Annotated in this window: 53 protein-coding genes (2 of these 53 only partly in view); 27 read left to right on the top strand and 26 right to left on the bottom strand. The window is 55.2% G+C overall.

From position 1 onward, the window contains the following. Window positions 1-722: the final stretch of a methyl-accepting chemotaxis protein gene (locus DFO57_RS04940; RefSeq protein ID WP_013025862.1), read on the top strand. 949 nt of this gene lie to the left of the window's left edge; only the last 722 of its 1,671 coding nucleotides appear in the window; the start codon falls outside the window, past its left edge; the stop codon is at window positions 720-722. 56 nt (window positions 723-778) lie between these two features. On the opposite strand, the gene pepT is transcribed toward DFO57_RS04940, so the two are convergent. After that, the gene (gene pepT / locus DFO57_RS04935) at window positions 779-2,005 is read right to left on the bottom strand and encodes a peptidase T (RefSeq protein WP_110015143.1); all 1,227 of its coding nucleotides are present in this window, start codon (window positions 2,003-2,005) and stop codon (window positions 779-781) included. Between the two features lie 127 nt (window positions 2,006-2,132). On the opposite strand from pepT, the gene DFO57_RS04930 reads away from it, so the two are divergent. Next, entirely contained in the window at window positions 2,133-3,728 is a 1,596-nt protein-coding gene (locus DFO57_RS04930) for an ABC transporter substrate-binding protein (protein ID WP_014605779.1), read from the top strand. 102 nt (window positions 3,729-3,830) lie between these two features. Further along, complete coding sequence (locus DFO57_RS04925; RefSeq protein WP_014605780.1) at window positions 3,831-4,097, top strand: DksA/TraR family C4-type zinc finger protein; 267 nt, start codon at window positions 3,831-3,833, stop codon at window positions 4,095-4,097. Between the two features lies 1 nt (window position 4,098). Here the strand turns inward: DFO57_RS04925 and DFO57_RS22570 are convergent, their stop codons facing one another. The 6 genes from DFO57_RS22570 to DFO57_RS04900 form a co-directional block, all read right to left on the bottom strand. Continuing rightward, window positions 4,099-4,197 carry a YoaK family small membrane protein gene (locus DFO57_RS22570; protein WP_015700245.1) on the bottom strand — a complete coding sequence of 33 codons (99 nt, stop codon included), beginning with the start codon at window positions 4,195-4,197 and terminating at the stop codon, window positions 4,099-4,101. Between the two features lie 26 nt (window positions 4,198-4,223). Then, the gene (locus tag DFO57_RS04920) at window positions 4,224-4,547 is read right to left on the bottom strand and encodes a hypothetical protein (protein WP_110015142.1); all 324 of its coding nucleotides are present in this window, start codon (window positions 4,545-4,547) and stop codon (window positions 4,224-4,226) included. A 456-nt stretch (window positions 4,548-5,003) separates the two neighbouring features. Beyond that, window positions 5,004-6,188 carry a sugar transporter gene (locus tag DFO57_RS04915; RefSeq protein ID WP_019105173.1) on the bottom strand — a complete coding sequence of 395 codons (1,185 nt, stop codon included), beginning with the start codon at window positions 6,186-6,188 and terminating at the stop codon, window positions 5,004-5,006. Between the two features lie 165 nt (window positions 6,189-6,353). Further along, a complete protein-coding gene (gene cybB, locus DFO57_RS04910; RefSeq protein ID WP_029568805.1) occupies window positions 6,354-6,899 on the bottom strand; it encodes a cytochrome b561 in 546 nt (181 codons plus the stop codon). Window positions 6,900-7,101: 202 nt separating this feature from the next. Next, window positions 7,102-7,359, bottom strand: coding sequence for a hypothetical protein (locus DFO57_RS04905; RefSeq protein ID WP_014605782.1), 258 nt, complete (start codon window positions 7,357-7,359; stop codon window positions 7,102-7,104). Between the two features lie 165 nt (window positions 7,360-7,524). Beyond that, on the bottom strand, window positions 7,525-8,772 hold the full coding sequence (locus tag DFO57_RS04900) for an MFS transporter (RefSeq protein WP_110015141.1): 1,248 nt from the start codon (window positions 8,770-8,772) through the stop codon (window positions 7,525-7,527). Window positions 8,773-8,867: 95 nt separating this feature from the next. Between DFO57_RS04900 and DFO57_RS04895 the strand changes: the two genes are divergently transcribed. From DFO57_RS04895 to bioD, 3 genes are all read left to right on the top strand, one after another. Beyond that, a complete protein-coding gene (locus tag DFO57_RS04895) occupies window positions 8,868-9,755 on the top strand; it encodes a LysR family transcriptional regulator (protein ID WP_014593769.1) in 888 nt (295 codons plus the stop codon). A 133-nt stretch (window positions 9,756-9,888) separates the two neighbouring features. After that, the gene (locus tag DFO57_RS04890) at window positions 9,889-11,106 is read left to right on the top strand and encodes an ROK family transcriptional regulator (RefSeq protein WP_015700249.1); all 1,218 of its coding nucleotides are present in this window, start codon (window positions 9,889-9,891) and stop codon (window positions 11,104-11,106) included. A gap of 115 nt (window positions 11,107-11,221) precedes the next feature. Next, window positions 11,222-11,920, top strand: coding sequence for a dethiobiotin synthase (gene bioD / locus DFO57_RS04885; protein WP_013025851.1), 699 nt, complete (start codon window positions 11,222-11,224; stop codon window positions 11,918-11,920). A 124-nt stretch (window positions 11,921-12,044) separates the two neighbouring features. Here bioD and osmV read toward each other — a convergent pair whose 3' ends face one another. The 4 genes from osmV to DFO57_RS04865 form a co-directional block, all read right to left on the bottom strand. Next, a complete protein-coding gene (gene osmV / locus DFO57_RS04880) occupies window positions 12,045-13,181 on the bottom strand; it encodes an osmoprotectant ABC transporter ATP-binding protein OsmV (RefSeq protein WP_013025850.1) in 1,137 nt (378 codons plus the stop codon). Next, on the bottom strand, window positions 13,181-13,828 hold the full coding sequence (gene osmW / locus DFO57_RS04875) for an osmoprotectant ABC transporter permease OsmW (RefSeq protein ID WP_013025849.1): 648 nt from the start codon (window positions 13,826-13,828) through the stop codon (window positions 13,181-13,183). Before osmW ends, osmV begins: the two co-directional genes overlap by 1 nt. A 9-nt stretch (window positions 13,829-13,837) precedes the next feature. Beyond that, window positions 13,838-14,701 (bottom strand): glycine betaine ABC transporter substrate-binding protein, encoded by an 864-nt coding sequence (locus tag DFO57_RS04870; RefSeq protein WP_230957801.1) that lies wholly within the window; start codon window positions 14,699-14,701, stop codon window positions 13,838-13,840. Window positions 14,702-14,765: 64 nt separating this feature from the next. Beyond that, complete coding sequence (locus DFO57_RS04865; protein ID WP_013025847.1) at window positions 14,766-15,482, bottom strand: ABC transporter permease; 717 nt, start codon at window positions 15,480-15,482, stop codon at window positions 14,766-14,768. A 377-nt stretch (window positions 15,483-15,859) separates the two neighbouring features. Between DFO57_RS04865 and DFO57_RS04860 the strand changes: the two genes are divergently transcribed. Then, window positions 15,860-17,323 (top strand): MDR family MFS transporter, encoded by a 1,464-nt coding sequence (locus DFO57_RS04860; RefSeq protein ID WP_014605787.1) that lies wholly within the window; start codon window positions 15,860-15,862, stop codon window positions 17,321-17,323. A gap of 85 nt (window positions 17,324-17,408) precedes the next feature. Here DFO57_RS04860 and DFO57_RS04855 read toward each other — a convergent pair whose 3' ends face one another. Next, window positions 17,409-17,705 (bottom strand): DUF1161 domain-containing protein, encoded by a 297-nt coding sequence (locus DFO57_RS04855; protein WP_110015140.1) that lies wholly within the window; start codon window positions 17,703-17,705, stop codon window positions 17,409-17,411. Between the two features lie 45 nt (window positions 17,706-17,750). Then, window positions 17,751-18,074, bottom strand: coding sequence for a DUF1283 family protein (locus tag DFO57_RS04850; RefSeq protein ID WP_013025844.1), 324 nt, complete (start codon window positions 18,072-18,074; stop codon window positions 17,751-17,753). A 132-nt stretch (window positions 18,075-18,206) separates the two neighbouring features. Between DFO57_RS04850 and DFO57_RS04845 the strand changes: the two genes are divergently transcribed. Continuing rightward, the gene (locus DFO57_RS04845) at window positions 18,207-18,533 is read left to right on the top strand and encodes a YnfA family protein (protein ID WP_089517811.1); all 327 of its coding nucleotides are present in this window, start codon (window positions 18,207-18,209) and stop codon (window positions 18,531-18,533) included. A 28-nt stretch (window positions 18,534-18,561) separates the two neighbouring features. On the opposite strand, the gene ydfG is transcribed toward DFO57_RS04845, so the two are convergent. After that, window positions 18,562-19,308 carry a bifunctional NADP-dependent 3-hydroxy acid dehydrogenase/3-hydroxypropionate dehydrogenase YdfG gene (gene ydfG, locus DFO57_RS04840; protein WP_089517332.1) on the bottom strand — a complete coding sequence of 249 codons (747 nt, stop codon included), beginning with the start codon at window positions 19,306-19,308 and terminating at the stop codon, window positions 18,562-18,564. Between the two features lie 372 nt (window positions 19,309-19,680). On the opposite strand from ydfG, the gene guaD reads away from it, so the two are divergent. From guaD to dcp, 5 genes are read left to right on the top strand one after another with little or no spacing between them, the layout of a single operon-like run. Then, on the top strand, window positions 19,681-21,009 hold the full coding sequence (gene guaD, locus DFO57_RS04835; RefSeq protein ID WP_110015139.1) for a guanine deaminase: 1,329 nt from the start codon (window positions 19,681-19,683) through the stop codon (window positions 21,007-21,009). Continuing rightward, window positions 21,006-22,445, top strand: coding sequence for a xanthine dehydrogenase small subunit (gene xdhA / locus DFO57_RS04830; protein ID WP_110015138.1), 1,440 nt, complete (start codon window positions 21,006-21,008; stop codon window positions 22,443-22,445). Before guaD ends, xdhA begins: the two co-directional genes overlap by 4 nt. Continuing rightward, complete coding sequence (gene xdhB / locus DFO57_RS04825; protein ID WP_110015137.1) at window positions 22,435-24,801, top strand: xanthine dehydrogenase molybdopterin binding subunit; 2,367 nt, start codon at window positions 22,435-22,437, stop codon at window positions 24,799-24,801. The genes xdhA and xdhB overlap by 11 nt, the downstream gene beginning before the upstream one ends. Beyond that, window positions 24,788-25,576, top strand: a complete 789-nt coding sequence (gene xdhC, locus DFO57_RS04820; protein WP_064373825.1) for a xanthine dehydrogenase accessory protein XdhC — start codon at window positions 24,788-24,790, stop codon at window positions 25,574-25,576. The genes xdhB and xdhC overlap by 14 nt, the downstream gene beginning before the upstream one ends. 48 nt (window positions 25,577-25,624) lie before the next feature. Next, window positions 25,625-27,667, top strand: a complete 2,043-nt coding sequence (gene dcp, locus DFO57_RS04815; protein ID WP_110015136.1) for a peptidyl-dipeptidase Dcp — start codon at window positions 25,625-25,627, stop codon at window positions 27,665-27,667. A gap of 30 nt (window positions 27,668-27,697) precedes the next feature. On the opposite strand, the gene hpxO is transcribed toward dcp, so the two are convergent. Further along, window positions 27,698-28,855, bottom strand: a complete 1,158-nt coding sequence (gene hpxO / locus DFO57_RS04810; RefSeq protein ID WP_022622808.1) for an FAD-dependent urate hydroxylase HpxO — start codon at window positions 28,853-28,855, stop codon at window positions 27,698-27,700. Window positions 28,856-29,114: 259 nt separating this feature from the next. On the opposite strand from hpxO, the gene DFO57_RS04805 reads away from it, so the two are divergent. Together DFO57_RS04805 and ampC are read left to right on the top strand one after the other, a co-directional pair. Beyond that, window positions 29,115-30,296, top strand: a complete 1,182-nt coding sequence (locus DFO57_RS04805; protein WP_105080250.1) for a glycosyltransferase — start codon at window positions 29,115-29,117, stop codon at window positions 30,294-30,296. A gap of 532 nt (window positions 30,297-30,828) precedes the next feature. Beyond that, complete coding sequence (ampC, locus tag DFO57_RS04795) at window positions 30,829-31,971, top strand: class C beta-lactamase (protein ID WP_369974472.1); 1,143 nt, start codon at window positions 30,829-30,831, stop codon at window positions 31,969-31,971. A 58-nt stretch (window positions 31,972-32,029) separates the two neighbouring features. Here ampC and DFO57_RS04790 read toward each other — a convergent pair whose 3' ends face one another. Further along, on the bottom strand, window positions 32,030-32,923 hold the full coding sequence (locus DFO57_RS04790; RefSeq protein ID WP_014593760.1) for an SDR family oxidoreductase: 894 nt from the start codon (window positions 32,921-32,923) through the stop codon (window positions 32,030-32,032). Window positions 32,924-33,533: 610 nt separating this feature from the next. Here DFO57_RS04790 and DFO57_RS04785 point away from each other — a divergent pair. After that, on the top strand, window positions 33,534-34,283 hold the full coding sequence (locus DFO57_RS04785; RefSeq protein WP_013025833.1) for a LuxR family transcriptional regulator: 750 nt from the start codon (window positions 33,534-33,536) through the stop codon (window positions 34,281-34,283). Here DFO57_RS04785 and DFO57_RS04780 read toward each other — a convergent pair. Then, window positions 34,255-34,887, bottom strand: a complete 633-nt coding sequence (locus DFO57_RS04780; RefSeq protein ID WP_014593759.1) for an acyl-homoserine-lactone synthase — start codon at window positions 34,885-34,887, stop codon at window positions 34,255-34,257. The genes DFO57_RS04785 and DFO57_RS04780 overlap by 29 nt on opposite strands. Before the next feature lie 525 nt (window positions 34,888-35,412). Here DFO57_RS04780 and DFO57_RS04775 point away from each other — a divergent pair. Together DFO57_RS04775 and DFO57_RS04770 are read left to right on the top strand one after the other, a co-directional pair. Continuing rightward, window positions 35,413-36,801 carry an MFS transporter gene (locus tag DFO57_RS04775; protein ID WP_110015134.1) on the top strand — a complete coding sequence of 463 codons (1,389 nt, stop codon included), beginning with the start codon at window positions 35,413-35,415 and terminating at the stop codon, window positions 36,799-36,801. A gap of 22 nt (window positions 36,802-36,823) precedes the next feature. After that, window positions 36,824-39,199, top strand: a complete 2,376-nt coding sequence (locus tag DFO57_RS04770) for a glycoside hydrolase family 3 N-terminal domain-containing protein (RefSeq protein WP_110015133.1) — start codon at window positions 36,824-36,826, stop codon at window positions 39,197-39,199. Window positions 39,200-39,262: 63 nt separating this feature from the next. Here the strand turns inward: DFO57_RS04770 and DFO57_RS04765 are convergent, their stop codons facing one another. Then, window positions 39,263-39,706, bottom strand: coding sequence for a GNAT family N-acetyltransferase (locus DFO57_RS04765; protein WP_014605800.1), 444 nt, complete (start codon window positions 39,704-39,706; stop codon window positions 39,263-39,265). 114 nt (window positions 39,707-39,820) lie between these two features. Here DFO57_RS04765 and hipB point away from each other — a divergent pair, with 114 nt between their 5' ends. Further along, window positions 39,821-40,060, top strand: a complete 240-nt coding sequence (gene hipB / locus DFO57_RS04760; protein ID WP_014605801.1) for a type II toxin-antitoxin system antitoxin HipB — start codon at window positions 39,821-39,823, stop codon at window positions 40,058-40,060. Next, window positions 40,060-41,169, top strand: coding sequence for a HipA domain-containing protein (locus DFO57_RS04755; protein WP_110015132.1), 1,110 nt, complete (start codon window positions 40,060-40,062; stop codon window positions 41,167-41,169). The genes hipB and DFO57_RS04755 overlap by 1 nt, the downstream gene beginning before the upstream one ends. A gap of 45 nt (window positions 41,170-41,214) precedes the next feature. Here the strand turns inward: DFO57_RS04755 and DFO57_RS04750 are convergent, their stop codons facing one another. After that, window positions 41,215-41,631 (bottom strand): GFA family protein, encoded by a 417-nt coding sequence (locus DFO57_RS04750; RefSeq protein ID WP_105082702.1) that lies wholly within the window; start codon window positions 41,629-41,631, stop codon window positions 41,215-41,217. A gap of 451 nt (window positions 41,632-42,082) precedes the next feature. After that, the gene (kup, locus tag DFO57_RS04745; RefSeq protein WP_110015131.1) at window positions 42,083-43,951 is read right to left on the bottom strand and encodes a low affinity potassium transporter Kup; all 1,869 of its coding nucleotides are present in this window, start codon (window positions 43,949-43,951) and stop codon (window positions 42,083-42,085) included. A gap of 873 nt (window positions 43,952-44,824) precedes the next feature. Between kup and DFO57_RS04740 the strand changes: the two genes are divergently transcribed. Continuing rightward, window positions 44,825-46,465 (top strand): methyl-accepting chemotaxis protein, encoded by a 1,641-nt coding sequence (locus DFO57_RS04740; protein WP_110015130.1) that lies wholly within the window; start codon window positions 44,825-44,827, stop codon window positions 46,463-46,465. Window positions 46,466-46,545: 80 nt separating this feature from the next. On the opposite strand, the gene DFO57_RS04735 is transcribed toward DFO57_RS04740, so the two are convergent. Genes DFO57_RS04735 through DFO57_RS04725 form a run of 3 tightly spaced genes read right to left on the bottom strand, consistent with a single transcriptional unit; the run spans window position 46,546 to window position 48,348 of the window. Continuing rightward, a complete protein-coding gene (locus DFO57_RS04735) occupies window positions 46,546-47,193 on the bottom strand; it encodes an anti-sigma factor domain-containing protein (RefSeq protein WP_014605805.1) in 648 nt (215 codons plus the stop codon). Continuing rightward, on the bottom strand, window positions 47,190-47,744 hold the full coding sequence (locus DFO57_RS04730) for an RNA polymerase sigma factor (RefSeq protein ID WP_013025822.1): 555 nt from the start codon (window positions 47,742-47,744) through the stop codon (window positions 47,190-47,192). Before DFO57_RS04730 ends, DFO57_RS04735 begins: the two co-directional genes overlap by 4 nt. Before the next feature lie 40 nt (window positions 47,745-47,784). Continuing rightward, window positions 47,785-48,348, bottom strand: a complete 564-nt coding sequence (locus DFO57_RS04725; RefSeq protein WP_014593752.1) for a fasciclin domain-containing protein — start codon at window positions 48,346-48,348, stop codon at window positions 47,785-47,787. Between the two features lie 226 nt (window positions 48,349-48,574). Here DFO57_RS04725 and DFO57_RS04720 point away from each other — a divergent pair, with 226 nt between their 5' ends. Further along, complete coding sequence (locus tag DFO57_RS04720; protein WP_019105194.1) at window positions 48,575-48,970, top strand: cupin domain-containing protein; 396 nt, start codon at window positions 48,575-48,577, stop codon at window positions 48,968-48,970. 36 nt (window positions 48,971-49,006) lie between these two features. Here the strand turns inward: DFO57_RS04720 and DFO57_RS04715 are convergent, their stop codons facing one another. Beyond that, window positions 49,007-49,915 (bottom strand): LysR family transcriptional regulator, encoded by a 909-nt coding sequence (locus DFO57_RS04715; RefSeq protein ID WP_019105195.1) that lies wholly within the window; start codon window positions 49,913-49,915, stop codon window positions 49,007-49,009. Window positions 49,916-50,007: 92 nt separating this feature from the next. Between DFO57_RS04715 and DFO57_RS04710 the strand changes: the two genes are divergently transcribed. From DFO57_RS04710 to DFO57_RS04695, 4 genes are read left to right on the top strand one after another with little or no spacing between them, the layout of a single operon-like run. Continuing rightward, window positions 50,008-51,138 (top strand): DSD1 family PLP-dependent enzyme, encoded by a 1,131-nt coding sequence (locus DFO57_RS04710; protein WP_015700275.1) that lies wholly within the window; start codon window positions 50,008-50,010, stop codon window positions 51,136-51,138. Between the two features lie 30 nt (window positions 51,139-51,168). Then, window positions 51,169-52,641, top strand: a complete 1,473-nt coding sequence (locus tag DFO57_RS04705; RefSeq protein ID WP_014605809.1) for an aldehyde dehydrogenase — start codon at window positions 51,169-51,171, stop codon at window positions 52,639-52,641. A gap of 24 nt (window positions 52,642-52,665) precedes the next feature. After that, window positions 52,666-53,997 (top strand): FAD-binding oxidoreductase, encoded by a 1,332-nt coding sequence (locus DFO57_RS04700; RefSeq protein ID WP_019105196.1) that lies wholly within the window; start codon window positions 52,666-52,668, stop codon window positions 53,995-53,997. Window positions 53,998-54,007: 10 nt separating this feature from the next. Beyond that, a complete protein-coding gene (locus DFO57_RS04695; protein ID WP_015700278.1) occupies window positions 54,008-54,397 on the top strand; it encodes a RidA family protein in 390 nt (129 codons plus the stop codon). An 80-nt stretch (window positions 54,398-54,477) separates the two neighbouring features. Here DFO57_RS04695 and DFO57_RS04690 read toward each other — a convergent pair whose 3' ends face one another. Then, window positions 54,478-56,358, bottom strand: coding sequence for a M48 family metallopeptidase (locus DFO57_RS04690; protein ID WP_199226563.1), 1,881 nt, complete (start codon window positions 56,356-56,358; stop codon window positions 54,478-54,480). Window positions 56,359-56,506: 148 nt separating this feature from the next. Between DFO57_RS04690 and DFO57_RS22655 the strand changes: the two genes are divergently transcribed. Further along, window positions 56,507-56,677, top strand: coding sequence for a hypothetical protein (locus DFO57_RS22655; RefSeq protein ID WP_158279688.1), 171 nt, complete (start codon window positions 56,507-56,509; stop codon window positions 56,675-56,677). A gap of 63 nt (window positions 56,678-56,740) precedes the next feature. Here DFO57_RS22655 and DFO57_RS04680 read toward each other — a convergent pair whose 3' ends face one another. After that, window positions 56,741-57,671: the 3' portion of a GntR family transcriptional regulator gene (locus tag DFO57_RS04680; RefSeq protein ID WP_019105199.1), read on the bottom strand. The gene runs 116 nt beyond the window's last position; only the last 931 of its 1,047 coding nucleotides appear in the window; its start codon lies off the right edge, out of view; the stop codon is at window positions 56,741-56,743.

Genomic DNA, 57,671 nt, shown 5'->3' with positions numbered 1-57,671 from the left:
TCAATGCGGAAAATGCGCGTCAGGCCAGTACCCTGACCGAAGCCGCAACGATCACGGCCAAACAGGGCGGTAGTCTTGTCGGTGAAGTGGTCACCACGATGAACGGAATCTCTGACAGTTCGAAGAAAATTGCAGAGATTACTAACGTCATCAACAGCATTGCGTTCCAGACCAATATCCTCGCGCTTAACGCCGCAGTAGAAGCCGCCCGCGCCGGGGAACAGGGCCGTGGCTTTGCCGTTGTGGCCAGTGAGGTCAGAAATCTGGCCCAGCGTAGTGCGGGTGCGGCAAAAGAGATCGCTGGCCTGATTGCGGATTCCGTTGAGCGCGTGGAAAAGGGGGCGCAACTGGTCAGCACGACCGGCGGCACCATGAGCGGTATTCTGAAATCGGTGCAGGATGTTGACGCGATCATGAAGCAAATCGCGGCCGCCTCAGAAGAACAAAGCAAAGGCATTTCGCAGGTTGGCACGGCGGTAACGGAAATGGACAGCGTAACCCAACAAAACGCCGCGCTGGTGGAAGAAGTCTCCGCCGCCGCCAGTGCGCTGGCGCTGCAGACGGAAGCCTTGCAGGCCTCTGTCGCACAGTTCCGCCTGTCCAGCGATGCGCCCCTGGCACCGACGTCAACGCGGAAGCCGCCCTCACAGCCGGCCAGCCCAACGACCTCATTCCAGCCTAAAGCCGCGTCGGCGGATAACGGCGATTGGGTAACTTTCTAAACCCGCATCTGACCACCGCCTTCATCGCGAAGGCGGTTTTTACTGCCTGTATCCCATCACTCCGCCGCCAGATAACACAGCTTCTCTGCCACCTGGTATGACTTCACAAAGGAGGTCACGGGCAGGAACTCAAAGCGCGAATGGAAGTTATGCGCGCCAGTAAAGAAGTTGGGTGTTAACAGACCTTTCGCCGACAAAGCCGCGCCATCGGTGCCGCCGCGCATGGGGATCACCTTAGGCGCAATATCCAGCGCTTGCAGGGCGGCGAAAATCAGATCAACCGCCCGACGATCTTCACCCATCGCATTGCTGATATTGCTGTAAATATCGCGAAGGGTTAGCTCAACTTTGCCCGTGGGATAGCGCGCGGCGATGATATCTCTGACCGCCTGCAACTGCTGTTTGCGTGCAGCAAAGCCTGCCAGATCAAAATCGCGAATCGAGGCGTTAAGCGTGGCAATGCTGGCGTTGGCCTGCATCTCGTTAAACCAGATATAGCCTTCGCGACCTTCGGTATGTTCCGGCGTCGCCTGCCGGTCGAAGTGGCTGATAAAATCGTGAGCCATCAGTAAGGGATTGACCAGCACGCCCTTGCCCGACATCGGATGCGCCGGCACACCGGTAAAGCGGATTTCTGCTGCGGCCGCGTTGAAGTTCTCATAAACGACTTCGCCCAGCTCGCAGCAATCAATCGTCCAGGCGAAATCCACATTAAAACGGGTTTCAAGATCCAGCGCTTTCGCGCCGCGCAGCCCGATCTCCTCATCCGGCACGAACGCCACCACGACGTCGCCGTGTTTGCCCTGCAAATTCTCCATCAGCGTCATGACGACGCTCACGGCCGCCTTGTTATCGGCGCCCAGCACGCTGGTGCCGTCGCTGAAAATAATCTGCTGGCCGATATAGGCCGCGATCTCCGGGTGCGCATCCCGACGTAACCAGATGTCCTGCTGTGGGTTCAGACAAAGGTCTTCACCCTGCCAGGTGAGGATCTGCGGGTGAATGTCAGGGGACAGCCCCACGTCAACCGTGTCGATATGGGTGATAAACCCCACGCGCGGCGCATCGGGGCAGTTTCCTCGTTTCAGCGCCGTTACCGTGGCATGTTCATCAATCACAACCTGCTCAAGGCCAAGGTCGCGTAATTCGTCCGCCAGCAGCTGCGCCATCGCGTGCTGGCTGGGGGTGCTGGGTAAGGTGCTGGACTTTGCATCACTTTGGCTGCTTACCGCCAGGTAACGAAAAAAACGCGTAATGAGTTGCGCCTGAAGTTTGTCGGTCATCACTAATCCTTATTAGTTGACGTACTGCGGGGTTCGCTATGGTGGTGATTCATGCTATCTATCAAAGCGCTAAATCATTCATTTAGATATTCAGACTAACGGAAGTCAACAGAAAGCGAGGACAATAATGAGAAACAGGTTTACGACCCTGGCACTGCTTACTGCAGGTGTGGCTCTGGCGGGCGGCGTTCATGCAAAAACGCTGGTGTACTGCTCCGAAGGCTCCCCTGAAAATTTTAATCCGCAACTTTACACCTCGGGAACCAGCGTGGATGCCAGTGCTGTACCGGTATTCAATCGCCTGGTGGACTTCAAACCGGGCACGACCGAACTGATTCCCAGCCTGGCAGAACGTTGGGATATCAGCCCGGACGGCAAGGTTTATACCTTTTATCTTCGGCACAACGTCAAATTTCAGAGCAATAAGCAGTTTACGCCCAGTCGCGATTTTAACGCAGATGATGTGATCTTCTCGTTTATGCGGCAAATGGACAGCAAAAATCCCTATCATGCGGTCTCTGGTGGCAATTATTCCAACTTCGACAGCCTGCAGTTGGCGACGCTGATCACCCATATCGATCGCATCGACGATCACACCGTGCGCTTCACCCTGGCCCATCCGGAGTCGCCGTTTTTGGCCGACCTGGCCTGGTACTTTGCCTCTGTCCATTCAGCGGAATACGCGGACAAGATGCTAAAGGCCGGCACGCCAGAGAAGGTGGATATGGACCCGATAGGCACCGGACCTTTCCAGCTAGTGCAGTATCAAAAAGATTCACGCATTCTCTATAAGGCGTTTCCTGACTACTGGCAGGGGAAAGCCAAACTGGATCGGCTGATTTTCAGCATCACGCCGGATGCCGCCGTGCGCTACGCCAAACTGGAAAAAAATGAGTGTCAGGTGATGCCATTCCCTAATCCGGCCGACCTGGACAAAATGCGACAGAACAAGGCGATCACGCTCAAACAGGCAGCAGGGCTGAATACCGGTTTTCTGGCATTCAACACCACGAAAGCGCCCACTGATAATGTGAAAGTCCGTCAGGCGCTGGCCATGGCGATAAACAAACCCGCCATTATTGAGGCCATTTTTAAAGGCACGGGCACGGTCGCCAAAAATATTCTTCCGCCTGGCGTCTGGAGCGCAGACAAGGATCTCAAAGACTACGATTACGATCCGGAAAAGGCTAAAGCCCTGCTGGCCGAAGCGGGTGTGAAACCGGGAACGGAAATCGCGCTGTGGGCGATGCCGGTTCAGCGCCCCTATAATCCGAATGCGCGCCGGATGGCGGAGATGATTCAGGCCGACTGGGCAAAAGTCGGCATCAAGGCCAACATCGTGAGTTATGAATGGGGCGAATACCTCAAACGCGTGCGCAACGGTGAACATCAGGCTGCTCTGATGGGCTGGACAACGGCGACGGGCGATCCGGATAACTTTTTCGGACCGCTCTACACCTGCACCGCGGCGAAAGGCGGTTCAAACTCATCAAAGTGGTGCTATCAGCCGTTTGAAACCCTGATCACCCAAGCCCGGGCCGAACCGGATCAGCGCAAACGGACTCACATGTACCTGCAGGCGCAGCAGATCATGCATGACCAGATGCCCGCCGTCATGATTGCCCACTCCACCATTTATGAACCGATACGCACGACGGTCAGCGGTTATGAAGTGGATCCCTTCGGCAAGCATATTTTTTATCAGGTCGATATCAAGCCGTAATCCATGATGCGGCGGCTCACAGGGACGTGTGCCGCCTTGCCTGCAAAATGTCAGATATGTTGTACAGTTAAGAGTATGTTTGGTGTTCAGAAGGGAAATAACATGGCGAACGGTTGGGCTTCAGAAGGGGCGGTTCAGGAACAGATCGACAGTACCGTTAACGACGGGATCGAACGCGTGCGCCAGTCGATCGGTCAGGGCGAAAGCGCCACGGAATGTGAACTGTGCGGCGAACCGATACCGGCGGCGCGCCGTCAGGCACTGAAAGGCGTGCGCTACTGTGTCACCTGTCAGGAAAAAATCGATAAGCAGCAAAAAGAAACCAGCCTTTACAACCGTCGCGGCAGTAAAGACAGCCAGCTTCGCTGACTTATGATCCCGGCATGGCCAGGCCGCTGCCGATGAACCAGGCGAGAAAACCGATGCCGGCCACGATGATAGCAATGGGGAACAACAGACCAATTCTCATGTTTATCCTGTGAGTCTATTCAGGGATTAAGCCAGCCGTAACACGGCGTGATGGTTCTTCAGCAACGTAAAGAGTTCAAACTGGGTCGCCTCATTTACCGCACGCCGTATATCGCCTTTGGTGTAAATCATTGTGTGGATATGACCCAGTTGACGCCACACAACAATCGCCGAGGCCACAAGCGCGCAGGTATTCTCTGCCTGCACACATTCTACTGTGGCATGGCAGGCATCGTCTAAGTCATTGAGAAAAATTTTCACCCCATCAGTGGGCAAGATCGCCCGAATATCATCCAGCATGACCCGGCTGACGCTGCGTGACAAATATAGAGTTAACCACTTCCTCGTCATTATGACACCTGACGTTAACGATTTTCTCCGTTATACGGGGTAAACATAGGTAATGGAAGTGTTGAGAATAGGGTAATGATATTTAACGAACTTTTTTAGCTTATTAACGGCAGGCGAATTCCCAGACGTTTTATACCTTAACGATGCGGCTTAAATAACCAATTTACACGTGCCAATTTTATACCGGCCAATACGCTGTCTCAGGTTACGACGTTAAAAACGCGGGGTGCAGCACGTGTTCCGTTATTTAATGTTTAGGGTTGTCTGTGACCTTAATTCACTGACTCGTGCTGGCTAACGTCGGGCAGGCTGGTGACGCGGCGTGATCGATGACGCAGATAACCGCCAACGCGCGGCGGCATGATCCCGGTGCCGGTAGCCGAGCGGCTGTTTTCACGCATTGTGTCTGTGAGGAATAAATCAGAGCAGGCTCCGTCATCACGAAGCCTGCTGTTGTCACCCGTTGGAACGCAGTTGCGGATAACGTTTGAAAATATAAATACACCATAACAGCGCCGCGAGTCCGATGATCGCTCCCACATTACCCACATCAGACAGGCTCATGTAAGCGCTGACCTGGCTGCCTAATAGCGCGCCCGCACCAATACCGATATTATAAATACCGGACATCAATGACATCGCGACGTCCGTCGCGTCCGAGGCTAAAGACAGCACGCGGATTTGCATCGCCAGGCCAATCATCATCATTGCCATTCCCCAGACCACGCACAGGGTAATGATTGCGCCGGGCCGGACTGCGGCGAAGATTAACAGTCCCATGCACAGCGTCACCAGCGCGATAGCGGCAATCAGCAACGCAGAGGGGAATTTTTTCCCCAGCGAACTGAATAACAGGCTGCCAATAATGCCCGCCGAACCGAACAGCAGCAGCAGTAAGGTGGTGAACCCCTCGCTGGCATTAGCAACGAGCTGCATAAAAGGCTCAATATAGCTGTAGGCCGTATAGTGCGCGGTCACAATTAACGTCACCAGCAGATACATCCCGACCAGCGCCGGTCGGCGGAACAGCAGGGGAACGCTGCTAAGCGAACCCGTGTGCTCGCTGGGCAACCGTGGCAGGATACGCGCCAGCATAATCATCAGCACCAGGGCGGACAGCCCGATCACGCCAAACGTTGTGCGCCAGCCCAGCGCCTGACCGACCACGCGTCCAATCGGCACGCCCAAAACCATTGCCAGCGCGGTGCCGGTTGCCAGCATGCTGAGTGCCTGGGTTTTTTTACCTGCGGGGGCAACACGAATTGCCAGCGATGCTGTAATTGACCAAAACACCGCATGGGACAACGCAATTCCCACACGGGATACGATCAGGGAAGTAAAACTCCACGCAAACGTAGAAAGCACATGACTGGCAATAAAGACGATAAACAGAACCGTTAACAGGAACCGGCGTTCAATATTCCGCGTCAGCAGCATCAAAGGCAGTGACAGTAAGGCCACCACCCAGGCATAGATCGTCAGCATAATGCCCACTTCAGACGTTTTCATCGAAAAGCCTGCGGCAATATCGGACAGTAAACCGACCGGCACAAATTCGGTGGTATTGAACACAAAAGCGGCGATGGCCAACAGCACCACGCGTAGCCAGGCCGTTTTACGGGAAACAGTTGTTAATGGCATGAGAAGTTAAATCAGTCTGTGCGTCAAAAAGGAGTCAGGGCGATCACCCCATGATAGTGACCTGCGTCACACTTTAGCGGTTATTGTGGAGGAATTACGCGCCGGGTGGAACCACCAGGCGCAGATTAAGATGAATTTTTTTTGCCCGATACGGCAGTATGGCGTTTACGGCTCGCGATGACGCTGTCCGGGCATCATCCGCAGCAGCGTATTGTCCTTCAGGGCGTAATGATGAAACAGCGCCGCCGCCACATGTAAGCCAATCAGCCAGTAGCCAAGTGGGGCCAGCGTTTCGTGCCAGTCGGTCAGCGTATCCGACAGATCAAAGTCAGGTTCGGCCGCCACCGGCATCGGTATACCAAATAACTGCCACTCGCGACCTTTCAGATAACGCGATGCCAGTCCCAGCACCGGAAGCGTGATGAAAAGCGCATAAATCAGCGTATGCGTCAGATGAGCCAGCCCGGTTTGCCAGCGCGGCACCGGAGGAATAATGGCGGGACTACGATGACGGAGTTTCAGCAGTAATCGCGACAGCATCACCACCAGAATCGTCGCCCCGGCGCTGAAATGCGTCACCATCATCGCAAAGCGCTGCCAGGAACCCCGCTCGACATAGCCACGTAACTCCATCGTGGCATAGGCAATGATGAGCAGCAGAACAGTAAGCCAGTGAAGCGCAATTTGAGACGATGCGAATTTATTACGCATGGTAGAGCCCTGTATGAAAGTAAGGGTTCTAAGATAACGGAAAAAAATGAAAAAGCTTAACGAAATGACGACTCTGTGGGATGACAGACCAACCGCAGACAGCAGACTCGGGGGCAGAGAAGGCGAGGATAACCGGCACACGGGCTGGGCTGAGAATGGCGGCCAGCAACCGCCATACTGACGTCAAACGGGCGTTGCGTAATCAGAAATCCACGCCGTGCTTAAGCGCCACACTGTCCTGAGTGTGCACATTTTTACCCGGGGCAACCGGGCAACATGCATCGCACCCTAATGAACCGGGATAGTACTTACGGGCCTGCTGAATGGCTGCGGTTGCGGAATAGAATGTGCCGAGAAACAGCCGACCTTCCAAATCCGGAAGATATTTACAGCCGCTTGCATGAACCACGTGATTATCGTTGTAGCCTGATTGTTTGTTGACGTAATAGTATCGCGCCATTAGGTCTCCCCCTTGCTGTGAATTCAAAGATGACATTAATCTTTGGGATCAAACCGATTATAGCGGGGAAACGCGTGCTTTAGGCAATCATACTGATAATACGGACAATTCTTGTACGGGCCGCATTCCGGGCAGTCAAACACCCGGAATATTCATTAAGTTTTGCTAGAGTTTGCGGCGGTGCAGCTGCCAGGCAACCCACAACGCTAACAGCAGTAAAGCGGAGATAAACAGTGTCAGGCCGCCCCAGCCAAACTGTTGCCAGAAAAAGCCGCCAGCCGTACCCGCCACGCTTGAGCCGACGTAATAGCTGAACAGATAGAGCGAAGAAGCCTGACCTTTTGCCCGACGAGCGCGTGGGCCAATCCAGCCGCTCGCCACGGAGTGCGCAGCGAAAAATCCTGCCGTAAACAGCATCATACCAATGAAGATCAGCACGATACCGTTAAATGCCGTCAGCAGTAACCCCATCAGCATAATAAAGGTCGAGCCAAACATAACCGGGCCGCGCCCAAACCGGCTGGTTAACGCGCCGGCTTTAGGGGAACTCCATGACCCGGTCAGATAAACCACCGACAGCAAGCCCACCACAGCCTGACTTAAATGCCACGGCGCGCCCAGCAGGCGATAGCCGATATAGTTGAACAGCGTCACAAAGGCGCCCATCAGCAGCAGGCCTTCGGCAAACAGCAGCGGCAATCCCGCATCGCGCCAGTGCAGACGGAAGTTAATGGTCAGATGGCGCGGGCGCAGCGAGGCCGGACGGAAATGGCGCGATTCCGGTAAGATTCTCCAGAACATCAGGGCAGCGGCGAGGGCAAAACAGCCAATGGCCGCAATGGCTATGCGCCATGAAAAGAAGTCAGTTAATACACCGCTTATCAGGCGGCCGCTCATGCCGCCAATCGAGTTTCCGCTGATGTACAGCCCCATCGAAAAGGCCACCACGCTGGGATGAATCTCTTCACTCAGATAGGTCATGCCCACCGCCGCCACACCGCTCAGCGATAAGCCGATCAAGCCCCGCATCAGTAAAATGCCGTGCCAGCTGGTCATAGTGGCAGAGAGCAGGGTACAGATTGCGGCCAGCATGAGCGCCGTTACCATCACGGACTTCCGTCCTATGGCATCGGACAGCGGGCCTGTCACCAGTAACCCCAGGGCCATCATGGCGGTAGAAATGGAAAGCGAAATACTGCTCGCGGCGGGAGAAATGCCAAACTGTGCAGAGAGCACCGGCAGGATAGGCTGCACGCAATACAGCAGGGCAAAGGTGGCCAGCCCGGCAGAAAACAAGGCGAGCGTGACGCGCATAAAAGGCCGGGTGCCGCGCACAATCCAGTCAGACGAAGAAGCCTCAGACTGCGCAGGCATATCGCTGTCCAGCGGCACCGCAGGTGAAGAGCTATTCACAGGGGGATCCTTATGAGTAAAAACAGAGTGTTACTGTAGAAAAGGTCTATTAGGTTGTCTAATATATTAATCATCTTAAATAAGACGTTTAACCTATGAATATTGAGCTGCGTCACCTGCGCTATTTTATTGCCGTTGCGGAAGAGCTGCATTTTGGCCGCGCAGCCCAGCGCTTACACATCTCCCAGCCGCCGTTGAGTCAGCAAATCATGCAGCTTGAAGCGGAAACCGGCGCGCAGCTGTTTAACCGCACCAACCGTAGCGTGCAGCTTACGCCGGCCGGCGCGCAGTTTTTACAGGATGCGCGGGCAATCCTGTTACAGGTCGAGCAGGCAACCCAGCGCGCCGCGCGTCTGCATCGCGGTGAAGAAGGAGAGCTGCGCATTGGATTTACCTCCTCTGCGGCTTTTATTGGCGTGATGTCAGATGCGCTTTATGTGTTTCGCCAGCGCTGGCCCAACGTACATGTTCAGATGCAGGAAATTAACACCCGTCAGCAGCTGGCTCCGCTGCATGAGGGCAAGCTGGACCTCGGCGTCATGCGCAACACGCCGCTCCCCGCCGATTTGCATCATCAGCTTTTGCTGCGCGAGCCATTGTGCGCCGTGGTGCATAAAGCCCATCCGCTGGCGACGGCAGGGCGGATCACCTTGCAGGCGCTGGCGCGGGAACCCTTTGTGTTTTTTGATCCTCAGGTGGGAACGGCACTGTACAGCGAAATCCTGGATTTGCTTCAGCGCTATCAGATCCGGCCCTACATTACCCAGGAAGTGGGCGAGGCCATGACTATTCTCGGACTGGTCGCGACCGGGCTGGGTGTATCTATCTTGCCTGCCTCCTTCAGCCACGCGCGTCTGGCAAACGTGGTGTGGTTACCGCTGGAGGAGCCTGATGCGCAGTCGGAGATGTGGCTGGTCTGGTCGGGCGAACGCGAAATGAGTGCGCAGATGGCGCATATGATGGCGTTACTGCGCCGTGAGTGACAATTTATCCGCCAAAGCCAGAAAAATTATGTGTGTTAAATCACATATCTAAGCAAATATTTGCCGCAAAAAGTGAATCTGCCGCACCATAGCGGATATTTATTTAGAAGCGCGAAAATAACCGGAGCAGGGTGTGAGTTCGGACAGTCAACCTGGCCATATTGACCAAATTAAACAAATTAATGCTGGCGTCGTTTACCGGTTAATCGATCAGCATGGGCCAGTCTCGCGTATTGAACTGTCCAAACGGGCCCAGCTGGCGCCTGCCAGTATTACCAAAATCGTGCGGGAAATGCTGGATGCCCACCTGGTTCAGGAAACCGAGTTTCAGGAGCCAGGCGCTCGCGGCCGTCCGGCGATTGGTTTAATCCTTGATACGGACGCCTGGCACTATCTGGCGATTCGTCTGCACCGTGGCATATTGACGCTGACCTTGCGTGACCTCAGCAGCAGGGCGCTGGTCGAAGACAACCTGCCGCTCATTGATGACGCCACGGAGCCGCTGCTGACGCGGTTGACCGACCATGTTGACGCGTTTTTTATCCGTCATCAGAAACGGCTGGAAAGGCTGACCGCCATTGCCATCACCCTACCGGGGCTGATTAATGCCGCATCCGGTGTGGTGCACCGTCTACCCGGCTATACCTGCCATGATATGCCGTTGGGCAGCACCCTGGCGGCGCGGACCGGCCTGCCGGTATTTATCCAGCACGATATCTCCGCCTGGACGCTTGCCGAGTCGCTGTTTGGTGCGTCACGCGGTGCGCAGGACGTGATTCAGATTGTGATCGACGAAACGGTAGGGGCTGGCGTGATCACTGGCGGTCAGCTGTTGCACAAAAGCGGACGCGCGCTGGTGGAAGTCGGCCACACACAGGTCGATCCTTACGGCCAGCAATGCTACTGCGGCAATCACGGCTGTCTTGAAACAGTCGCCAGTACCGGCAGCCTGCTGGCGCTGATTGCGCACCGACTTCCGGGTCAGCCCGACAGCCTGTTACACCATCAGCCCTTAACGCTTTCTGCCGTTTGTGAGGCAGCACAGAGCGGCGACAGGCTGGCGCGGGATGCCATAGCGACAGTGGGGCATCATGTTGGCAGGATCCTCGGCATGATGGTCAATATCTTTAATCCTCAACAAATTCTTATCGGTTCTCCGCTAAATCAGGCGGCAGATGTTCTCTTTCCGGCAGTACAAAATACCATTCACCAGCAGTCTTTACCTGCATACAGCGCAGTGATTCAGCTTGCGCCCACTGAATTTACTGAGCCAGGTACGCTGGGTGCCGCCGCGTTGATCAAGGATTCGCTTTACAGCGGCTACCTGTTAATTAAGTTACTGCAAGGTTAAGCAACACTAACCTTGCGCTAACGCAATCTGCTCCCCCTTTTCCTTCCTTAGAATGATCATTCGCATGAAAGCCGAATCGTCAGTGAGCTGACACCGCTTGTGAAGGAGAAGTAGAGTGAAAACGCTATTTATTACCGGAACCGATACCGAAGTGGGGAAAACCGTGGTCGCACGCGCCCTGCTGCAAAGTTTTACCCAGGCGAACGAGCGGGCTGCGGGCTACAAACCTGTTGCCCGCTGGGGCGTCAAAACAGAAGAGGGCCTGAGAAACAAGGATGGGTTGTTTTTGCAGAGCGCCTCTTCCCTTGCGCTGCCTTATCAGGCAGTGAATCCGGTCATTTTTGAGAAAGAAGAAATCTGCGGATACCCGCCCAATAAGGTCGATTATGCGAAAATCACGCAGGGGCTTCAGCATCTCAATCAGCTTGCCGATCGCGTGGTGGTCGAGGGCACCGGGGGCTGGCGCAGCCTGATGAACGATGCCCAGCCGCTGTCGGCCTGGGTGATCGAGCAGCAACTGCCCGTCATCTTAGTGGTCGGGATTAAGTTAGGTTGTATCAGCCATGCGCTACTGACCGCTCAGGCGATCCAGGCCGACGGATTGCCGCTGGCCGGATGGGTGGCTAATCGTATTAATCCGGGGCTGGCGCACTATGCCGATATCATTTCCGTCCTGCGTGAACAGATTACGGCACCGCTTCTCGGTGAGTTGCCTTACTTGCCCCGCGCAGAGCAGCGCGATCTGTCCCGTTATCTGGATATCTCCCTGCTGAATAGCGATAACCTGCACTACGCCCGGACAAAAACAGCCTGAGAGAACCAGAGCAGGATGGCGCCACGCGCGCGACGGTGCCATTCATCAGAGATAACTGACCAACAGTGATACGGAATGAGAGGCAGGATTAAGTGGGCCGCAACCAACGTGCGGCCCTGATTCATTATGGATTCAGGCGGCGACGGGTACGCCCGGAGCTGAGATAATCAGCAATGTAGTCCTGGGAAATCTCGCCACTGTAACGGCCATCTTCGTCCACAATCGGCATCCAGACGGTGTTGTGTTCATAGAGTTTCGACAGAACCACACGCAGGTTTTCTTCTGCTTTGCCGGTCACTTTAAACGTATGCAGCATCTCTTCACAGCGCCCGCTCGCGTGACGCGCCTCACGGCGTTTCACAAATCCTAACGGCTTGCCGTCGTCGTCAACCACGGTGATGGAACGCATGTCGTTTTCGTCCATGGTGCCAAAAGCCTCCGTTAACGGCGTCGAGCGTTTTACCGTGATGGTGGGTTGTTGGTCGGTCACGTCGCCTGCCTGTACCAGCAGCAGACGTTTCAACGTACGGTCCTGGCCAACAAAGGAGCCGACAAAATCGTTAGCCGGCGTCGCCAGCAACTCATCGGGGCTGGCGCACTGGACAATTTTGCCCTGGCCGAAGACCGCGATGCGGTCGCCAAGTTTGAGTGCTTCATCAATGTCGTGGCTGACCAGCATCACCGTTTTCTTTAACTGACGCTGCATATCCAGAAACTCATTCTGAATAACTTCCCGGTTAATTGGGTCAACCGCGCCGAAAGGCTCATCCATCAGCAGTACCGGCGGATCAGCCGCCAGCGCGCGAATCACCCCAATGCGCTGCTGTTGTCCACCGGACATTTCACGCGGGTAGCGATGCAGAAACTTATTCGGATCCAATGCCACCATGCTCATTAACTCCGTTGCCCGCTCGCGGCACTGCTTTTTATCCCAGCCCAGCATGCGTGGCACCACGGTGATGTTCTCTTCAATCGTCATATTGGGGAACAGACCAATTTGCTGGATCACGTAACCAATATTGCGACGCAGGGTGGTGGTATCCTGAGTGCTGGTGTCTTCACCGTTGATGAGAATCCGCCCGCTGGTAGAGGGAATTAAGCGGTTAATCATTTTCAGCGTGGTGGTTTTGCCACAGCCCGAAGGCCCAAGCAGCACGCACATCTCGCCAGCAGGAACCTCAAGACTCACATTGTCCACCGCTTTCATCAGCGTGCCGTTTTTCTGGCTGAAGGTTTTCGTCAGATTTTCAAGTTTTATCATTATCGAATTCCCTTAGGAGTCAGCGCCAGCTGCAAACGGTGCAGCAGCCAGTCAAGAACAATCGCCAGCAGGCAAATCATCAGCGCCCCGGCAATCAGCATACGAATATCACTGCCGCTAATGCCATCCAGCAGCAGCATGCCCAGCCCGCCAGCACCAATCACGGCCGCGATAGCCATCACGCCAACGTTCATGACCACGGCGGTGCGAATACCACCAAAAATCACCGGAAGCGCCATCGGGATCTCAACCCAACGCAGGCGTTGCCAGAACGTCATACCAATGCCACGACCCGCTTCACGCAGGCCGTCCGGCAGATTTTCCAATGCGGTATGCGTGTTGCGCACAATCGGCAGTAATGAATACAGGAAGACCGCCGTGATAGCCGGTAGCGCACCAATCCCTTTCCCAATCAGCGAGAAAAGCGGAATCATCAGGCCAAACAACGCAATCGTCGGGATGGTCAGTACAACGGTGGCAATGCCGAGCACCGGCGTGGCCAGCCATTTAAAGCGCACAATTAAAATCCCAAGGGGTACGCCAATAACAATCGCGCATCCTACTGCAACCAGCACCAGCCAGGTATGTTGCCAGGTCAGCGTGAGCAGGTTATTCCAGTTATCAATGATGTAATGAAGGGTATCCACGATGCCTCCTTACAGCATGTTTTTGGATTGAAGGAAATCGCGCGCTACCTGTTCAGGCGACTGGTGATCGATGTCCACGCGCTTGTTCAACTCGGTAATGGCCTCATCGGTGATCAGCGGGGAAAGCTGATTCAGGGCGGCTTCAAGACCGGGATGGCTCGCCAGCACGTCTTGACGCACAACCGGCGTCACGTTGTAGCTGGGGAAAAAGTGTTTATCGTCTTCCAGTACCTTGAGATCGAAACCTTTCACGCGCCCGTCCGTGGTGTAGATCAGGCCGGCATCCACAAAACCATCGCGCACGGCGTTATAGACCAGCCCCGGATCCATCTGGCGAATCTGAGGCCTGTCGAGCGTCAGGTTGTAGGTCTTCTGCAGTGGCTTCATGCCGTCTGAACGGCCATAAAACTCCAGGTCCAGCCCGAGTCGCCAGTTATGTTTCGGATCTGTTTTACGCACCTGATCCATTTTGGCCACCAGTTGCGACAGCGTCGAAATACCTTCTTTTTCCGCGCGCGCGCGCTGCATGGCAAAGGCATAGGTGTTATTCATCGGGGCGGGATTGAGCCAGATAAGACCCAGTTTGCCGTCCAGATTTTTCACGGTTTTATAGGCGTCCTCGGAGGACATCGGTTTATTAATATGGTTAAAGATGATCAGTGAGGTACCGGTATATTCCCAGGTCATGTCGATCTGCTTGTTAATCATGGCATTACGACTGATGGTGGTGGCGATGTTGCGTTTCGGGATAACCTCAAAGCCTTTCTTTTGCAGCCACATAACCGTCATGGCTGAAAGAATATGTTGCTCGGTAAAGCTTTTTGTCGCGAGCACCAGCGGCGTGGCCGCCTGTACGCTTTGGCTGAGTGCCATTGAGGCCACCAGTGCCAGGGTAGAGCTCTTAATCCAGCGCGTTAGCATTACAAACCCCTTATCGTTATGCCGCAGCGTGCGGGCTAAGGTAGCGCCCTAATGACGCCAGTAGCATATCCAGCACCAGTGCAACCAGCGCCGTAGCAACGGCACCCAGGATAAGCACAGGGAAGTCATTAAGATAAATGCCGGGGAAAATCAGTTCGCCAAAGCTGCTGGCGCCAATCAGGAAGGCGAGCGGGGCGGTGCCCACGTTAATGGCGGTGGCAATGCGCACGCCCGCAAGAATAACCGGCAGGGCGTTAGGAATCTCAACCTGACGTAAGCGCTGCCATTTGGTCATGCCGATGCCGTTCGCGGCTTCGATCAACGAAGGCGGTACGGCGCTGAGTCCGGAGTAGGTGTTACGGACGACAGGCAGCAGTGATGCCAGAAACAGCGCGACCAGGGCGGGCTTATCACCAATGCCAATGACAACCATCGCCAGCGCCAGAACGGCAAGAGGAGGCAGCGTATTGCCGACGTTAAAGATTTGCATGACATATTCCGCCCAGCGCCGGGCAAAAGGGCGGCTGAGTAGAATACCGCTGGGTATACCGACCAGCAGGGCGAACAGCATCGACCAAAACACCAGAAACAGGTGCTGCTGTCCAAGGTAAATCAGATCGTCTTTGCGGGCGACCAGCGTATCCCAGCCAAGCCCCCATACCAGCGCACCTGCCACTGCGACCACAGCCAGCAGTGCCAGACCGGCACGCCTGGCCAGTGAAGCGTTATGCATACGGTTTCTCCCTGTTTACGGATCTGTTGTTATAGCTACCTAAACCAGCATGACAAAAGTGGCTATCGTCAGCGCCCCTTCCAAAACCATGCCGGTCGCTAAATGCGGCAAACCGCAGTGAATTTCTGCGTAATTTCACCAAGTGCGGAAAATAGCGCTTTATTTCTATAGCAGCGGTAAGCGGAGCGCGCCAGCTTTTATCGGAAAAATCAGGAAGATAGCATGAGCCAAAAAACGCCCCAGCCCTTACAGCAACAGGTTTCAGAGTGAAACGACCTGAAAAGGCCTTTTTTAAGTGACAGTGTCACAATTTGGATTGAATCGGTTCCCGTCTGGTGAAATATGCGCTAGCCTTAGGGAACAAAAAAGGGAGCATCATGACCAACAGCACCTCCGCACCACGCCGTCGCCACTGGATTCTCTTTGCCTGTATGCTTGCCATGTTTATGGCTGCGATTGAAGTCACGATTGTGGCGACCGCAATGCCCACCATTGTGGCCGATCTCGGCGGTTTTTCGCAGTTTGGCTGGGTTTTCTCTGTCTATCTCCTTACCCAGGCGGTGAGCGTGCCGCTCTATGGCAGGCTGGCGGACCTGTGGGGCCGCAAAAAAATGCTGTTTCTGGGCATCGCGATCTTCCTTACCGGGTCGGTGCTCTGCGGTTTCGCCCACACGATGCTCTGGCTGATTGTCTTCCGGGCATTTCAGGGGCTGGGCGCGGGCGCGATCATGCCGCTGAGTTCCACCATCGTGGCAGACATCTATTCCCCCCGGGAACGCGCCAGCGTGCAGGGCTGGTTGTCCAGCGTCTGGGGCGTTGCGGCGATTGTCGGTCCGCTGTCCGGTGCCTGGCTGGTCCAGCACTTTAGCTGGTCCGTCATCTTCTGGGTCAACGTACCGATCGGCATCATCAGCATGCTGATGCTGGCAGCCTTGCTGCCTGCCTATACGCAGACACAACCCTCCCAGTCTTTGAATCTGACCGGGAGCGGCTGGCTCACGTTGTGTATCAGCGCCGTTCTGATTGCGCTGCTGCAGGCGGAACAGCTTGGCTACTGGCTGCTGCTGTTCTTAGCCATTGGCCTGGTGGCTGGCTGGCAGTTAACCCGTCATGAGCAGCGCACCCGCTCGCCGCTGTTCCCGCTCAGCCTGTGGAAAAGCCCACTGATTATCGCGGGCAATCTCGGCAACTTCATCATTGGTGCAACCATGATGGGCGTCAGCGCTTTTCTGCCGACCTGGATTCAGGGCGTAACCGGCGGATCGCCGCTTCAGGCCGGAACTGCGCTGGCCATGATGTCTGTTGGCTGGCCGCTGGCCAGTACGCTAAGTGGCCGTCTGATGCTGTTGACCTCCTACCGTTTTACCGCGCAGCTGGGCGCACTGTTATTAATCGGCGGCAGCGCCTTGCTACTGCTGTTGCACACAGAAAGCACGCTGTTCCAGGCGGGATTCACCGCCTTTGTCATCGGAACCGGCATGGGAATGACCAGCACGACATTTCTGGTATCTGTCCAGAATCATGCCGACTTTAACGTGCAAGGCATTTGTACAGCGTCGGTCATGTTTAGCCGTATGATTGGATCGGCGCTGGGGACAGCGGTGATGGGCGCGGTGCTTAACCTGAACCTGCAATGGCGGTTGCCCCATGCGCAGGATCCGGTTCAGCAAATCATGTCGCAGGAAACGCGCGACCGCCTGGCACCGGACGTGCTTCAGCCTATGCTGCAGGCAATAGCCGCATCGCTACATTGGGTCTTTATTGTGGCACTGGTCATTGCGTTCCTCACCCTGTGGGTAGCGTGGAAGATGCCGCGCCAGCAGCCGCAACAAACGGAATAGTGCGCTGAAACCTCAGGCGTGATGGGCAGAGAAGGGCCAGCAAAAGACAGGAAAAGACAGGGCGACATCATCGTCGCCCTGAACATTATTGTGTAGCGGAGTCTTGCGAGCTGCCTGCGCTGTCGGGCACGGAGGCGCCCTCATCACGGCCCAGCTTTTTATAAACAATTTTCTGTGTGTCGTTATCGCAATGGCCGACGACCTGACCGCCAGCCTGATCAACCTGATCGTTGGCGACCACATCCAGGCTAAAGCCTGATTCAGGCACGCCGTTTTGAATGATTTTCTGGCTGATATCCGCTTTTACAGATTCGCAGGATGCCTGAGCCAGCAGGGGGAAGGCTAAAAACGTCGCTGTCAGTAATGCACTCTTGATCTTCATAACCCTTTCCTTTTGTCATGCGTCAGTCATTACTATAGCCGAAATTTACGGCAATACCGGGCGGCCCGTGCGGCGGTCTAAGCAGCGCAGCGTATTGGGTTCCCAATAGGCATTCAGATTAGCGCTCTGTTCACATTTGTCGCGTGTGTCGAATGCGCGATCGGCTTTATCGAATTCTTTCTCAACCCGGCTGTTCACTTTGTTGCGCAGCATGTGCGTATCATTCCACTGCTCTTTACTCTGACGTGCCGCTTCGTTGCTCAATGCGCTGCTGCCGTTTTCAATAATCACGTGTTCGGTGTTCGCACTGACACGCATCGCGGTGGCAGAAAGCAGGGCCACCATCAGAACCGGAACCAATTTTTTCATCGTAATATCCTTCGGTTAACACTGTTTTACTCTTGGGTAAAACTATTGCATCAAATGAGAATAGTATACCATTGCCGATTACTTGCTCACCAGCTGTGTGCATGTTGTTTACCTGTCAGAGAGATTATTGTGCTGCTTAAAACCACGCTGCTGTTTTTTATCACCGCTCTGGCGGAAATCATCGGCTGTTTTCTGCCGTGGCTGTGGCTAAAGAAGGGGGCGTCCATGTGGCTGTTGTTGCCTGCCGCGTTGAGCCTCGTGTTATTTGTCTGGTTGCTGACCTTACATCCTGCGGCCAGCGGCCGGGTTTACGCGGCGTACGGCGGCGTCTATGTGCTGACGGCCATGCTCTGGCTGCGCGTGGTCGAAGGTGTCAAGCTGAGCGCATGGGACTGGAGTGGTGCGCTGATTGCGCTGAGCGGCATGCTGATTATCGTAGCGGGATGGGGCAAAGCGTAAAAGCCAGCCTTTGCGGCTGGCTTATCGGTCAGGGTTTATGCACTTTCAGCCCTGCCAGCGTCTGGCTGACGGGCATCATCTCAAGCGTATTGATGTTGACGTGCTTCGGCAGCGTGGCCACCCAGTAAACGGCTTCGGTAACGTCTTCAGGCGTCAGGGCCGTGGCGCCCTCGTAGACCTGTTCGGCCTTGCCATCGTCCCCTTTAAAGCGCACGTTAGAAAACTCCGTGCCGCCGACCAGGCCCGGCTCAATATCGGTCACACGCAGGGCCGTACCGTGTAAATCGGTGCGTAAGTTAAGGCTGAACTGGCGCACAAAGGCTTTGGTGGCGCCATAAACGTTGCCCCCGGCATAAGGCCAGCTGCCGGCAATCGAACCAATGTTAATAATGTGACCGACGTTACGCTCTACCATGGCAGGCAAAACCGCGCGCGTCATATAGACCAGCCCTTTGGTATTGGTGTCGATCATATTTTCCCAGTCGTTCACATCTGCCCGGTGCGCGGGTTCTATGCCCAACGCCAGACCGGCGTTATTCACCAGGACATCAATATTGCGCCACTCGGCAGGCAGCTGTGCGATGGCCTCTTCAATCGATGCCCGGTTACGCACATCTAACTGTACGGTGTACAGATTCTCACCCAGCTCCGTTTTCAGCGCCTTCAGGCGTTCAGCACGACGTCCACTGGCAATCACCTTGTGACCTGTTTCGATGAATCGGCGGGTAATGCTTTGGCCAAAACCGGCTGTGGCTCCCGTAACAAAAATAATCATCTCACTTTTCCCTCTTCCAGTTTCGTGATGTCTCCTCACCTTATCACGGCATTTTAGCCTGTGTCCGCTGAATTCCGTGGGGAGGCGCTTTTGCGCGCTTTTAGCGCACGCTGCCCCGAAATCGTGCAGAGAACGGGGCAGCAAGGTAACGTGGCAGGGTGCATTTTTACTGGCAACCGATTGCGTTGGATGAGCAACCGATTGCGTGGCGATTTTGTCAGCGAAAGCGTTGCGCAACAGGATGATATTCATAAATGACTGATAATAAAGTGATTTATCAGGTTCTGATCTGGCATGCGTCTTGCAGAGTGTTTAAAGAGAGTACGAGATGAACAGGGCGACAACATCAGGCGCCCGGTAAGAGGAAACGATATGTCTACATGCCAGGACACGGCGATTCGTGCCAGTTTTTTTGATTTTGCCGCGGTGGCGAACGAGCCTGAGGCTATTCTGTCTCAGGCGCGTTATATCGAAGATGGTCTGCTCATTCTGCGTGAGGGCCGCGTAGTTGGTTTGCACCCCTGGTGTGATGTCAGCAGCAGTCAGGCAGCAGAGCGCGTTATCGATCTGCGCGGTAAGCTGATCCTGCCGGGTTTTGTCGACTGCCACATTCATTACCCGCAAACAGAAATGATCGGCGCCTATGGTGAGCAGCTTCTCGAATGGCTGAATCAGTATACGTTTCCGGTTGAGAGGCAGTACCGCTGTGCCGAGCATGCCGCGCAAATGTCAGCGTTTTTTCTCCATCAGCTACTGGCTAACGGCACCACCAGTGCGTTGGTTTTTGGCACGGTGCATCCGCAGTCGGTAGAGGCGCTTTTTAGCGCGGCCGAAGCGCTTGAGATGCGCATCATCGCCGGTAAAGTCATGATGGATCGCAATGCGCCTGATTACCTCACCGAAACGCCGGAAGAAAGCTATCAACATTCCCGCGATCTGATTGAGCGCTGGCACGGCCGCGGCCGACTGAGCTATGCCCTGACGCCGCGTTTTGCGCCCACCTCGTCACCCGACCTGTTAAAGAAAGTGCAGGCGCTGCGCACGGCTTACCCGGATGTCTGGCTCCACACGCACCTCAGCGAAAACCAACAGGAAGTTGCCTGGGTCAACGCGCTGTTTCCCGAACGCAATGGCTATCTGGACGTTTACCACCACTATCAGCTGACCGGCCGGCGAAGCGTCTTTGCACACTGCCTGCATCTGGAAAATCATGAATGGCAGTGTCTGCACGATACGGATTCCGCCATTGCCTTTTGCCCGACCTCAAACCTGTTTTTGGGAAGCGGCCTGTTTAATATCAAGCGCAGCTGGCAGCAGGGCATCAAAGTGGGCATCGGCACCGATGTTGGCGCCGGAACCACCTTTAATATGCTGCAAACGCTGGGCGAGGCTTACAAGGTCGGCCAGTTACAGCAATACAGGCTGAGTGCTGCAGAAGCCTTTTACCATGCCACGCTGGGTGGGGCCCGTGCGCTGGATCTTGACCAGCACATCGGTAATTTTGCACCAGGTAAAGAAGCTGACTTTGTCGTGCTGGATCCCGCCGTATCGGCGCTGCAAAAGCTGCGTATGGGGAACTGCAAGGATATCTGGGAAAAACTGTTCGTCTTGATGACGCTGGGTGATGACAGAAACATCGTAGAGACGTGGGTTAACGGCCGACCGGTCTGGCAATCCACCACAAAGGAGAATGCCGCATGATTCAGTTTCTGCTTAACGACCAGCTCGTCACAGAAGAACGTATCGATCCCAATCTGACGGTACTCTCTTATCTGCGCACGCATCAGCGTCGCTGTGGCACCAAGGAGGGCTGTGCGTCCGGCGACTGTGGTGCCTGCAGCGTCACGCTGGGGAGCGTGGTGGACGGCAGGTTGCACTATCAGACCGTTAACAGCTGCCTGATGCTGGTCAGTGGATTACAGGGCAGGCAGCTCATCACCGTCGAAGATTTACGTGAGGGGAAAACCCTGCATCCGGCTCAGCAGGCGATGGTGGACTGTCATGGCTCGCAGTGTGGCTTCTGCACGCCGGGCTTTGTGATGTCATTGTTCAGTCTGCAAAAAAATCACAGCGACTGGGACCGGCAGCAGGCAGAGCATGCGCTGGCCGGTAACCTGTGTCGCTGCACCGGTTATCGTTCCATTATGGCGGCGGCCGAACAGTTGGTGACGCAGGCACAGCCGGACAGCTTTGATCGCTGTGAGCAGGGCGTGGTTGAGCGCCTGCGCGCGCTGGAGAATCAGGAGGTCCGGGTAATTCAGGACAAAGGCCGTCACTGTTACCTTCCCATCACCGTCGCGCAGCTCGCTGCGCTCTGTGTCGCGCACCCCGATGCCGCGTTACTGGCGGGCGGCACGGACCTGAGCCTGCTGATTACCCAACGCTACCAGGGTATTCCATTGATGATTGCGCTGGGGCAGGTGGATGCTCTGAAACACTGTTATGAGGACGACGCATCCTATCACTTAGGCGCCTCCGCCTCGCTCGACCAGATCGCAGCGTTTATGGCGACGCGCATTCCGGGAGTAACGGAGATGCTGACGCGTTTTGCCTCGCTGCAAATTCGCCAGCTTGGCACACTGGGCGGTAATCTTGCTAATGCTTCCCCGATTGGCGATGCATCGCCAACGCTGCTGGCATTAAACGCCTCTCTGCTGCTGCAGAAGGGCGACACGCAACGCACTTTGCCACTCAGCGCGTTTTTTACCGGCTACCGGCAGACCGTGCTGCAACCCGGTGAGTTTATCCATACCATCATTATTCCAAAAGTGACGGTGTCACCTGATTTTGTTGCCTGGAAGGTCTCGAAGCGGCTGGATGACGACATTTCAGCCGTGTTTGCCGCTTTCAATATCCAAACCGATAACGGCATTGTGACAGCGGCACACATTGCCTTTGGCGGGATGGCGGCAACGCCGGTGCGCGCCACAGGGTGTGAGCAGGCCATGATTGGATCGGCCTTAACCGCACAAACGATAGCCACGGCCTGTCAGGCGCTGGAAGAGACCTTTGAGCCGCTCAGCGACTTCCGCGCCAGCGCCGGTTATCGCCTGCAGGTGGCGAGCAACCTGCTGCGCCGTTACTTTTACCGTCTCAACGGATTGTCCCTGACTGAGGTAAGCCGCTATGTCCCATAATCGTCCGGCTCTGCCCGATTCAGCATTACCCATTGCTCATGCGCGCGACATCAGCAGCGGCGTGGGGCGCAGCAATAAGCATGAAAGCGCCGATAAACACGTGTCCGGCGAGGCGATATATATCGATGACAAAGCGGAGCAGCCCGGTCTGCTGCATCTCTGTCCTCGCCTGAGCGATCATGCCCATGCCCGTATCACTCACGTTGATGTCCAGCCGTGCTACGACGTTCCCGGTGTCGTCCGCGTCCTCACCTGGCAGGACGTGCCCGGCGTCAACGATGTCGGCCCGCTGCAGCCCGGCGACCCGCTGCTGGCTCAGGACTGCGTCGAATATGTTGGGCAAATTATTATTGCCGTGCTGGCCGACTCGCCGGATGCGGCCCGACAGGGCGCGATGGCGGCGGTGATCGAGTATGAGGTATTGCCCGCGCTGCTGGATGTAGAACAGGCACTGTTGCAGGGCAGTTTTGTGCAGGAGCCCCATATCCACCAGCGCGGCGACGTCGAGGCGGCGCTGGCCCGTGCGCCGCACCGCATACAGGGCGCGTTTCATATTGGCGGGCAGGAACACTTCTATCTGGAAACCCAAACGGCCATGGTGATCCCGGGTGAGGACGACGCGCTGCAGGTGTTCTGCTCCACGCAAAACCCCACGGAGGTCCAAAAGCTGGTGGCAGAGGTCATGGGCATCAGCATGAACAAGGTCACGATTGATATGCGCCGAATGGGTGGCGGTTTTGGCGGTAAAGAAACCCAGGCGGCGGGCGTGGCCTGCCTGTGCGCCGTCGCGGCAAGCCTGACCGGCCGGGCGGTTAAAATGCGCCTGGCCCGACGCGATGACATGCGGATAACCGGCAAGCGACATCCTTTTTACGTCCGCTATGATGTGGGCGTTGAAGACGATGGCCGGTTGTGTGGGGTGAAAATCGATCTTGCCGGTAACTGCGGCTACTCGCTCGATCTGAGCGGATCGATAGTGGATCGGGCCATGTTTCATGCCGATAACGCCTACTATCTCGGTGATGCGCGTATCACCGGCTACCGCTGTCGCACCAATACCGCGTCAAATACCGCTTTTCGCGGCTTTGGCGGGCCGCAGGGCATGGTGGCGATTGAGCAGATCATGGATCACATCGCCCGCGAGCGCGGTCTGGATCCGCTTACGCTGCGAAAACGCAACTACTACGGCAAGAACGAACGCAATATCACCCATTACCATCAGCAGGTAAAAGACAACCTGCTGGATGAGATTACGGCGCAACTGCAAACCAGCAGTGACTATGATGCGCGCCGCGCGGCGATCGCAGCCTTCAATGCCAGCAGTCCCGTGCTGAAACGTGGACTGGCGCTGACGCCGGTTAAATTTGGCATTTCATTTACCTCCAGCTTCCTCAATCAGGCCGGAGCGCTGATTCTGATCTATACCGACGGCACGGTGCAGCTCAACCACGGCGGAACGGAAATGGGTCAGGGGCTTAACACCAAGGTGGCGCAGATTGTGGCGCAGGTGCTGCAAATCGAGGTCGATCGTATTCAGATCACCGCCACCGATACCGGGAAAGTCCCTAACACTTCGCCCACGGCGGCGTCCAGTGGCACAGATCTCAACGGCAAAGCGGCACAAAATGCCGCCGAGATATTGCGTGAGCGCATGACGACCATGCTGTGTACGCTGCACGGATGCGGGCCAGAGGCGGTGATGTTCAGTAACGGTATCGTTCGGGCTGCCGAGCACTATTACACCTTCGCCCAGGTCGCGCAGCTTGCCTGGCTGAATCAGGTACCGCTATCGGCGACGGGCTATTACCGCGTCCCCGGCATCCATTACGACCGTCAGGCCGGTCGCGGCGAACCGTTTTACTACTTCGCCTATGGCGCGGCCTGTTGTGAAGTCATTGTGGACACGCTGACGGGCGAATACCGGCTGCTGCGGGCGGATATTCTGCACGACGTGGGCGCGTCGCTGAATCCGGCCATCGATATTGGCCAGGTAGAGGGCGGCTTTGTCCAGGGGCTGGGCTGGCTGACCTGTGAAGAACTGGTCTGGAATGACAAGGGCCAGTTGATGACCGACGGTCCCGCGAGCTACAAAATCCCGGCGATCGCTGACGTACCGGCCGATATGCGGGTTACGCTGGTGGAAAACCGCAAAAATCCGCAGGACACGGTGTTCCATTCCAAAGCCGTGGGTGAACCGCCGTTTATGCTGGGGATAGCCGCCTGGTGTGCGTTACAGGATGCGGTAGCCAGCGTCGCCGACTATCGTCTGCATCCCGCGCTGGACGCGCCCGCTACGCCGGAGCGAGTATTCTGGGGCGTCCAGCGCATGGCGGGAGGCACCCATGATTTATCATGACTGGATAGCGATTTTGCACGACCTGCGCCAGAAGCGGCAACACTGCGTGCTGGTCACCGTGTTGCGCGATCGGGGTTCAGTCCCGCGTGACGGCGGCGCGAAGATGGTGGTGACGGCCAACGAAAGTTTTCTGACCATCGGTGGCGGCCATCTTGAGTTTCAGTGCATTGCGCAGGCGCGCGCGCTGTTGGAAAGTGGAGAGCGTCGTCCTCATACCGAAGACTACAGCCTGGGTGCCCGGTTAGGCCAGTGCTGCGGCGGGATGACCACCATTCTGTTTGAACCGTTGATGCAGGCGCAGCCGGAAATCCTGGTTTTTGGCGCGGGCCACGTCGGGCAGGCGCTGGTCAGCCTGCTGGCTACGTTACCCTGTCACGTTAACTGGATTGACGGTCGGGACAATCAGTTTGCCTCTGTGCCACCCGGCGTCAGCGTGCAACAGCCCGACGATCCAATGGACTGCGTGGCCGCGGCGGCGGCGGGGAGCTATTATATTGTGATGACGCACCATCATCCGCTGGATCTTGCGCTGTGTGAGGCTATTCTGCGGCGCGGTGATTTCCGCTACGTGGGCGTGATCGGTTCGCAAACGAAAAGTCAGCGTTTTCGCTACCGGCTGGAAGGCAAAGGCATTGCCGAAGACCGGCTGGCGCGCTTACGCTGCCCCATGGGCCTGCCCGATGTAAAAGGGAAACTGCCTGCCGAAATCGCCGTTGCGATTGCCGGGGAAATCATTGCGGTGTATCAGCAACAACGCGGTCAGGTTGTTCTGTAAGAGGCAACCTGCCACTATGAGACTCTGTGTTGTTCACCAGGAGCGCCTATGAACGCCCGTCAAAATCCTTTTTTTAACGTCAGCAGCTTGCCTTATCACACACCACCTTTTGATCAGATTCAGGAAACCGACTTTCTGCCCGCGCTTCAGGCCGGGATGGAAGAAAAGCGCCAGGAAGTCCTGGCCATCGCCACCAATCCGGAAGCGGCAACCTTTTTGAATACCTGCGAGGCCCTGGAAAAAAGCGGTCAACTGTTGACCCGTGTGAGCCTGGTGTTCAATGCCATGACCTCCGCCCACACCAGCCCCTATTTACAGCAGGTTGACGAGGATATTGCGCCACAGCTCACCGCGCTTAACGACGAAATAATGTTGAACCGGCCGCTGTTTTCACGCATCGACCAGGTCTATTTGCAGCGCAACCCGCTTGATGCTGAATCGAAACGCCTGGTCGAGGTGCTGTGGCAGCGCTTTCAACTGGCGGGTGCCAACCTGCCGGAAACACAGAAGCAGCAGTTAAAGGCGCTGAATCAGGAGGCTGCACGACTGAGTACGCAGTTTACTAATAAGCTGCTTGCTGCAACCAAGGCGGGCGGTTTAGTGGTCAATGACGTGCAGCAGCTAGCGGGGCTGAGTCCGTCCGATCTGGCCGTTGCTCAAGCGGCGGCGGCGGCACGAGGCCTGGAGAATGCCTGGCTGCTGGTGCTGCAAAACACCACGCAGCAGCCTGCGCTGCAGTCTCTGGAAGATCGCCCGACGCGCCAGGCGCTGTTCCACGCCGCCATGACGCGCAGTGAGAAAAACGATGACAACGACACGCGAGCGTTAGTGCTGCGCCTGGCACAGGTGCGGGCAGAGCAGGCAAAGCTGTTAGGGTTTGCCAGCTTTGCCGCCTGGCAGCTACAGGATCAGATGGCGAAAACCCCCGATGCCGCCTTTGCGTTTATGCGCAATATCGTTCCTGCGGCCCGTGCGCGGGCCGAGCGGGAAGCCGCGGCCATTCAGCAAACCATCGACAGCCAGCAGGGGAATTTTACCCTTGGCGCGTGGGACTGGAACTTTTACGCGGAGCAGGTTAGGCGGGCGCAGTACGATCTCGATGAAAGCCAGATTAAACCCTATTTCGAACTGAACAGCGTGCTGGAAAAGGGCGTATTCTGGGCCGCGACTCAACTTTATGGCATCCAGTTTACCCAACGTCACGACCTGCCGGTTTATCACCCCGATGTCCAGGTGTACGAAATCTTTGATACCGACGGCAGCGGAATGGCGCTGTTCTATACCGATTTTTTCAAGCGCGACAGCAAAGGCGGCGGCGCATGGATGAGCAACTTTGTTAATCAGTCCACGCTGCTCGACGAGAAACCGGTGATTTACAACGTCTGTAATTACACCAAACCCGCCAACGGCGAGCCTGCACTGCTGAGCTGGGATGACGTAATTACGCTGTTCCATGAGTTTGGCCATACGTTGCATGGCTTGTTTGCCAGCCAGCGCTATCCCAGCCTCTCCGGCACGGAAACGCCACGTGATTTTGTCGAGTTTCCATCGCAGATCAACGAGCACTGGGCCAGTGAGCCACAGGTGTTTCGTCATTTCGCCCGTCATTATCAGACCGGGGAGGCCATGCCAGCGGCGCTGCATGAAAAAATCATCAGAGCAGGCAAGTTCAATAAAGGTTATGAGATGACCGAGCTGCTGGCGGCCGCGTTACTGGATCTCCACTGGCATAGCCTGGAGGGGAAAACCCCGGTGCAGTCGGTCGACGCCTTCGAACAGCAGGCTTTACGCAGCGATGATATTGATCTGGCCGCCGTACCACCGCGCTACCGTTCCAGCTATTTTCAGCATATCTGGGGCGGGGGATATTCTGCCGGCTATTATGCCTATATCTGGACCCAGATGTTGGCAGACGATGGCTACCAGTGGTTTGTCGAACACGGCGGATTAACCCGGGAAAATGGCGACATCTTTCGGCAAAAAATCCTGTCGCGGGGCAACAGCAGCGATCTTAAAGCGTTGTATGAGTCCTGGCGCGGCGGGGCGCCTCAACTGGAGCCGATGCTAAAAAATCGCGGCTTAGCCGAATAAGCGAAAGGGCGGTGATACCGCCCTTTTTGACTATCCCAGCGGTCCACCTTCAATGGTTTCGCACAGTCCCGCCAGCACCCGTTCACCCGTTTCCGTTTTCAGCGACTGATACCATACCGATGTCAGATGGGGATCTTTAGCATGCGTGATGTCGCAGCGTTTACGCGCTTTCAACACCAGATCCTTAACGCGTTCAACGCGGCGCATCTGGTAACGTAACAGCGCATCCTCAATGCCAAGCGAATGTGCAGACAACGCAGAGGCCAGTACAATCCCGTCTTCCATTGCCGCGCAACCGCCCTGACCAATATCCGGCGTGGTGCTGTGTGCTGCGTCGCCCAGTAAGACCACCCGGCCTTTTACAAAGCGGTGAAAAGGCTCGATGTCGTGAATCTCCACGCGGTTAGTGGTTTCCACATCAATTGCCGCGATGAGCTTCTGAACCGGTTCAGACCAGCCGCTGAAGTAGTGCTGCAAATCGTGCCGCATCGTTGATCGATCCTGCTCCAGCCCGGCGGGCAGCGGCACATCGAAAAAGAAGTAGAAGCGGTTGCCGCTGACCGGCATGAGAGAGACGCGTTTACCCTCGCCCACAAAGGTTGTCCATTGATCGGCAGGCGCGATGGACTCATCAACGCTAACCAGGCCGTTCCAGTTCACATAGCCTGCGTAGCGACGGGGCAGTTTTTCCCCCAGTACGTAATCACGAATAACCGAATGCGTTCCATCGGCCGCAACCAGAAAGTCACCCTGGGCCTGACTGTTATCTTCGAAGGTCGCGATCACGCCGCTGGCATATTGCTCCACCTGCACGATACGCTTGCCAAAATTCACCCGATGGCGGCCGTAAGCATCCAGCAGCATGGCCTGAAGCTCGGCGCGGGCAATGGGGTAGGGAAACTCGCCCACCTGCTGCACCAGGGGGGAAAGGCTGAAACGGGTGAGGGTTTCACCCGAAAAGGCCTCTTTATAGGCCATATAGGCCATGTTGCCGCCCAGGGCGCGCACTTTTTCCTTCAGTCCCAATGCATTAAGGCATTTCACCCCGTTAGGCCAGACGGAAATGGCCGCACCAACGGGACGTATCGTTTTGACCGCCTCAAAAACCTCAGTGTCGAAACCTGCCTGTTCCAGAGCCAGCGCGGCGGTCATGCCACCCATCCCGCCACCAATGACGATCGCTTTCATATGTTATCTCCTGTGCACATATCAGTTATTTGCAACTTTTGTACCAGAAGCGCGACGCGCGGAGTGCGCGTCTGAATGGGGGCATGAAGGGTGAAAATGGCGCAGATGCACGGTCGCTGTGCAACAGGCTGCACCTGTCGGGTGCAGAGAAATCTGTAAACCACAGTAATCACATGTTTTTAAGATGTTACCTATGATCTGTTTCATATTCAGCGTGATATAGATCACGTTCGCACTCACTACGACTTCGGAACCCTTCATGAAAATCGGCATAAGTAATAATCACTATCCGGAGCAGCGCAATATTTTGGTCAATCCGGAAAACGACTACATTAACCTGAAAAAACGTAACGTTTTCTATTTCCTCAATCCGCTGCGTACGCGTTTACTGAAAAAAAATAAACGTTTCGTCTTCTTACCTGTCCCGTTTGCAATGGGGCAGAAGCCCGACATTCTCCATCTGTTCAATGAAGTGGCAATAACGCAAATGAACTGGGTCGCGACGTTTGAAACCGAGCTGCCGCGCGTTCTGCCGGTAGCAGGCGTGGCCAAACACGACAATCCAGAGCTGAAACAGCTGATCCCTTATTTGCTGAAAGATAACTGTTTCGGTCTGATTGCTATTTCAGAGGCGACGCTGCACATCCAGATGAAGCTGTTTAAACCGGATGTGGCGGCAAAAATTCGGGCTAAAACGCTGGTGATGCATCCGCCACAAACGCTGTTTACCCCGCAGAAAAGCGCACGTCACAGCGACAAAATCCGTCTGGTCTTTGTCGGCAATGAGTTTTATCGCAAGGGCGGGGCCGAAATTGTGCTGGCGCTGAGTGAGCTTGTCGAAGCGGGTCAGATCGATGCATCCCAGCTTGACGTGCAGCTTATCGGCGATTTGACTAAGCGTCATAACGTGGCACACCGTAAATTCCAGGACGACGAGGCTTTTTACCGAAATATCCAGGATCGTATCTCCCGCCTGAGCTTCGTCACCCATCATGCGCAGATGGCAAACTCGGCACTCCTGAAACTGTTCCAGAACAGTGACCTCGGTTTGTTACCGACCTGGCAGGAAACCTACGGGTTTTCCGTGCTGGAGATGCAGGCGAGCGGCTGTCCGGTGTTAACCAGTAATGTGCGTGCTCTGCCGGAAATCAATCCGGCCAGTGCAGGCTGGACGATCGGCGGCGAGCTGAATGACGATCGTGAATATCAGGTCAACAGCGAAGCCGATAAAGATCGCCTGCGCCGGGCGCTGATCGACGGCATAAAATCGACCCTGCTGGACATTCTGGCACACCCGGCCTGCCTGACGGAAAAGGGAGAAGGGTCAATTTTACGCATTAAACAGCAGCATGACCCGCGTCAGTACGGCGTCCGACTTAACGATATTTATCGTCGCGGCGTTGTGGAATGTGTTGAACATCCGCCCGCGCTCTCAATTTAACAAGATTTATCAGACGTTACGCGTCAGAGTTACCATACTTAACTGACGCGTATCTCTGGAGATCGGTTATGAAATGTCTTTTTGCTTTGCTGCTGTCCTGCCTGATGGCCAGCAGCGCACTGGCACAACCCGCACACAGCTTTCCGGCGCGCGCGCCGCTTCCTCAACTGATGCCCATCGCCGCAAAATGTGATCTCTCCAGCTGTCAGACTCGCTGTTATGTTGAGCAATCTCATTGTAATACGCGTAATTCCGGTGCCTGTAGTACCCAGGCGCAGCTTTGCGTGCAATCATGCGCTGCTCAGTGTCATTGACGGCTCCCCGCCCTGGGCGAGGATTCCCACTTCACCGAGCCGAACCTAAGCCGCGTTAAGCGATTTGGAATTTACAGGCTCTCAGTGAGCTAACACTGCCTGCCCGGCAGCTTTTCTATTACGGGCCGCGTTAATGTCGCGATCATGGTCGCGCGCTTATATCTCCGCCCGATTGGGCGAAGTCTTACGCGCAAACTGATGAACTGTCACCTGAATGAGTGCTGATGAAAATATATTTTACTACATTACTCTTCGCCCTTAGCGCCAGCAGCAGCGCGACGGATTTATCCTCACAGGAGATTGCCTCGCGGGTTAAGGACGTGATTACGCCATTAATGGCGGAGCAGGGGATTCCTGGCATGTCCGTCGCGGTCCTATATAAAGGCCGCCCGCAGTACCTGAACTTTGGCGTAGCGGATACCGCAACCGATCGACGGGTGACGGAAAATACGCTGTTCGAACTCGGTTCCGTCAGCAAAACCTTTACCGGCGTACTGGCTGGCGTGATGATACGTAACAGCGAACTTCGCCTGAACGATCCGGTACAAAAGTACTGGCCCGCGCTAAAAGGCCCGCAGTGGCAGGCGATCAGGATGGTGCACCTCGCCACCTACAGCGCAGGTGGCATGCCGTTACAGCTTCCTGCCAGCGTGGTCGATCAGGATTCCTTACTCCGTTACGCGCAGCAGTGGCAGCCCGGTGTCGCGCCGGGCATTCAGCGGCAATATTCCAATGTCAGTCTCGGCCTGCTGGGTTATCTCATGGTAAAGGGCGAGTTTGAAGAAGCCATGCAGAAGAACGTCTTTACACCGTTGCGGCTCACGCGCACTTTTTATACCGTTCCGGCGTCCATGATGTTCGACTATGCGTGGGGCTATAAAGACGGCCAGCCCGTGCGCGTCTCTCCCGGAATGCTGTCGGCAGAAACCTATGGAGTGAAGTCCACCGCGCGCGACATGATGACCTTTATGCAGGCCAATGCGAATCCCAACGGGTTATCGTCCGGCAATACGGTTTTACGCAACGGCATACTCACCGCACAGTCGCACTATTTAACGGCAGGTCAACTTTCTCAGGGGCTGGGATGGGAAATCTATCCATGGCCGGTGAAGGCGCAAACGCTCATCGACGCCAGCGACACGAAAACCGCGCTGGAGGCTCAGCCTGCCACGCTGGTGAACCCGGTAAAAGCCGCGGACCGCGCCAGCTGGATCCACAAAACCGGCTCCACAAACGGGTTTGGGGCCTACATTGCCTTTGTCCCTCAGCTCAACAGCGGCATCGTTATGCTGGCGAATAAAAACTATCCCAATCCGGAACGCATTAAGGCGGCCGTGGCGATTCTCGACGCGTTACAGTAATGCCGAAAAGCAGGCAAAAAAATGGCCGCGCAGTGCGGCCATGGCGTATTAAAAACGCTTACAACGTTCCGGTTCCCCCGTCAGAGCACCATACCTGCCCGGAGGCAAAGCTGCACTCGTCCGACGCAAGGGTGACGTAGAGTGGGGCGATCTCTACGGGTTGGCCGGGGCGTCCCAGCGGCGCGTCTGCGCCAAACTGTTCCACTTTCTCCTGCGGCTGGCCGCCGCTCGGCTGCAGTGGCGTCCAGTACGGACCCGGTGCGACCGCGTTCACGCGAATCCCTTCCGGGCCGAGCTGTTTAGCCAGCGCTTTGGTAAAGGCGACGTTGCAGGCTTTAGTCTGCGCGTAGTCCAGCAGGATATCGCTGGGTTTAAAGGCCTGCACGGAAGAGGTGTTAATGATACAGGCCCCGCGCGGCAAATACGCCAGCGCGGCTTTCGTTACCCAGAATGGCGCATAGACATTGGTTTTAAAGGTGGCATCGAAATCTTCTGTGCTCAGCGTACGGATGGATTCATTAAACTGCTGACGTCCGGCGTTATTGACAAGAATATCCAGCCCGCCCAGCTTCTCGGCCGCTTCGTTAACCAGCGTCTGGCAAAAGGTTTCAGAACGCAGATCGCCGGGGATGGCCACAGCTTTGCGTCCTTCGGCTTCAATCAGTTTAATCACTTCAACCGCATCGGACTCTTCTTCCGGCAGATAGTTAATGGCCACATCTGCACCTTCACGCGCATAGGCGATTGCAACCGCACGGCCAATACCCGAGTCGCCGCCGGTGATCAGCGCTTTACGGCCGGTAAGGCGACCATGTCCACGATAGCTTTTTTCACCATGATCGGGAGCAGGATCCATCTCACTGGCTAATCCGGGTGCCTGCTGCGGCTGCTGCCTGAACGGCGGCTTCGGAAAGCGATCCGGGTCTTGAATGTGGTTATTTGACGTCGTCATAGTGAACTCCTTGAACAGGGTGGTCAGAGAGTTTAAGCCTGGCACAGATGTGATATTTGTCACATTCAAATGCTTATTTAATCCGTACTGGCAGATGAAAACAGGCTTTATGACGAGGGTTAGCCGACGATATTGCAGATAAGCGCAGCGGAAGTAGCAGAATATGTTGATTTTTCCTTAAGGGGGAGCGCCATCAGGCCAAAAAGAGCGCATCCTCTTTCCTGGCGACACGCACAGGTGAAGGCTAACGCATTGAATAAAAGGCGCTTATGGCATGAAAAAAGAGGGGGATCATTGCATATGATAAAAGAGGACAATCAGGTGTGGGAAAGCGAAGGTAAATGTTTGTACAAATGTTTCTGGGATGTTACTCTGAGTGTCCCGGCCAGCATCACTTTATAGTTTGTGAAGTCTGGCCGGAAAGTTTTTCCCTGGTGTTGGCTGTTTCAGCGACCTGGCCTTGCAGGTCAGGTTTTTTTTTACCGCTAAACAACTCGAACCCATTGTAACCTCTGGCTGAATCATTGTAAGTTATTCTTAAGTATTATCTTACCTGTACTAAAGTGCAGGTTATGTCATCGTTAAGTAAAAGAAGCAGCATGGAGCCTGAATGTTTTCTTTTTTTCTTGAAAATCAAACAATAACGGATACGCTTCAGACTTACATACAGAGAAAGTTATCTTCGTTTGGCAGTCCTGAGTACGCTTACACTGTTGTGAGCAAAAAAAATCCTTCAAATGTTCTGATTATTTCCAGTTATCCTGACGAATGGGTTAGGTTATACCGCGCCAATAATTTTCAGTTAACCGATCCGGTTATCCTTACCGCCTTTAAACGCACCTCACCCTTTGCCTGGGACGAGAACATCACTTTGATGTCCGATCTCCGGTTTACTAAAATTTTCTCATTATCGAAGCAATACAACATCGTTAATGGCTTTACCTACGTGCTCCACGACCATATGAACAACCTGGCGTTGCTATCGGTCATCATTAAAGGCAACGACCAGGCCGCACTGGAACAGCGTCTTGCCTCAGAGCAGGGCACGATGCAGATGTTGCTGATCGATTTTAATGAGCAGATGTATCGACTGGCTGGCGCAGAAGCGGAAAGAGCACCGACGGTGAATCAAAACGCCGATAAAACCATCTTTTCTTCGCGTGAGAATGAAGTGTTGTACTGGGCGAGTATGGGGAAAACCTACTCTGAGATTGCCGCCATTACCGGTATTTCTGTCAGCACTGTAAAATTTCACATCAAAAATGTGGTGGTTAAACTGGGCGTCAGTAACGCCCGACAGGCTATCAGACTGGGTGTTGAGTTAGATCTTATCAGACCGGCAGCGTCAGCGGCCAGGTAGTTACGGCGACGGGCGCGCAGCCCGTACGTGCAACAATATCCCCACCCAACTGCTGTTTATCGGCTTCCCCGGCTGGCAGCGTCAGCAGATAAATACGCTCTTTTTCCGTCAGAAAAGCTTCTTTGACCACGCTGATTTGCCATCCGGACCGTTTCAGTATTTTCAGCATTGCCCGGCTGACTATCGTGTAGATATGCGTATAAGCATTGTTCTGCGCCCAGTTAACCATAGCCAAAAACAGTACCTGGCTGACAGGATAGTGCTCACCCAGCAGTTCGCGCGCGCGGGCTTTATCAACAAAAAAACGGCTGGACTCGGTGCCGTAAGCGGGCAGGGGAACGTCGTCAAAACAGTGACGAAAGGTGTGGGTAATCATATTGGGGCGATCCAGGCAGGTAAAGCGGACACTGCACACTAACTGCCCTTCGCAGATACCCAGAATATAACGCGTCCCTGGGCCATCAAACTCATCCGACTCCATGCCCTGACTGCACACGACTTCCCATCCCAGGCGGTCGCTAAAAGTTTTTTTTCTGAGCTTATAAAGTTCTTCTGAACGTGTGGTTTGCAGCTCTTCATAACTGACGTCAAACAGTTCAAGCATTCCATTTCCTCTAAAAGTTACTGCAGCCCTCACGGCTATCCTGTACTGATTTTACTAACTTTTCACTCTGACGTTCAGCTAAATAACATTTTATCATCTGAAAATAGGGCTGCTCAGTCGTTCAGTGGGCAGGATAACGCATCTCGGGCGGTAAAATTCTCCCTGAAGAGATATTATTTGCCATAACGCAACAGAAAACAATACAAATAGTAACAAGGCTGTACTATTTCAAGCGTGCATATTCGCCATGTCATAGCGATTTTATATGAGAACATTACAGGCTTATAACAAAGTAACCCCACCTGGTGTCAAAAATATTTCGTCAAAAATGTATTGATCGATAAGTTATCAATATGCACTGCATCACAAACCCGCAAAAAAACTAAATATCATAAATTGGCTGTTAATTTCTGGAATTGTTGCTACTCCTCCAGACTACTAATACTTGAGCCTGGCCTGCCTGTACAGGCAGCGCGTGGAAAGCTGACTGAACAGGTTTTTCACCTAATTATAAGGCTCATAACAATGACTATATCCTCTGTATCCTCTGTGCTCACGACAAAAGATAAAATGGGTTACGGCATCGGTGATGCCGCCAGTTCAATGGTGTGGCAAACCGCCACCTTGTTCCTCGCCTACTTTTACACAGATGTGTTTGGGTTACCGGCAGCCATTATGGGGACGATGTTTTTGGTGGTTCGTCTGGCCGATGCCTTTGTCGATCCCTGTATCGGCGCGCTGGTCGATCGCACTCGAACCAAGCACGGTCGTTTTCGGCCCTGGCTGATGTGGTTTGCGATTCCGTTTGGCGTCAGTTGTCTCATTACCTTTTATATTCCGGATGTCGGCCCCACGGCGAAGATCGTCTATGCCTGTGTCACTTACACGATTCTCAGCTTTATTTACTCTGCGGTAAACGTCCCTTACTGCGCCATGCCCGGTGCACTGACGCTCGATCCTCGCGAACGCCATTCTTTGCAATCCTGGCGGTTTGCCTGCGCGTTTATCGGCGGGCTGGTGGTGACCGTCATCGGGCTGCCGCTGGTGGATCTGTTAGGTCAGGGTGACAAGGCAAAAGGCTACCTCTTTGCCATGGGCTTCATGGGGTTCTTAGGGGTGGTTTTAATCTACTGCTGCTTCTTTATGACCCGGGAACGTTATTTACCCCGCAGTGACAGCGCAAACTCGATGTGGTCCGACCTCAAGGCGCTGAGTAAAAACAGCCAGTGGTGCATCATTGTTATTTTTAACATCCTGTTGCTCACGGCAGTGGTAACCCGTGGCTCCTCCACCATTTATTACATGAACTACGTTTTATTGCGTCCTGACCTCGTATTCACTTTTATAATTACCGGCATGATAGCGGCATTGTGCGGGGCCTTTTTTTCAGAGCGGTTATTGGGAAAATTTGATCGCGTCCGCACTTATCAGATTTGCCTTGCCAGTTTTGTTTTTTTTGTCACCACGATTTATTTTATTCCGCCTTCTCAGGTCTGGCTGATCATTGCCGTGAATATTGTTTTTGGTTTTGTTCAGAACCTGACCACGCCCATTCAATGGAACATGTTCTCGGATGTGGTGGACTTTGAAGAACAGCGCAGCGGAAGACGACTGGACGGCCTCGTATTTTCAACGGCGCTGTTTGCCATCAAATTTGGCCTTGCCATGGGCGGGGCTGTCGTGGGCTGGATTCTGGGACTGGTTCATTACCAGCCCGGCGTGGCCGCACAAACACCTCGCGTCATCACCACCATCAACCTGATGCACAACATTATTCCCGGCGTTCTGTTTACCTGCATGTTGCTACTGCTTTTTCTCTACAAACTGAACAGCGCGCGGGTGAATGCTATCGCCCTTGAGCTGGCTGCGAAGCGCGCCGCTGAAGAGAAAATGGACGCCAGCAAGACTATCTGAAATCTGCATAAAGGAGTGAAACATGACTGCAATCTATAAGGATCCTCATCGTCCGGTCGCTGAACGCGTCGCGGATCTGCTGCCGCGCATGACGGCGGAAGAAAAGTTCGCGCAGATGCATGCTTACTGGCTCATTCTGGATGAAGAGGGCAATCACCAGGAACGCACAGATTTAAGCGATGAGTTTACTGGCGTCAGTGCCCAGACAGCACTGAAAGAAAGATTAACCCGCGGTATAGGTCAGATTACCCGTCCGCTGGGAACGCATATCGTTGACGCGCTGACTGGCGTCCGGGCGGCGAATCGCCTGCAGCGCGACGTGACTGAAGGCTCACGCCTGGGCATCCCGGCGCTGCTGCATGAAGAGTGCCTGGTCGGTTTGCTCTGCAAAGGCGCCACGTTGTTTCCCTCATCGCTCAACTATGGATCGACCTGGGATCCTGAACTCATCAGGCGGGCGGCACAGCGCATTGGCACAGAGGCGCGTTCTGTTGGCTGTAAGCAGGGGCTGGCGCCGGTACTGGATGTGTCCCGCGATGTCCGCTGGGGGCGGACAGAAGAAACCTTCGGGGAAGATCCCTGGCTGGTGGGCGTCATGGCCACCGCCTACGTCGAGGGGCTGCAGAGCGACACGCGCGATCTGTTAGCCACGCTGAAGCACTACGTCGGCCACTCATTCAGTGAGGGCGCCCGTAATCACGCGCCGGTACACCTGGGTTTCAGCGAGTTAAACGATATCTTCTTACTGCCGTTTGAAATGGCGGTCAAGCTGGCGAATGCGGGTTCAGTCATGCCGGCATACCATGACATCGATAATCAACCCGGCCACAGCGATCGTTTTTTATTGACGGAGGTCTTGCGGGAGCAGTGGGGATTCGACGGCATTGTCGTCGCTGACTACGGCGGCGTCAGCCTGCTTCATCAGCATCATGGCGTGGCGCAGGATGCGGCAGAATCTGCCGCGCTGGCTTTTAACGCCGGGCTGGACGTCGAACTGCCCAAAGATGACTGCGCTCGCCATCTGGCGGACGCCGTATCACGTAATCTGCTGTCGATGGAGAAGGTGGATGAAATTGTTGGCCGCATCTTAACCGAAAAGTTTCGTCTGGGCCTGTTCGAGCAGCCCTACATTAATGAAGAGACGATTTCACTGCAGGACGAGGAAACCCGTCAGGTCGCCCGGGAGGTTGCCACGCGGTCGATCACGCTACTGGAAAATAACGGCATTCTGCCGCTGCAACAAGCCAGTCGCGTTGGGGTTGTGGGCCCCTGTGCAGACGATCCACTTGCGCTACTGAGTGGCTACAGTTTTCCTGTTCACCTGATCATTAGCGATATGCTGGAGGAAACCTCGCAGGTAACGACGCCGCTCGCCGCCCTGCGCCATACGCTGGGGCAGCAAAACGTCAGCTATGCCAAAGGCTGCCATATTATTGAGAAACGCGCGGCAGGCGCTCCCGTTTTCCCCGGAGACAGCGGGGCGAAACCTGTGCAGCAGTCGCCTGTTTCACAGGATACGCATCTGATTGCGGAGGCGGTTCGCGTGGCACAAGAAAGCGATGTCGTTGTTGCCTGCGTAGGCGATCTGGCGGGCCTGTTCCAGAGCGGCACCGTAGGAGAAGGTTCTGATACCGACAGCCTGAATCTGCCAGGCGTGCAGCAGTTATTGCTGGAGGCCCTTGTGGACACCGGAAAACCGGTGATCGTGGTCATGACCGGTGGGCGACCTTATAACCTGCAGGGCCTGGAGAACAAGGTCGCCGCCTTTCTGCTGGCCTGGGCACCGGGACAGGAGGGCGGCTGGGCGATAGCGGATATCCTCACCGGCCGCGCAGAGCCGCAGGGCCGCCTGGTGGTGAGCGTTCCGAAGAACGTCGGTGCGATGCCGTTCTATTACAACCACAAACTGAAAAGCGGCGGCACGCCAATCGCCTTCCATTTTGGCGCACGCTATCCGTTTGGCTACGGTCTGAGCGGGACAACGTTTAGTTGGGGGACGCTCCAGTCCGAGCAGGACAGCGTCGCTATTGACGGCGAAATCCGCCTCAGAATGACGCTAACCAATAGCGGCCAACGGCAGGGCAGTGAAGTGGTTCAGCTTTATATCCGGGACAAGGTCGCCAGCATGGTGCGCCCGCTTCAGGAGCTCAAAGCTTTTCAGCGCGTCACGTTACAACCGGGTGAAACGGCTGAGCTGTGCTTTACGCTTCCCGTCGATATGCTCAACTTTACCCGTCGCGATGGCAAGCGCATTGTTGAGCCGGGCGAGTTTGAACTCCAGGTCGGATCGTCCTGTCGCGATATTCATGGCGTCAGCACGGTAACGGTAAGAGGCGAAACGCGTGTTCTGCCTTGCCACTGGCGCATGTTAAGCGACTGCAAGGTCAATATCATCTGATGCCTTAACCCTGTCCATTGAGAGATGGACAGGGGCAACCCTTGCGTTTTTGCAGCGTGAAGATCAGCGCGCTGCGCTTAACGCTTTCGTCAGATAATGACGTTGCATGCCCGGTTGAGGGAAATCCGTTAACGACATCTGCCGGGCATAACCCTGCTTCTGGTAGAAGGGCAGCGCCTGGAAACTAAAGGTATCCACCAGGGCACTGTGGCAACCCGCCGTGACAGCATCCTGTTCGGCTGCATGAACCAGCTGCTGGCCAAGGCCTGAACCGCGCACGGATTCACTCACCCAGAGAAACTCAATACAAAGCCAGTGCCCTTTTTGGCTACCAATCAGTCCGCCCAGCAATTTTCCCTGCGGATCACGACAAAATACCGCCAGCGGCCCCCATGTCGAAGTATCGATGAACGCGTTGTTATAGGCGCGCAGCCCGACCAGTAAATCCTGCTTATCATTCTCGGTGTAAGACCGCGTGACGGCCAGAGGAAAGTTACATTTGGTCATTGTACCTCCAAAATATCCGCTATCGGGGATAATTAAGTTATCAGGCGAAAGAGCAGCAAGTCTGATAATATCCTCTAACGGGGATAAATCCTCACTTATCAGGGAGCATACCGCATGATTTACAGTCCCCGCCAGTTGGCAAATCAGGTCAGGCTACTGCGGCAGCAAAACGGCTGGACCCAGGTCGAACTGGCGAAAAAAGTGGGCCTGAAACAGGCAACCCTGTCTCACTTCGAAAATGCCCCGGATACAACCTCACTGGCAACGTTGTTCAAAATCTTACAGGCGCTCGATCTTGCTCTGTTGCTTCATGAAAACAGCGCATCCTCAGCCCCGGCTGAGGATGCCTGGTAATGGCAAAGCTCATTGCCTGGATAAACGGCGAGCGTACGGGAACGCTGACGCTGCATCACAACGGCGCGCTGCATTTCCAGTATGACGCCAACTGGCTTCAGCATCCGCTTGCCAGACCTCTCTCGCTTTCGTTGCCCTTACAGCGCGCCGCGATGCATTCTGAGAAAGTCGTGCACTTTTTCGAAAACCTTCTCTATCCCAGCGCGTTGATCGAAAAGGATTTTTACCCGACTCACCCGATAAAATCCTGTGAGGTCTTTGCAACATTGCAGAAAGTGGGACACACATTACCCGGGGCGCTCAGTCTGCTGCCGGCAAAGCGGCAGCCCGTCGCGCCGGACCAGGCAACGCACAGCATCTTCACCCCCGCCGATGAGGCACAGCAGTTCGATATCGATAATGCGTATCTGTGTCTGTCCCTGGCCCGGGAGCTGACTATCCCGGTGCCGGATGCCGTGTTAGTTCATGAGAACGGCATCCGTAAATTGAGAACAGAACGATACGATCGCCGTTGGCGTCACGACGGACAACACCTTTATCATCTTCCTGAAGAAGACGTGTGTCAGGCGCTCGGCGTGCCGCTCTCTGGCCGCGATGAGCAGCAGGGCGGTCCGGGAATTGATGACATCATGGCCTTGCTGATGGGCTCAAGCTCCGCCATGAAAGACCGTGAGGATCTGATGCGCTGTCTGGTATTTCAGTGGCTGACGGGCATCACGCGCGTCAACGCTAAACATCTCTCGCTGCTGATTGCTCGCGGTGGCAGCTTCCGGCTCGCGCCTTTTAAGCATCTCCTTTCCGCCTGCCCGGGCCTTTCTCTACGCACAACAGACAGACGGGATTTCCAGCTGGGGATGGGCGTGACAGGCCCTGAGGGCAAACAGCATCACATTGACGCGATTGGGCCCGCGCATTTTCTTGCCCTTGCGGGGAGCGTGGGGTTCAGTCAGGGATCGATGCGGCAGATACTGGCGGCCTTTATTCCGGGCTTGCCTGCCGCGATTGTTAAGGTGCGGGACAGCCTGCCCGATGATTATCCCCTGACGCTCGCCGATGCGGTTTTCAGCCACGCAATGATGATGCTGGAAAGGGTGCGCCAGGCGATCTGAGGTTAATGGCCTTCTGGTGCCCGGCGCCAGGGTTTTACTGCAATGTCAGGGTTTTACTGCAACATAGTTAAGATGGCCGACTACGCCGCCTTTGCCGCCATCCCGGGGATGATTATTGCCATCGGTGACGGGCACGGAGGCGAAATCGAAAGGCGAAACGCCCGTCAGACAGGCGACATTCACGCCGTACTGTTCAGGATTGGACCGGCTTTGATGAAACGTGTAGATGCCACAAATGGAACAGAAGTAGTGGACTGCCTCACCCGAATTAAAACGGTACTCGCTTAGCGTCTCTTTGCCTTTCACCACCTCAAGCCCCGAGACGGGCGCAAACACCACGACCGCGCCGCGCATACGGCAGAAAGAGCAGTTACAGCGCCGGGCCGTGTTCAGGCCATCCAGCAGTTTTACGTTAAACGCTACAGCGCCACAGTGGCACTGAGCCGATGTCGCATCAGACATGGTTTGCTCCTTTTTTCATCCTGCAACCTCTGGGGAGGTGACAGGGATGAAGCGTTGGTGGCACAGGTAAAACAGGGGATCCCGGCTGGTATTGTGACGGGTTAAGGTCAAAGACACCAGACGGGATCCCGCAGCCTACAGATTTTTCTTCAGCATCCTGCGTTTGGTGCGCTGATGAGGGCCTATCTGCAAGTCAGCGTTGAGTTCAACGGGCACTATTGAACGGGATAACGCAGTGGGCGGCACTTGCGCCACAGCCGCGCCTGCTGTCCCGTTATGCCTGTATGGGCATACATTTTGCCTGGCAAAGCCTGACGAGATCCAGGAGACGCGTGAAGAAGGCCGTTACGACGGGCGGTGAAAGGGTGCTGAACGCGAGCGGGGAACATGCGGGCTTCCTGACAAAAGAAAACGGCAGAGCCCGTGACGCGCTCTGCCGCAAATGCCCTTATCAGAACTCTTTTTGCCCGCCCAGTTCGATCACCCGGTTAGCCGGGATTCTGAACTGCTCATGCGCGCGTAGTGCATTGCGCTGGAAGAAGTGGAAGATAACGCCTTTGGCATGGGCCAGACCGCGGCGCTTTTTCATCACCAGCGTGTCGTGCGAGGTAAAAAACGACGCTTCATTTAACGTACAGCCAAAGCCTTCCAGCCCACAAAGATGCAGGACATCCTGCATCGACGGACGCTCATGCCAGCCATAGGTGGCCGTCACCTGCCAGAACGACGGGGACATCTGGCGCAACGCAATGCGCTGCTGATTGTGTACGCGGGGCAGATCGACCGTTTTGATATGCAGTAAGACAGTGCGCTCATGCAGTACCCGGTTATGTTTCAGGTTATGCAGCAGCGCCTGCGGAATTTCATACTCTTTACGCGTCAGGAAGATAGCCGTTCCCCCCACCCGCATCGGCGGAGAGGCTTCCAGGGAGCTAATCAGCGCTTTCAGCCGCACCGGATCGTCAGTGAGACGGCGGATAAGCCGGGAACGCTCACTGCTCCAGATAAGCATCAGCACCAGCATGGTCATCGCCAGCAGCACCGGCACCCAGCCGCCAGACAGGAGCTTCATCAGATTGGCGGCAAACAGCGGCACATCAATTAACAGCATGCAGAGCAGAAAAACCAACGCCACCGGCAATGGCCACTTCCAGTTTTTAAACGCCACAATACCGGCCAGACAGGCCGTCAGCACCATCGTGCCCGTCACCACAATACCGTAAGCGGATGAGAGCGCTGAGGACTGGCGGAAAGCCAGGATGACGACAGTTACCGCGGCAAACAGCAGCCAGTTTACGACCGGGATGTAGATTTGCCCTGATTCCGTAGCAGACGTAAAGATCACTCGCATCGGCGGCAGAAACCCCTGGCGAATGGCCTGATGCGTCAGCGTGTAAACGCCGCTGATGATTGACTGGGCAGCAATGACCGTGGCCAGGGTTGACAGGACAATCAGCGGGATCTGTGCCCAGACGGGCGCCAGAATATAAAACGGATTTTGCACGGCGCTGGGTTCGGCGAGCACCAGGGCGCCCTGACCAAAATAGTTCAGCACCAGAGCGGGCAGGGCAATGATCAACCAGGCCAGCCTGATGGGGGTTTTGCCCAGATGTCCCATATCCGCATACAGGGCTTCAGCACCGGTGACGGCCAGCACCACCATGCCGAGCGCGGCAAATGACAGGGCTTCATGATGAAGCAAAAAGGTCAGGGCAAAGGCCGGATTGAGCGCATGTAAAACGTGCGGATTCATGGCGATGCCGCGCACACCGAGTATCGCCAGGGTAATAAACCACGCCAGCATGATCGGGCCAAAAACGCGGCTGACGCGCTCGGTGCCGTGCTTCTGGATCACAAAGAGTACCGCCAGTATGACCATGGCCAGCGGCACAATAAAGCGATCCAGCGCCGGGGCCACGACTTCAATCCCCTCAACGGCGGAAAGCACCGAGATTGCCGGGGTGATAATGCCGTCACCGTAAAAGAAGGCTCCTCCTGTGAGGCCTGCCAGTACGATGATGCGGCTGAGCCGCGCGCCAACATTTTGCCGGGCCAGGGACATCAGCGTCAGTATTCCGCCTTCGCCATCATGATCTGCACGCATGATAAAGATGACGTATTTCACCGTCACAATCAGCGTCAGTCCCCAGAATATCAGAGAAAGAAACCCCATGACCGCCTCTTCGGTCACCGCCCCAGAGGGAAGAATAGACAGACACTCTTTTAAGGTATAGAGCGGGCTGGTGCCGATATCACCAAATACGATCCCCGCTGCCGCCAGCATGCCTGCAGGAAGAGACTGTTTTTCAGACTGCGCCATTTAATATCCTGTTTTGCTTCACGTAATTATCCACCTTCGCCGGAAAGGTTATCCGGTCAGCGATCAGCACGAGATTACGCGGTTTAGCGTGAGTTAGGGAGTAGGTGGTTAAGTTATGAACTGCATTTTTACAGGTTTGTACCTTTTTTTTACGACATTTTTACACGACTGTCGATTAACTCAGCAGTTATTTCGCGCGAGAAGTGGCGTAAATCCGCCGTAACGACCAGGCTGTTTAAAACCGGTTTAGTCAGCGTGTTGCATTAAGCCAAATTATCTCTTTTGCTTTGTCAGCCATGCCGACCCGCGGCGTGAATGCGGCGAATGACAAGGCTGTGTCGCGGCGGAGACAGGGAAGCCAGCGCTATGCGGGTTTTTAACGCCCGGCCCGAACGAACGGAGAAGAACGTTCCGGCGTTAACAAAAAAAATAAAAAAATTTTTAAAATAGTCCTTACTTATGATTAATTCGTTCGCGTTTGTTGCAGCGTTAATTTATTTCAAAAACGGCGGCATTAAACAACGGCGCAGCCGGTATATTCAGGCACAATTTTAAGCTGGCCTTAAGCGAAATTTTATTAATTAAACGCGCGCGCCATTTTGAATGAAGATTATTTCCCTCCTCTTAAATAAAAATTGACTTTCCTCCATCCATTAAATCCATTTGTATTTTCTGAGTCATAAAACCCTGCGTCTTTATTTATGCATTCAACGGGCTAATGCTTTTTAACGGTAATGCCGCGTCCGCCCCCATTATTCAGCGGATTTACCATTCAGCGCATTAATGCTCATTCACGCCCTGTCGATATCTTTATGGCTAGCGCGCTTCAGCATAACGTAATGAATAACGAACACTGTATTCGGGGAATTTAATATGACTATTACTCAGCGGCTTTTCCTGACGTTTTCACTCCTCTCGGCATCGATGATTGCCATGGTGGTGATCGTCATCATGGTATTGAGCGGCTTCCAGTCGCGCTTTCAATACGTACAAACCAATACGCTGCCTTCACTGGTTGACCTGGATAAAATGGTCAATGGCAGTAACCGGCTTAACGTCTCGCTTTACCGACATTTGAGTGCAAAAGATCAAGGCAAACAGGCCGAGTTCGAAAAGGAAATAACAACGCGGCTGGATACCGTTAAAGCGCTGACTGAATTTTATTTGAAAAATGAAACCACTAACGATCAGGACATCAGGCTGAGCCAGAATGCCTTAGCGCTGATTAAGCAGATGGAAGACCGTTTGCCCGGTTTTATGGCGAATTCCCGTCTGCATGACGACGCTGCGCTGGCCGATCTGCAGGGCAATAGCGGGGTCGGGCAGTCTATTCGCGATTTAATTGAAAGTTACCAGAAACAGTTACAGTTTAATGTGGAGGTAGGGGCGGCATTTGAAAAAGATAACAACCGGGTTTACCGGCAAACGCTGGTGTGGTTAATTGCCGGTTCGGCCGCCATCATTCTGCTGCTGGGCGCGTTCTCCGTCAGAACGATTCTGGGGATCCGCAGGCACCTTAACGGTATGCGGATCACCATGGAACGTGCCAGCGAGCGGCTGGATCTTACCCTGCGTGCGGATGACTCCCGTCAGGATGAAATTGGTCTTACGGCCAAAGCGTTTAACAACCTTATCGGGAATGTGGCCCACTCGCTGTCGTCCGTTGAACGTTCGGCCCATTCTGTCAGTTCTGCCACCTCGCAAATTTCGGCCGGCAACGAAGATCTCTCTTCACGCACCGAGCAGCAGGCGGCCTCGCTGGAACAGACGGCTGCCAGTATGTCAGAGCTGAGTGAAACCGTGCGCCAGACGGCTGAAAACACCCGACTGGCCAGCCAGCTGTCGAAAAACGCCCGGGACATTTCGGACGACAGCGCCACGAAAGTTCACACCATGCTCGGCACCATGACCGACATTAAACAGAGTTCTGAAAAAATCACCGCCATTATTAGCCTGATCGAAGGCGTGGCTTTCCAGACCAATATTCTGGCGCTCAACGCTGCCGTTGAAGCCGCCCGGGCCGGCGAGCAGGGACGAGGTTTTGCCGTTGTCGCCGGCGAAGTGCGTAACCTGGCGCAACGTTCTTCGGCTTCAGCGCGCGAGATTAAAGAACTTATCGAATCCTCGATGCGCTATGTGGAAACCGGCGTTAATCAGGCTGAACAGGTGGGTGACAATATCGGACGAATGAAGGACGCGGTGCGACAGGTAACCGACCTCGTTGACGAAATTGCCGTCGCGTCTCAGGAGCAGTCATTGGGGATTGGTCAGGTGCATCAGGCCGTCAATCAGATGGATGACGTGACACAGCAGAATGCGGCGCTGGTGGAGGAAGCCTCATCGGCATCCCGCTCGCTCATGGATCAGGCCTCAGCACTGAATCAGCTCGTCGCCACGTTCGTGCTGACCGATGCCGCGCCTGTTGCCCAATCCAGCCCCGCACGGGTTTCTTCCGCCTTTGTTCAGGCTCGTGCGGCCTATGCTAAGCAGGAAGATAACTGGCAACGTTTTTAGGGTTGTGCGGCGGGTGGGGCGATAACACGGGATATAGGCATGCCATCGTCCCACCCGCTCAACCCGCCGCCCGAATGGCGTTATCCTGTCCTGCCACTGTAAAGCACCGGGCCGGTAGGCTGCCCGGTGGGTGAACCGCCCTGGGGCTCAAGGCTGACCGCAATCACCGCGTTTTTCAGCGTATCACGTGCGGCAAGTTTGAGCTGCGTGGTCTCCTGGACATTCAGCAGCCCCAGCGAAACGGGCTGTTGACCGGCAGGGATGAGCCACAGTTGCAGGCTGTTGTTTGCGCCAATAGCGACCGGCTGCAACGGTGTTACACGCAGCTGCGTCAACGCCTTATCTGCACTGACCACCCATTGCCCCTGTTGCTCCGCGCCCCGCATTACGGTCAGCGGGGTAAAGTCGGGCGTCCTGATAACCTGATACGACACCAGCGTCAGCGCGGCAAGGGCAGCGGCAACCAGCCAGCCTACATAACCGCGCCTGACGCGCGGCGTTATCTTTGTCGGCAGACTTAGCGTAATTTTTTTCCAGACGTATTCCGGTGGAATCTGAGGCATCAGACTGCGATCCAGTCCGGCAAGCAGGGTTTGCCATTTGGCTACCTGCTCAGTCAGTTCCGGCTCACTCTGCAGACGCTTCTGAAAGCGTAACCGCGCATTGCCGCGCAGCGTACCCAGCGCGTATTCCGCAGAGAGCGCGTCGTCACGTTGGCGTTTATTCATAGTCCGACACACTCCCGAAGGTGCGCCATCGCCCGGCGGATCCAGCTTTTCACCGATCCAACCGGCTGCTGGAGCCAGTGAGCAATATCGCCGTGGGACATGCCCTGATAGTAGGCCAGCGTGATGCTCTGGCGCTGCTCACTGCTGAGGTTTCCCAGACAGCGCTGTAAGCGTGCGGCTTGTGCATCATCCTGTCTGTTATGCAGTTCGTCATGTTCAGCGGCCAGTAGGTCATCGTTATGGGCTTCTTCCGCGCTGGCAAGGCGTGCCTGTCCGCTGCGGAGCCAGTCGATACACCGATTACGAACAATGTGGGTCATCCAGGTCAACGGGGAGCTCAGCGCGGCATTATAGGTTTCCGCCTTGCTCCAGATAGTGATGTAGCAATCATGCAGCACCTCCTCAGCCCAGGGGCGATGCTGCAACATGCGCAACGCGATAGCAAAAAGGTGAGGCGATGTCAGCCGGTAAAGTTGTTCAAATGCCTGACGATCGCCGTCGGCGATTGCCTGCATCAATTTCACCTGCTCCACTGCCTGCACCTTGTCCATAAGCGTCCCGAATGATCTGTTTCCGTTCGAGTATAAATTATTACTTCGGCATTAATACGGTATCAATCACATCTATCACGCCATTTTTTTGGTTGACGTCATAGGTACTGATATTCGCGACGTTGCCCTGGCCATCTTTCAGCTGAATATTGTGGGGGCCATTGTTCATGATCCATAACGGCTGACCGTTAACGGTCTTCAGCTCGGCATGACCGCCACCTTGTTTGATTTTAGCTTCCAGCGCCTTCATATCGTACTTACCGGCAACCACGTGATAGGTGAGTACGCTGGTCAGTTTCGCTTTATTTTCCGGTTTGAGCAGACTGTCTACGGTGCCTGCAGGGAGCTTAGCGAACGCCGCGTTAGTTGGAGCAAACACGGTAAAAGGGCCTTTACCTTGTAAGGTATCAACCAAACCGGCTGCTTTTACCGCAGCCACCAGGGTGGTGTGATCTTTTGAGTTAACCGCATTTTCAACAATATTTTTTTGCGGGAACATGGCGGCACCGCCTACCATGACAGAACCCGACTCCATAGCGGCAAGAGAGGCAGTGGTAAACAGTAATGCACTTGATACAACGGTCACAGCGATTAGCTTTTTCATCGTAAATCCTCATTAGAGCGTGGAGTAAGTGGCTTTCAATGAGATATACGAGTAGGGGGACGAAAGTGGATGCAGAAAAAATTAAATATTTTTAACTCTGCGCTTAGCCTGCCCAATTCATCAGCCTGCGCGTGTTTTTCGGCCCTGTGCGCACAAGCAAGCAGCGGCCAGAATGAGAGACGTCCGTCCCTGTCCTCTGTCACACGACATCAAAGGTAAGCCGATAATGAAAATCATCAAAAATGCCGCCGTTCCCTCAGCGAAAGGTCCTGAGGCGTATTTTACCGGTCAGGTCCGCATTGATTCCCCTTTCAGCACAGCGGCGCCGGCACGGGTTGGCGGCGCTATCGTCACCTTTGAGCCCGGTGCCCGTACGGCCTGGCATACGCATCCACTGGGGCAGACGCTGATCGTCACCGCCGGTCAGGGATGGATTCAGTGTGAAGGCGAAGAGAAGCAGACGATCAATCAGGGCGATATCGTCTGGATACCTGAGGATGTTCGTCACTGGCACGGCGCCACCGCCCGTCATGCAATGACGCATATTGCCATCGCGGAATCCCTTAACGGCAGTCCGGTGACCTGGCTTGAGAAGGTCACGGAGCACGAATTTTTATCGTAAGCAACGCCTGTTGAGCTGGTGCAACACCAGGGAGGCCTAATCGATCTCCCACGGCGGGGCGCTGAAGGTGTGTTTCATCAGGTCGATAAAGCCCTGAGTGCGGGGAAGGCGCTTTTTTTCCTGCAGGCTGGTCAGGGCGACGATATCGGCAGACGGCAGGGTAAACGCGGGCAGCAAGGGAACAAGAAGGCCCTGGCGGATCTCGCGGCTGACATCCCAGGCGGAGCGTACCATAATCCCTTTACCGCTCAGTGCCCATTTTTTAATGATACGACCATCATTGCTGGCGAGACGTGGCGTAATCCTTAGGGTCGTTTCGTCCCCGTTGTGGCTGAATGTCCAGCGCGTCACATCTTCCGCATTTTCCCGAATCACCAGACAGTGATGGTGCTGCAGCGCATCAGGATGCGTCGGCGTACCCTGCTGCTGCAGATAAGCCGGCGAGGCGCAGAGTAAACGCGGATTGGCGGCGAGCCGGGTGCTGTAGAGCGTGGAGTCGCGCAGATGGCCGATATAGATCACCACATCCCACTTATCGGCCTGCATCCAGTCAGGGTTATCGGAGAGGGTGAGATCGATACTGAGATCGGCATGGCTGTCGGCGTACTCCGCCAGCAGCGGGGCAATGTGTTCGGAACCAAAGCCCAACGGGGCCAGCACTCTCAGCGTTCCGCTGATGCGGTTTCGTGTCTGATCGATCACATCCTGCAACTGGTCTATCTCATGCAAAATCACCCGGGCGCGACCCAGCAGAGCTTCGCCTTCATCGGTCAGAATGATGCGTTTTGCCGGACGCAGGATCAGCTTCACCCCGATCTTTTGTTCAATACTTTGCAGGCGCTGCGTCACGGAAGGCGGCGTGATATCCAGATGGCGCGCCGCCGCCGCCAGCGTCGGATGCAGGGCAATGACCTGAAAAAAACGTAAATCTTCGCTGTTGATCATTAGGTTCAAACCTAATCATTAATTGGGCCTGACGGCATTTTAAACAGATTTAAACGATGAGAGCATCAATAAAACCTTACAGGAATTCGACGATGCTCAATCACTTAACCATAACCACGCCTTATCTGCTGTTAGATAAAGTTAAGTTTGAACGCAATATCAACCGCTTGTATCAGCGAATCGAAGGGCAACGCTGTCAGATTCGCCCGCATCTGAAAACGCTTCGCACTCTCCAGTCTGCGCCTTATCTGCTCAAAGCATCCTCTTCACCTGCCACCGTTTCTACCCTGGCAGAGGCCGAAGCCTTTGTCGCCGCTGGCTTCAGCAATGTGCTTTACGCCGTGGGGATTGCGCCCGCTAAATTGCCGCGTATTGCCGCCCTGCGGTGCAGCGGCAAACAGGTGCATGTGTTGCTGGACAGCATGGCGCAGGCACAGGCCATCAGCGATTACGCTTTACAGCATCAGGTGACGTTTTCCGTTTTCATTGAGATCGACTGCGATGGCCATCGCGGCGGCATTCGACCTGACGACGGGACGTTGGCCGAGATTGCCGGTCATCTGCATCAGCACGGGATGGTGGTGGAAGGGGTAATGACCCACGCGGGCGAGTCCTACCATTGCCGCACGCCGCAAGACATTCAGCGGGCGGCGCAGCAAGAGTGCCAGGCTGCCATTACCGCTGCCCAGCATATCCGTGCCGCAGGGATCCCGTGCCCGGTCGTCAGCGTTGGCTCCACGCCCACGGCGCATGCGGCTACGGACCTCACGGGCGTAACCGAGGTGAGGGCCGGGGTGTTTTCCACCTTCGATCTGTTTATGCACAATCTGGGCGTCTGCACCCAGGACGACATTGCGCTTTCGGTGGTGACAACGGTGATCGGCCACAACCACGACAAGGGCTGGGTTTTTGTTGATGCCGGCTGGATGGCTATGTCACGCGATCGCGGCACCGCCTCACAGGATACCGATTATGGCTACGGGCTGGTGTGCGACGACGCGGGTTGTCCGTTGGGATTGCTGCTGACAACCACCAATCAGGAGCACGGAATTATTGCGTTGCCGCGCGACAGTGCGTATTCCACCGGAGATTTTCCACTGGGTACCCTGCTGCGCATTCTGCCTAACCACGCCTGCGCGACCGCCGCGATGCATACGCACTATCAGGTGATCGACACCCGAAACGGCGAACATGAGGTCTGGCAACGCATCGTTGGCTGGTAGCGTTTTTTCCATTCATTGTGAGAGGACATCATGTCAGATTTTGATCCCGATAAGGTCCGTCTTTCGACCGGACATTTTATCAACGGCCAGTTTGTTTCGGCATCCGGCAAAACAATGGGGATTAAACGTCCCTCGGATGGCCAGCATTATGCCGACATCAACGAAGCGGGCGCAGAAACGGTCGGCGAGGCGGTAAGCCTCGCGGAAGACGCGCGCATTCGCAGCGGCTGGTCAAGCTGCTCGCCACGCGAACGGGGCGCGGCCATTTCCCGCTGGGCGGATTTGATCGATGCCGACAAAGATTATCTGGCGCAGCTTGAGGCGGTGGGCTCCACGCGTCCGATAACGGACACGATCAATATTGAAGTGCCTTTCACCGCCGCTGCTCTGCGTTTTTATGCAGAATGCGCAGACAAGTACAGCGGAGATGTGTTTCCAACCCAGAACAGTAGCCTGGGGATGCTGGTGCCGGAACCTTATGGCGTGATCGGCGCGATCACGCCGTGGAATTTCCCGTTGTCGATGGCGTCGTGGAAGTGCGGCCCGGCGCTGGCTGCGGGAAACGCGGTGGTGCTCAAGCCCTCTGAGCTGACGCCATTTTCCACCGCGCGGCTGGCTGAGCTGGCCGTGCAGGCCGGTATTCCGCCCGGCGTGCTCAACGTCGTTCAGGGCGGCGGACAGGTCACCGGCAATGCACTGGTGACCCATCCTCTGGTCAGAAAGGTGTCCTTTACCGGTTCAACCGCGACCGGGGCGGCGATCATGAGCCAGGCCGCGTTGCACGGTACCAAGCCCGTGACGCTGGAACTGGGCGGAAAAAGCCCGCAGCTGGTTTTTGACGATGCAGGCGATGCGGATGAAATCGCCGAGCGCCTGTTTCTGGGCTTCACCGTCAACGCCGGTCAGGCCTGTGTTTCAGGGACGCGTCTGATCATTCAGAAAGGTATCGCGGAACGGGTCATCGAAAAGCTTATCGCCCTGTGCAAAACACCGCTGCCCGGTATGACCTGGCAGGCCGCCACGCGTTACTGTCCGCTGATTGATCAACGTCAGGGGGAAAAAGTCGCGACGATTATCGCGCAGTCCGTGGCGCAGGGGGCCAGCATTCTGGCCGGCGGCCAGCGTTACGAAAACACCGCGCAGGGCTGGTTCTGGCAACCGACGCTGTTAGCCAATGTGAATCAGGATAACGTCGCGATTCAGGAGGAGATCTTCGGACCGGTGCTGACCATCCAGACGTTTAGCGATGAAGAAGAAGCCCTGGCGCTCGCACAGCATCGCGTTTTTGGCTTATGTGCAGGCGTGCATACGCTCAACATGCCACGTGCGATGCGGCTGATGAAAGCCCTGGACAGCGGTACGGTCTGGATCAACCGCTATCGTCGAACCTGGGACTTTATCATTCCAACCGGCGGCTTTCAGGGGTCAGGTTTTGGCAAAGATCTTGGGCGCCAGGCCTTTGAGTCATGTCAGCGCTACAAGAGTGTCTTAATCGATTTTTAACACCTTTACTGGAGATCACAGACGATGCCCGCACCGCTCAGGCTTGTTCAGGACAGTACATATTTCCCCGATTCGGTGGATGTGGTGATTATCGGTGCCGGGATTGCAGGTGCAGCGACCTGTTGGGAGCTGACCAAAAAAGGCTATCGGGTTGCCGTGATCGAAAAGGGCCTTGTCGGCGCAGAGCAGTCCAGCCGTAACTGGGGCTGGTGCCGTCAGCTTAACCGCGACGAGCGGGAAATTCCGCTCATTCTGCACGCCCTGCAACGCTGGCATGCGCTGAGCGACGACATCGGAATGGACGTAGGGTTTCGCGCCAGCGGGCTGGTCTATGCCACGCGAACGGAGAAGGATATTCGCAACTGGGATAACTGGGGCAAGATGGCAAAGCAGTACGGCATTCGCAGTCGAATGCTGAGTGCCGCCGAGGCCAAAACGATGACGCCGGGCAGTACCACAAACTGGCATGGCGGCGTACATTCCCCTGACGACGGTTATGCCGACCCGGCTTTAGCCGCGCCGGGGCTGATGGAAGCCGCGGTGAAAAAGGGCGCGTTTCTGTTTCAGCGCTGTGCGGTTCGCGGGCTGGATATCTCGGCAGGACAGGTCAGTGGGGTGATAACCGAACGCGGCCTGATCAAAACCGCCCAGGTCGTATGCGCCACGGGCGCCTGGACATCGCTGTTTTGCCGCCGCCACGGCATCGATCTGCCCGCCGGTAACGTCATTGGCAGTGCGTTTCGTACCCATCCTGCGGAGCAGCCGCTCACTCTGCCTTTCTATACGGATGCCTTTGCCTGTCGTCCACGCCAGGACGGAGGTTATACCATTGCGCTGTCTGGAACCGGACGGCTGGAGCCGGGGTTCCAGGGCTTACGCTATGCCCGAGAGTTTTTCCCCTTATACAAAGCCCGCCGGTTAAATCTGGAAACCAAAATCCGGTTCTCATCGTTTTTGCAAGGCCCTGAATCCCGGGCAAGCTGGTCTATGGATGGCCTTTCACCCTTCGAGAAACTTCGGGTGCTGGATCCTCAGGTTTCAGACGGCATCGTTGAAAAGGGGCTGGCGGCGATAGGCAGGGAGTTTCCGGCGCTGGCCGGGCTGCGGGTGACTCAGGCCTGGGGCGGCGTGATTGACTGCATGCCGGACGACATTCCGGTCATTTCTGCCGTACCGCAGCTTCCGGGGCTGATCCTGTCTTGCGGCTACAGCGGCCATGGATTTGGTATTGGCCCCGGTGCGGGACGTCTCACGGCGGACCTGGTCACCGGGGATGCGCCGATTGTCGATCCCACCGCGTTCCGCTATTCCCGTTTCCGCGACGGCACAACGCTGAAAAAGCCGGGCATGATGTAAAGAGGTGAAGATGCAACCATTAATACACGCGCGCGATATACAGGACACACCGCATCCGGGCCACTATTCGCACTATGCGCTGACCTCGGGATTGATGTTTATCTCCGGCCTGTTGCCGGTCACGCCAGCCGGAGAAATGCGCAGCACGGCCTCCTTTGCTGAGCAGACGTCGCAGGTGTTGGCCAATCTGGAGGCCTGCCTGCAGCAGGAAGGCCTCAATAAGCATCATCTGGTGATGGTGAGGGTTTATCTGGTGGATGTCGGGCTGTGGGCAGAATTTAACAGGCTATATGCACAATGGCTCGGCGAGTGGAAACCCGCCAGAGCTATCGTGCCGGTGCCGGAACTCCACTACGGCGTGCTGCTGGAGGTTGAAGCAACGGCGGCAACGGGCCGCTAAAACGCCGGACGTGAGCCTGTCCGGCAGCCGTGGTGCGTAAAAAATAAAAACCGTCGCAGGCGCGCCCGCGACGGCAGAGGTCAGGCCGTGCCTTGAGGGGTTTCCGGCTGCACCTGTTCTTTCAGCGCCCGCACCGTCTGGTGGCGATGCCAGTAATAGTTGAGCGTGTATTTAACGTGTTCAATCTCTTTTTTCAGACCGGGCAGGCGGATTTTGCTGCGCTTTTTGCCCTGTGCATTGGGCTGAACATGCTGCACATACACACTGTCTCTGCCGAACTGACGCAGGACGTTAATATTTTTGACGTTATCCCACTCAAGTAAACCGGCTGAATGCGGCTGCACGATGCCTTGCCAGGTAATGATCATCTGCGAACCATCTTTGAGCGTGAAAGGCACATCCGGAAAATACTTTAAGACCAGCGCTGTCTCTTCTTCACCCGTCGGTTGGTAACGCCAGGCCAGGCTCTCTTCATGTTGCGAGGTGAAGTCTCGCTCATATTTTTGCCAGAGCCGCTGCTCTATCTGATCGGCGACCGGGATTACATCGACCCAACTGTCCGCCGGTGATGTCGCGGCGATGACGGCGTAATCCGCCTCTTCCACGGCATAGTTAACGTTGCGCATTCTTTCAGACAGTGGGGGATGAGAATCAAAGGGATGGGGGATATTCTGTTCACGCATCGTGCTGACAAAGTCTGCGGAACTCACGTGTTGCGGCAGGCCAACGGCGATGGCCTGACTGATCCCGGGTGCATTTTCATACAGCGTTTTATTTGCAAAAAGCTTACGCTCAACTTCGTAACGATAGCTGGCATAGGCTGAGATTTTGATTAACGATTCAATAATCGCCGCAGAGGAGACGCGCGCGGCGGCGTTCCGGTCGGCGATAAATTCGCGTTCACGGCTGTTACGCTGCCACGCGAGTTCGAAGAACAGGCGATAAAGATAGAGCGGATAAAAGACAATAAGCGTGGACAGATTCTCGCTCATTAACTGCGTATACATATCGAACCGATGGAGCTTTGGACCCAGCAAGGCACCCGATGCCGTATCGCCTTCGTGCAGGTGTGTCAGTTCATGCACCATCACGCTGTCAGCCTGCGCGGTACTCAGCTGACGCAGCAGGGGAATACTGACATACAGTTTTCGGCCTTGCAGTGGCTGGTCGTTCACGCTCAGCGGTGCTTCTGTCACGAAGAAGTTGGTATCGATACCGGCGATGATGTGATCCGGCGGGATAGTGCCCACGCTGGCCGCCAGCGCGTCAACACACGCCCAGAGTGCCGGGGCTGCTTCGCGGCTGACCACGTCGCCTTCAATGCTCTCCTCCGGCGGCAGCTTTTTAAAGATGCCTTTGATCATGTAATACATCGCAGCCAACACCAGCAGTGCGACCAGGATCACCAGCTTTGGATAGTATTTTTGCGTGAAAAAGGCGGTGCCCCAGAAAGAAAGCCACACCAACATGGCGCCCTGTACCAGCACCTGCAGCGAGCACGCCAGCATTAAAAAGGGACGCGCCAGGCGGAGGCTGAGTAACTGCCCCCGTCGGCTTTTAAATGCCAGCGCACTGAACAGAAGGATCATCAGCAGAATGACGCCGCTGAAAACCATCGTCCATAGAGCGACTTTGCCGATGAGATAAAATTGCGACAGTTCGGAACCCGGTCCACAGACGGCATTTTTATAGTCAATCAAATTGTCGGCGACCGGTCCGCAGACGCTGGAAGGCGGATTGGCTTGCAGAAACTGCATTAATTTACCCAGACTTTGATTCTGCGCACGCGCATTATCGATAAAAATCTGGGTGTATTCCTGATCGAGTTCGTGACTGCCGTAGTGAGCAAAAACCAATGTAATCGCAGGGGTTAAAAACAGCGTGAGCAAAAGCCATAAGAAAACTTTTGCATATCCTTTTTTCAATGCCGTTAATTTATTCACAATAATTCGCTCGCTCATTGTCGGTGGGGGGGACAAGCTGTTTATTATCTGGCGATACTGACAGGGCGTTTCCGACATCAGGAAAATGGCGTGAGATCCGTCTCAGCATGCTTCAGCTTTGTGCGTGTCTTATTTGTGCGTGTCTTAGAAGAGCAAGATGGATTATATGCCAGCAATTACTTTACGTCTTCTTAACACTCGTGGCGTTCAGCACACTCGTGGCGTTCAGCAGCAAAAAGCCGATCTGTCAATGCGAGAGGCTCGCGGCGGGGCTCGCAGTAAAACGATCCTGTGGCAGGCTGGCCGCATGTTCATCAGTCACGCGATTTTCGTCTGATAATTTATGATTGAACCTGATTAATGCGGCGCGTTTCGTTTTAGATTTTTTCGCTGGAAGGGCTTACTGGCGCTCCATAAAGACCGGCAATTCAGGCACCGGTAACACGGATAAGACTTTCAGGCGCTGTAATGTTCTGACCTGCGCCCGCTCAAGGTGATCGCGCATACAGGCGGCCGCCAGTTCCCAGTTCCTTTTCAGTAAAAATTCATAGACCAGGCTGTGTTCATCCAGCATTGCGCTGTCGACAGGAATGCTGAGCCGCTCGTAGAAAATTCGGGTGACGATAAACGGCGATTGATTTTGCCGTAAAATTTGCATCATCAGCTTATTGCCCGCAGGCTCCAGGCTGCGAATGTGCAGATCTTCTTCCAGCATTTCGAGTTCCGCGGCATTAAGCTGTTTGCCCCGGCAGGTTTGCACGTTATCCAGCCGCGCGTTAAGCCAGGCAACACTTAACCGTTCCCCGGCTTTTCGTAATGCGGCCGGCTCCAGATGCGCCCTGATTTCAAAATGGTCAGCCAGTTCGCGCGCGGTTAACGGGCCTGTCAGCCACTGAGAATAGGGCTCTTTTTCTACCAGCCCCTTGTCGCGCAGGCGCATCAGGCTCTCGCGTATCACCGCGCGGCTGGTGTTATAGTGCTTCGCCGCGCCCGTTTCATCCACCTGGTAGCAGCCGAATACCATCGCGGTAGACAGGATCCCCTGCAGGTTTTCGAGCACTTTTTCACCCGTGCTGCGCGTATCAACCAGCTCGTCGCGCTGTTCAAGGCCGAACAGCTCGCGCGTCAGCGCAATGCGAACCGGCTCAACGTCCTCATTATCGCGCGCAACGATAAATCCCCGACCTTCAAAACGGGCAATCCAGCCTTCATCATGCAGCATGCTTAACGCCCGCCGGACGGGAACACGACTGGTGCCAAACAGTTGCGCCAGCGGACCTTCCAGCAGCACAAGCCCTGCAGGCACGCTATTCTGCTGAAAAACCTTCAGT

The organism is Pantoea sp. AG702, from assembly GCF_003182295.1.
GTDB classification, from domain to species: Bacteria; Pseudomonadota; Gammaproteobacteria; order Enterobacterales; family Enterobacteriaceae; genus Pantoea; species Pantoea ananatis.
This window is presented reverse-complemented; position numbering and strand designations above follow the sequence as displayed.

Bases quoted from the DNA above. Each gene is read 5' to 3' on its own strand.
- DFO57_RS22655 (WP_158279688.1), top strand. From the start codon at position 56,507: ATGCCAGCAATTACTTTACGTCTTCTTAACACTCGTGGCGTTCAGCAC.
- xdhA (WP_110015138.1), top strand. From the start codon at position 21,006: ATGATTCAGTTTCTGCTTAACGACCAGCTCGTCACAGAAGAACGTATC.
- DFO57_RS04695 (WP_015700278.1), top strand. From the start codon at position 54,008: ATGCAACCATTAATACACGCGCGCGATATACAGGACACACCGCATCCG.
- xdhC (WP_064373825.1), top strand. From the start codon at position 24,788: ATGATTTATCATGACTGGATAGCGATTTTGCACGACCTGCGCCAGAAG.
- DFO57_RS04850 (WP_013025844.1), bottom strand. From the start codon at position 18,074: ATGAAAAAATTGGTTCCGGTTCTGATGGTGGCCCTGCTTTCTGCCACC.
- DFO57_RS04700 (WP_019105196.1), top strand. From the start codon at position 52,666: ATGCCCGCACCGCTCAGGCTTGTTCAGGACAGTACATATTTCCCCGAT.
- DFO57_RS04865 (WP_013025847.1), bottom strand. From the start codon at position 15,482: ATGCATAACGCTTCACTGGCCAGGCGTGCCGGTCTGGCACTGCTGGCT.
- DFO57_RS04765 (WP_014605800.1), bottom strand. From the start codon at position 39,706: ATGACCAAATGTAACTTTCCTCTGGCCGTCACGCGGTCTTACACCGAG.
- ydfG (WP_089517332.1), bottom strand. From the start codon at position 19,308: ATGATTATTTTTGTTACGGGAGCCACAGCCGGTTTTGGCCAAAGCATT.
- osmV (WP_013025850.1), bottom strand. From the start codon at position 13,181: ATGATAAAACTTGAAAATCTGACGAAAACCTTCAGCCAGAAAAACGGC.
- DFO57_RS04725 (WP_014593752.1), bottom strand. From the start codon at position 48,348: ATGAAAAAGCTAATCGCTGTGACCGTTGTATCAAGTGCATTACTGTTT.
- DFO57_RS04735 (WP_014605805.1), bottom strand. From the start codon at position 47,193: ATGAATAAACGCCAACGTGACGACGCGCTCTCTGCGGAATACGCGCTG.
- DFO57_RS04770 (WP_110015133.1), top strand. From the start codon at position 36,824: ATGACTGCAATCTATAAGGATCCTCATCGTCCGGTCGCTGAACGCGTC.
- DFO57_RS04895 (WP_014593769.1), top strand. From the start codon at position 8,868: ATGAATATTGAGCTGCGTCACCTGCGCTATTTTATTGCCGTTGCGGAA.
- DFO57_RS22570 (WP_015700245.1), bottom strand. From the start codon at position 4,197: ATGAGAATTGGTCTGTTGTTCCCCATTGCTATCATCGTGGCCGGCATC.
- DFO57_RS04920 (WP_110015142.1), bottom strand. From the start codon at position 4,547: ATGACGAGGAAGTGGTTAACTCTATATTTGTCACGCAGCGTCAGCCGG.
- DFO57_RS04775 (WP_110015134.1), top strand. From the start codon at position 35,413: ATGACTATATCCTCTGTATCCTCTGTGCTCACGACAAAAGATAAAATG.
- guaD (WP_110015139.1), top strand. From the start codon at position 19,681: ATGTCTACATGCCAGGACACGGCGATTCGTGCCAGTTTTTTTGATTTT.
- DFO57_RS04925 (WP_014605780.1), top strand. From the start codon at position 3,831: ATGGCGAACGGTTGGGCTTCAGAAGGGGCGGTTCAGGAACAGATCGAC.
- DFO57_RS04785 (WP_013025833.1), top strand. From the start codon at position 33,534: ATGTTTTCTTTTTTTCTTGAAAATCAAACAATAACGGATACGCTTCAG.
- DFO57_RS04755 (WP_110015132.1), top strand. From the start codon at position 40,060: ATGGCAAAGCTCATTGCCTGGATAAACGGCGAGCGTACGGGAACGCTG.
- DFO57_RS04915 (WP_019105173.1), bottom strand. From the start codon at position 6,188: ATGCCATTAACAACTGTTTCCCGTAAAACGGCCTGGCTACGCGTGGTG.
- DFO57_RS04905 (WP_014605782.1), bottom strand. From the start codon at position 7,359: ATGGCGCGATACTATTACGTCAACAAACAATCAGGCTACAACGATAAT.
- DFO57_RS04860 (WP_014605787.1), top strand. From the start codon at position 15,860: ATGACCAACAGCACCTCCGCACCACGCCGTCGCCACTGGATTCTCTTT.
- DFO57_RS04720 (WP_019105194.1), top strand. From the start codon at position 48,575: ATGAAAATCATCAAAAATGCCGCCGTTCCCTCAGCGAAAGGTCCTGAG.
- DFO57_RS04855 (WP_110015140.1), bottom strand. From the start codon at position 17,705: ATGAAGATCAAGAGTGCATTACTGACAGCGACGTTTTTAGCCTTCCCC.
- DFO57_RS04750 (WP_105082702.1), bottom strand. From the start codon at position 41,631: ATGTCTGATGCGACATCGGCTCAGTGCCACTGTGGCGCTGTAGCGTTT.
- pepT (WP_110015143.1), bottom strand. From the start codon at position 2,005: ATGACCGACAAACTTCAGGCGCAACTCATTACGCGTTTTTTTCGTTAC.
- DFO57_RS04780 (WP_014593759.1), bottom strand. From the start codon at position 34,887: ATGCTTGAACTGTTTGACGTCAGTTATGAAGAGCTGCAAACCACACGT.
- hpxO (WP_022622808.1), bottom strand. From the start codon at position 28,855: ATGAAAGCGATCGTCATTGGTGGCGGGATGGGTGGCATGACCGCCGCG.
- kup (WP_110015131.1), bottom strand. From the start codon at position 43,951: ATGGCGCAGTCTGAAAAACAGTCTCTTCCTGCAGGCATGCTGGCGGCA.
- DFO57_RS04715 (WP_019105195.1), bottom strand. From the start codon at position 49,915: ATGATCAACAGCGAAGATTTACGTTTTTTTCAGGTCATTGCCCTGCAT.
- xdhB (WP_110015137.1), top strand. From the start codon at position 22,435: ATGTCCCATAATCGTCCGGCTCTGCCCGATTCAGCATTACCCATTGCT.
- DFO57_RS04730 (WP_013025822.1), bottom strand. From the start codon at position 47,744: ATGGACAAGGTGCAGGCAGTGGAGCAGGTGAAATTGATGCAGGCAATC.
- cybB (WP_029568805.1), bottom strand. From the start codon at position 6,899: ATGCGTAATAAATTCGCATCGTCTCAAATTGCGCTTCACTGGCTTACT.
- DFO57_RS04930 (WP_014605779.1), top strand. From the start codon at position 2,133: ATGAGAAACAGGTTTACGACCCTGGCACTGCTTACTGCAGGTGTGGCT.
- DFO57_RS04870 (WP_230957801.1), bottom strand. From the start codon at position 14,701: ATGGCACTCAGCCAAAGCGTACAGGCGGCCACGCCGCTGGTGCTCGCG.
- DFO57_RS04805 (WP_105080250.1), top strand. From the start codon at position 29,115: ATGAAAATCGGCATAAGTAATAATCACTATCCGGAGCAGCGCAATATT.
- DFO57_RS04740 (WP_110015130.1), top strand. From the start codon at position 44,825: ATGACTATTACTCAGCGGCTTTTCCTGACGTTTTCACTCCTCTCGGCA.
- DFO57_RS04710 (WP_015700275.1), top strand. From the start codon at position 50,008: ATGCTCAATCACTTAACCATAACCACGCCTTATCTGCTGTTAGATAAA.
- DFO57_RS04790 (WP_014593760.1), bottom strand. From the start codon at position 32,923: ATGACGACGTCAAATAACCACATTCAAGACCCGGATCGCTTTCCGAAG.
- dcp (WP_110015136.1), top strand. From the start codon at position 25,625: ATGAACGCCCGTCAAAATCCTTTTTTTAACGTCAGCAGCTTGCCTTAT.
- DFO57_RS04705 (WP_014605809.1), top strand. From the start codon at position 51,169: ATGTCAGATTTTGATCCCGATAAGGTCCGTCTTTCGACCGGACATTTT.
- hipB (WP_014605801.1), top strand. From the start codon at position 39,821: ATGATTTACAGTCCCCGCCAGTTGGCAAATCAGGTCAGGCTACTGCGG.
- DFO57_RS04690 (WP_199226563.1), bottom strand. From the start codon at position 56,358: ATGAGCGAGCGAATTATTGTGAATAAATTAACGGCATTGAAAAAAGGA.